Here is a 55,199-nt window from a genome sequence, read left to right as displayed (position 1 = left end):
TCGGGATCGCGGACCTGCAGGCCCGCCTGCTGGAACTGCTGCCCAACCCGCTGCTGACCCGCGACCAGGTGAAGCTGCTCGCCCGCGACAACGTCGTCTCCGAGGCGGCCAAGGCCGAGGGCCGGACGCTGGAGGGCCTCGGCCTTCAGGCGGCGACGCTCGGCGCGGTGCTGCCGGGCTATCTCTGGCGCTACCGCAAGGCCGGCCAGTTCAGCCGCGCCGAGGAAGCCTGAGTTTCCGCCGCGCGCAGGCGCCGCGGCAGCGCCATCGGAACGGGAAGACAGGGGAGGCTCGCGCCTCCCCTTTTTGTTGGCGGAAGGTGGCGGCGGCTCAGCCGACCAGCGCCAGCGCGATGAGGCCGACGCCGCCCACCAGGATGCGCCACCAGCCGAACGGGGTCAGCCCGTGCCGGGAGACGAAGGCGATCAGCCCCTTGACCACGATGACCGCGGTGATGAAGGCCGCCACGAAGCCGACCCCGATGATGAGGCCGTCGTCGAGGGTCAGCAGGCTGCGGTTCTTGTAGAGATCGTAGGTGAAGGCGCCCGCCATGGTCGGCAGGGCGAGGAAGAAGGAGAACTCCGCCGCCGCCGGCTTGCTCGCCCCCATCAGCAGCCCGCCCACGATGGTGGAGCCGGAGCGCGACACGCCCGGCACCATGGCGAGGCACTGCACCAGACCGATTCGGAAGGCCAGCGAGGGCGGGAAGGCCATGGCGTCGGTATAGCGCGGCTTGAACGACAGCGTGTCCACCCACAGCAGCACGATGCCGCCGAGAATCAGCATGATGCAGATCAGCGCCGGCGATTCGAACAGCACGCTCTTGATGAAGCCATGGGCAAGCCCGCCAATGACCGCCGCGGGCAGGAAGGCGATGAGAATGCCCAGCACGAAGCTGCGCGAGCGCGGGCTTGACGGCAGCGTGACCAGAACCTGCCAGAACCGGCTGAAATAGACCGTGACGATGGCGAGGATGGCGCCGAGCTGGATCAGCACCTCGAACGTCTTGCCGGCACTTTCGAAGCCGAGGAAATAGCCCGCGAGCAGGATGTGGCCGGTCGAGGAAACCGGGAGGAACTCCGTCAGGCCTTCAAGAAGGCCGAGCAGGAGGGCTTCGAGCAGAGTGCCGAGCATAGGCTGGGATTCCGGGTACAGGAGCGCAGGGAATGGGAGGATGGCCTGTGCATCCTGTCCGCTTCGCGACATGCAGGCAATGTGCCGTGGTATCGAGTTTCCCCGCTTCCGGCGCAGGCCCGACACCGCGGCACCACGAAGCCGCCGCATGGACGGTGAGGAATCGTGCGGTCGGCGCAGAAGGAACGCTTTGCGAGGCGGGCGTGTTCAGGGCGTGCTTCGCGTATTGTTTCAGGGGCGTGCTCGGCACGCAGGGAGTGTCTTGATGAGAATCGTCGCCGCCGGCCTTGGCGCTGCCCTGGCCCTCCTCGCTGGCACCGGCGCCGCGCTGGCCGTGAGCGGGTTCGTCACCACCAACGTCAATCTGCGCTCGGGCCCCGGCACGGCCTACCCCCCGGTCGCGGTGCTGCCGCAGGGCACGCCGCTGGAAGTCCATGGCTGCCTTGAGGACATCTCATGGTGCGACATCGAACTCGGCGGCTCCCGCGGCTGGGTCGCGGGCAGCTATATCGGCTACTACTATCAGGGCCGGCCGGTCGATTTTCCCGATTATGCGCCGCGGCTGGGCGTGCCGATCGTGGCGTTCAGCTTCAACGACTACTGGGGCCGCTACTACCGCCGGCAGCCCTGGTACACCACGCAGGACCGCTGGGGCCGGCCCGGCTATCCCCCGCCGGGCGGCTGGAACCAGGCCCCTCCCCCGCGCTCCAGCGGCTGGGACAATGGCTATGGCAACCCGCCGCCACAGGGGGGCTGGAACGGCAATGGCCGCCCGCCGCAGGGCTGGGACAATGGCTATGGCAATCCGCCGCCGCAGGGGGGCTGGAACGGCAATGGCCGCCCGCCCCAGGGCTGGAACAATGGCTATGGCAACCAGCCTTCACAGGGTGGCTGGAACGGCAATGGCCGTCCGCCTCAGGGCTGGAACGGCTATGACAACCGGCCGCCACAGGGGGGCTGGAACGGCCAGAACGGCAGACCGCCGCAGGGCGGGAACGGACAGGGCGGAAATCCCCCGCAAAATCGCCCGCCGGGGCAGGGACAGCCACAGGGACAGCCGCCGCAGGGACAGCCGCAGGGGCAAGGCCAGCCGCAGGGGCAGAACCGGCCGCCTCAGCAGGGGCAGGGGCAGCCTCAGCAGGGGCAGGTTCAGAACCGGCCGCCCCAAGGCCAAGGCCAGCCGCAGCCGCAGCCGCAGCCGCAGCAACAGCCACAACCCCAGCCACAGCCTCAGCCACAGCCTCAACCTCAGCAGCAGCCCCAACCCCAGCCGCAGTCTCAACCGCAGCCCCAGCCCCAGCCGCAGGGCCAGCCTCAGGGACAGAAGCAGCAGCCGGTGCGCGGCCGCGGCGTCGACAAGACCGGCGGGTGCCAGCGCATTCCCGGTTCGGTGTGCGACAACGGCAACTGACCGGCACGCACCCGCCGTCCGCACGGCCCCGCGCGGACGGCACCTCTCCACCGTCCCGCCCGCGCGGGGCCTTGTAATCCCGGGCCGCCTCCTGTAGAGGGAGCGGCCTTACCGAACCGACCGGCTACAAGGGCTGCCGTGGCGGTTCGAACGCTCACACTAAATTGGGCCGTACGCCCCTCCGGGGGAAGCGTCGGCCGTGGAGACAGAGCCAAATGCCCAAGATGAAGACCAAGTCCGGAGCGAAGAAGCGCTTCAAGCTCTCCGGCACCGGCAAGGTGATCATGGCCCAGGCGAACAAGCGCCATGGCATGATCAAGCGCACCAACAAGCAGATCCGCGACCAGCGCGGCACCACGATCATGTCCGAGCGTGATGCCCAGAATGTTCGCAAGTTCTTTCTGCCCAACGGCTGACGCCAGCCTCGCCAGTTAGCCCAGGAGATCTCCCATGGCCCGTGTCAAACGCGGCGTAACCTCGCATGCCAAGCACAAGAAGGTGCTGAAGGCCGCGAAGGGTTACTTCGGCCGCCGCAAGAATACCATCCGCGTCGCCAAGCAGGCGGTGGAGAAGGCGCAGCAATACGCCTATCGCGACCGCAAGGTGAAGAAGCGCAACTTCCGCGCGCTCTGGATCCAGCGCATCAACGCGGCCACCCGTGAGCTCGGCTTCACCTATGGCCGATTTATCGACGGTCTCGGCAAGGCCGGGATCGAGGTCGACCGCAAGGTGCTCTCGGATATCGCCATCCACGAGCCCGAGGCCTTCAAGGCCCTGGTCGATCAGGCGAAGGCCGCGCTGGAAGCCCAGCCGGCCTGATTTCCCGAAACTGCCGGGACCCGACACGAAAGAGCCCCGCGCGCGAGCGCCGGGGCTCTTTGCGTTCGCGGCTTTGCGCGGCGCCCCCGCCCGGCTATAAGCCCGCCGGCACCGCCCGACCGACGACCGCTCCCGCATTGGCCTTCCGCTTCCAGCCGAGAACAACGATCATGTCCGCCGAAACGCTGCCCGATCTGGCCGCCCTCGAAGGCGAGCTGCGCGCCGCCGTCACCGACGCCGCCGACGAAGCCGCGCTGGAGGCGGTTCGCGTCGCCGCCCTCGGCAAGAAGGGTTCGGTCTCCGAGCTGCTGAAGAGCCTCGGCGGCATGACGCCGGAGCAGCGCAAGAGCGCCGGCCCGGCCATCAACGGCCTGCGCGACCGCCTCAACGAGGCCATCGCCGCCCGCCGCGCCGCGCTGAAGGCCGCCGCCCTCGCCCTGCGTCTGGAAACCGAGCGGGTCGACGTTACCCTGCCGGTGCGGGAGAGCCCGGCGGAGGCCGGCCGTGTCCACCCGATCACCCAGGTCATCGACGAACTGACCGCCATCTTCGCCGACATGGGCTTCTCCGTCGCCGAAGGGCCGGACATCGAGGACGACTTCCACAATTTCACCGCGCTGAACTTCCCCGAAGGCCATCCCGCGCGGGAAATGCACGACACCTTCTATCTCCCGACCAGGGAGGACGGCTCGCGTCTGGTGCTGCGCACCCACACCTCGCCGGTGCAGGTGCGCACCATGCTGACGAAGAAGCCGCCCATCCGCGTGATCTGCCCCGGCCGGACCTACCGCTCCGACAGCGACCAGACCCACACCCCGATGTTCCACCAGGTGGAAGGCCTCGTCATCGACAAGGGCTCCAATCTCGGCCACCTCAAGTGGATCCTCGAGGAGTTCTGCAAGGCGTTCTTCGAGGTGGACAATGTGAAGATGCGGTTCCGCCCGTCCTTCTTCCCCTTCACCGAGCCGTCCATGGAGGTCGACATCCAGTGCGACCGCTCCCGCCCGGGCGAAATCCGCTTCGGCGAGGGCTCGGACTGGCTGGAGATTCTCGGCTGCGGCATGGTCCACCCCAACGTGCTGAAGAATTGCGGGCTGGACCCGGACGAGTATCAGGGCTTCGCCTGGGGCATGGGCATCGACCGCATCGCCATGCTCAAATACGGCATGCCGGACCTGCGCGCCTTCTTCGAGGCCGATGTCCGCTGGCTCTCCCATTACGGCTTCCGCCCGCTCGACTTCCCGACGCTGGCCGGCGGGCTGTCGAACTGAACCCGGAGAGGAGACCGAACCATGAAATTCACCCTCTCCTGGCTGCGTGAGCATCTTGCCGGCGACTACACGCTGGACGACGTGACCGGCACGCTGAACCGCATCGGCTTCGAGGTCGAGGGCGTCGAGGACAAGGCGGCGAAGCTGAAGGGCTTCTCGATCGCCCATGTCGTCTCCGCCGTTCAGCATCCCAATGCCGACAAGCTGCGCGTCTGCATGGTCGACACCGGCGCCGGCGAGCCGGTGCAGGTGGTGTGCGGCGCGCCCAACGCCCGCACCGGGCTGAAGAGCGTGTTCTCCCCGCCCGGCACCTATATTCCCGGCAAGGACATCACGCTCGGCATCGGCACCATCCGCGGCGTCGAGAGCCGGGGCATGCTGTGCTCGGCCGCCGAGCTGGAGCTTTCCGAGGAGAGCGACGGCATCATCGAGCTGCCGGAGGACGCCCCGGTCGGCGCCGCCTATGCCGAATGGATCGGCCTCGGCGACCCCGTGGTCGAGATCGCGGTGACGCCGAACCGGGCGGACGGGCTCGGCATCGCCGGCATCGCCCGCGACCTCGCCGCCGCCGGGCTCGGCACCGTGGCGACGCCGGCGGTCGCGCCGGTGGCCGGCGCCTTCCCCTGCCCGGTAGGCGTAACCATCGAGGCCGGCGCGCCCTGCCCGGCCTTCGCGCTGCGCCTCATCCGCGGCGTGAAGAACGGGCCGTCGCCGGACTGGCTGCAGGCCAAGCTGCGCGCGATCGGCCTGCGCCCCATCAACGCGCTGGTGGACGTCACCAATTTCCTCACCTTCGACCGCAACCGGCCGCTGCATGTCTTCGATGCCGGCAAGGTCCACGGCGATCTGGTGGTGCGGCGGGCGCGGGAGGGCGAGAGCCTACTGGCCCTCGATGGCCGGACCTATGCGCTCGACGCCAGCATCTGCGTCATCGCCGATGACAAGGGGGTGGAATCGCTGGCCGGCGTCATGGGCGGCGAGGAGTCCGGCTGCGACGAGGCGACGACCGACGTGCTGGTCGAATCCGCGCTGTGGGACCCCATCAACATCGCCCAGACCGGCCGCAAGCTCGGGCTGAACTCCGACGCCCGCTTCCGCTTCGAGCGCGGCATCGACCCCGCCTTCACCGTGCCGGGGCTCGAACTCGCGACGACGCTCATTCTCGAGCTGTGCGGCGGCGAGCCGTCCGGGATCGTGCTGGCCGGCGCCATCCCCGACACCCGCCGCGTCATCGACTTCCCGCTGAGCCTCACCGAGAAGCTCACCGGCCTCGTCGCGACCGATGCCGAGCAGGTGGAAACGCTCGGCCGCCTCGGCTTCGCGGTGGAAGGCACGGCCGGCGCGGTGCGCGTCACCCCGCCATCCTGGCGCGGCGACATCGAGGGCAAGGCCGATCTGGTGGAAGAGGTGGTGCGCATCCTCGGGCTCGACCGGGTGCCCTCCCTCCCCTTCCCCCGCGACGAGACCGCCCGCAAGCCGGTTCTCACCACGCTGCAGCTGCGCACGCGCAAGGCGCGGCGCGCGCTCGCCGTGCGCGGGCTGGTCGAGGCCGTCACCTGGTCCTTCGTGCCGAAGGCGCAGGCCGAGCTGTTCGGCGGCGGCCAGCCGGCGCTGGCGCTGGCCAACCCGATCGCCGCCGACCTCTCGGACATGCGTCCCAGCCTGCTGCCGGGCCTCGCCCGCGCGGCACAGTCCAATGCCGACCGCGGCCAGGACGACACCGCGCTGTTCGAGGTGGGGCAGATCTTCAAGGGCGACCGCCCGCAGGACCAGTTCATCGTCGCCACCGGGCTGCGCCGCGGCACGGCGAAGCCCGGCGGTTCCGGCCGCCACTGGTCCGGCAAGGCCGGCGCGGTAGACGCCTTCGACGCCAAGGCGGACGCCCTCGCGGTGCTGGCCGCCTGCAACGCGCCGGTGGCGAACCTGCAGATCTCCGCCGACGCGCCGGGCTGGTTCCACCCCGGCCGCTCGGGTACCTTCCGGCTCGGCGCCAATGCGATCGGCCATTTCGGCGAGCTGCATCCCGCCGTCATCGAGGCGCTGAAGGTGGAGGGCCCGCTGGTCGGCTTCGAGATCGTGCTCGACCGCATCCCCGAGCCGAAGGCGCGGGCGACGCGGGTGAAGCCGCTGCTCGACCTCGCCGCCTTCCAGCCGGTGGAGCGGGATTTCGCCTTCGTGGTGCCGCGCGCCGTGGCGGCGGGCGAGCTGGTGAAGGCCGCCGCCGGCGTTGACCGCAAGCTGATCACCGCGGTGAACGTGTTCGACCTTTACGAGGGCCCCGGAGTCGAGGCGGACAAGAAGTCGGTCGCGCTCTCCGTGACGTTGCAGCCGCGCGAAAAGACCCTGACCGATGCGGAGATCGAGGCGGTGACGTCGAAGATCGTCGCCGAAGTGGCCCGGAAGACCGGCGCCGCGCTGCGCGGCTGAACCGGAAGGAAACCAAGCCCGGGCCGGCCAGGCCGGCAAGGTGCCCGAGACCGGGCCGGCTAGGCCGGCAAGGTAGCTCAGACCGGGCCGGCTAGGCCGGCAAGGTAGCTCAGACCGGGCCGGCTACTAGGCCGGCAAGGTAGCTCAGACCGGGCCGGCTAGGCCGGCCCGGAGATCAGGCGCGCGGCGCGCTCGGCCGCCAGTTCGCCGGACTGCCACGCCCCCGCCAGCGTGCCCCACTGGTCGGGCGAGGTGTATTCGCCCGCCAGGATCAGCCGCCCGAGCGGATCGCCGAACAGCCGGCGCAGCGCGCCCGCGCCCGGCTGGGCCACCGCCATCGCCCCCCGGATCAGCGGATCGCGCGTCCAGCGCGACACGGCGACGCTCCCGACACCCGCCCCCGCCTGCGCTCCGAAGCCGGCAGCCAGCGCCGCGCGCGCCAGCGCCAGCCCGGACGGCTCGCCGCGGGCGGAAATCTCCTCGGCCGGCTCGCCGCCGAACAGCAGCACATGCAGATCGCCGCCGCCAATGCGGGCGTGGAGCAAGGCCGGCGGCCCGCCCGCCGCCTTCATCACCACCCGCTCGTCCGGCTGCAGATCCAGCGGATTGCCCGGCAGCACGAAGCCGACCTGCTCCATCATCCCGGCGGGATGGGCGCGGAACGCCTCGACCAGCCGGGCGGGCAGCGCCGGCGCGAGGCGGATCGCCCCCGCCGCGATCACCGCCGCCGGAACGGCGAGAATGGCGACGCGGGCGCGCAGGGTGGCGCCACCCTCCAGCCCCAGCGTGACCGAGCTGCGCAGATTCTCGATGCGCGCCACCCGCGCGCCCAGCCGCAGTTCCACCGCGGGGCCGAGCCCGGCGCCCAGCTTCACCAGCGCATCGCCCACCCCCATGCCCTCGGGGCGGGCATCCTCCGGCGGGGGCTGCCGGCGGGCCAGATCCACCGTCGAGATCGCGGCGAGGCTTCGCCCGCAGGCCAGCGGACCGAGCAGCGCCGCCAGCGTCGCCGCCCATTCGCCGCCCTCGGGCATGGCGGCGGCGGCGGCGATATCGCGACCGGCGTCGGCGGTGGCGGCGATCGCCCGTTCCGCCCGGCCGAGTGCGGCGATGAAACCGTCATAGCCGCTTTCGCGGGCCTCTCGCCCGTCGACATAGAGCCGCCGCGCCGCCACCAGCGGCACGAGGCCGACGCCCGCCTTCGCCAGCGCCACCGCGACCCCGCCGCCGGCGGCGAGCCGGCTGGCACCGAGATCGAGCCCGCCGCCGGCGAAGTCGACGGTGCGCGCCCGCCCGCCGCGCCGGTCGGCCGCCTCCAGCAGCACGCAGGAGCGGCCGAGCCCGGCCAGCCGCCGCGCCGCCGCGATGCCCGCCGCGCCGCCGCCGATGACCGCCACATCGATCGAGGGGGCCGCCTGCGCCAGGGCCGGACGCCCAAGCGCCGGCAGGGCGAGCGCGGCCGCGCCGAGACCCAGCAGCGCGCGCCGGCTCGGGGCCGTGGCAGCGGCGGAACGGAAGGCGGGCCGCCCGCGATGTTCGGTGTCGTCGGTCATGGTCCCGTCCGGCGTGGAGCGGCGGCGACGCCGCAGGAAGCCCGCCCGCGGGCGGACGGCAAAGCCCGGCCGGCGCACGGCCTCCGCCCCGGCGGCAGGCCGTTCACGCCCGGCCTCCTGCTCTAGCACATCCGCCACGGCGGACAGAACAGGCGGCTAAGGGCTTCATCCGATTCATGTTTCGTTCGTCCGGAACGAATCATGATTCCGCCGGCCCCGCCGGCAGCGCAAGGGCAAATTCCAAAAAGCCGAGTCGTTTCAACGTGAAGGGTGGGGCGGACGCCCTCCGGCCCGGCTTGAGCGGCGGCCGGCGCATGCCTAACTAGGAGGGCCCGCCACCGGATGCCGCCATGCTCCAGATCGCCCTCGCCTCCTTCGCCGAGACCTTCGCCCCGCAGCACCGCCGCGTGCTGCTGCGGTCCATCCTGCTGGCGATCGGGCTCGTCGTCGTGCTCGGCATCGGCGCGCAGGCGGCGCTCACCCGCTTCGTGACGCTGGACTGGGGCTGGGCGGAGCTGCTCATCGACATCATCGCGGCGCTCGGCCTGGTGGTTGCCGGGGTGTTCCTGGTGCCGCCGGTCACCTCGCTGATCGCCGGCCTGTTCCTCGACGATGTCGCCGAGCGGGTGGAGCGGGACGATCCGCCGGGCGGGCCGGTGGGGCGGGCGCTGCCGGTGCTGCACTCGCTGCTGCTCTCGCTGCGCTTCTTCGGGGTGATGATCGCGGTGAACCTCGTCGCCCTGCTGCTGCTGCTGGTGCCGGGGGTGAACCTCGTCGTGTTCTACATCGCCAATGGCTATCTGCTGGGACGGGAATATTTCCAGCTCGCGGCCATGCGCCACTGGAGCGAAGCCGAGGCGTCCGAGCTGCGCCGGCGCCATGGCGGGCGCATCTTCATCGCCGGCCTCGTCATCGCCGTGGTGGTGTCGGTGCCGGTGCTGAACCTGATCACGCCCGTCTTCGCCACCATCTTCATGGTGCGGCTGCACCGGCGCATCGCGGCGGAGGCGGCCCCGCTCAGGCCGGCGGGGTCTTTTCCGGCCAGCGGCACAGATCGGCGATGAGGCAGCGCGGGCATTCCGGCAGGCGGGCCTTGCAGACATAGCGCCCGTGCAGGATCAGCCAGTGGTGGGCGTGCAGCTTGAACCGGTCGGGGATGGCGGCCTCCAGTCCCAGCTCCACCTCCAGCGGGGTCCGGCCCGGCGCCAGGCCGGTGCGGTTGGCGACGCGGAACAGGTGGGTGTCGACCGCGATGGTGGGCAGGCCGAAGGCGATGTTGAGCACCACATTCGCGGTCTTGCGGCCGACGCCGGGCAGCGCTTCCAGCGCCGCGCGGTCGCGGGGCACCTGCCCGCCATGCTCGGCGACGAGGCGGCGCGACAGCTCCACCACGTTCTTCGCCTTGCCGCGGTAGAGGCCGAGGGTGCGGATGTGCTGCGCCACCGCCTCCTCGCCCAGCGCCGCCATCGCCTCCGGGGTGGAGGCCGCCTTGAACAGGCCGCGCGTCGCCCTGTTGACCCCGACATCGGTCGCCTGCGCCGAAAGCACCACCGCCACCAGCAGGGTGAAGGGGTCGGAATGCTCCAGCTCGCCCTCCGGGTGGGGGTCGGCCGCCTCGAAGCGGGAGAAGCCCTCCGCCACCTCCGCCGCTGTCCAGGGGCGGAAGCCGCCCCCCGCAGCGGCGGCGGCCGCATTGGCCACCGCGCGGCGGCGGGGGCGGGCCGCGGCGGGCGCCGCGTCCGGGGCGACGATGGCCGCCGGCGCGGACGCTGCGGGAGGCGCGTGCACGACGGCGGCCGCGCGGGCACGCGGGCGGGGGCTGGCGGGAGCGGTCCCGCCGGCGGGCGGAGCCGGTGGCTTGGCGGGCGGCGTCTTGGCGGGCGGTGTCGTCTTGCGCGGCATGGCTGACGTATAGTGTGCGCGCGCCTACACTGCCAGCGGCCGCAACGGCAGGCGCGCAGCCGGCACGAGGCACGGGAACACGGGCGAACGCGATGGAAAGCCAGCCGGCGCAGCAGCACGCAGAAACCCATGGCGGGGGCACGCCGGCCGGGCCCATGGAGGCCGAACCGACGCTGTATGAGGCGCGGCTCACGCCCTATCGCTCGCTGGACGAGCGCGGCTTCCTCATCGTCATGGCCATCGTCGCCGGCATCAGCTTCGTCTGCGGGGTGGCGTTCCTGATGATGGGGGCGTGGCCGGTGTTCGGCCTGTTCGGCATCGACGTGCTGGCGATGTGGCTGGCCTTCCGGGTGAATTTCCGCGCCGCCCGCGCCCGCGAGGAGATCACCGTCACGCCAAGCCGCCTCACGGTCCGCAAGGTCGCCCCCGACGGCGCGGAGGAGGCGACCGAGATGAACCCGCTCTGGACCCGGCTCCATGCCGAGGAGATCGAGGATTTCGGCATCCAGAAGCTCACCCTGGTCTCGCGCGGCCGCCCGACCGAGGTCGGCAGCTTCCTGCATGTCGGCGAGCGCGAGGCGCTGGCCGCCGGGCTTTCCGGCGCGCTGGCCGATGCGCGGCGCGGCATCGTCCGCCAGGCGCCGTGAGGGCCCGCCGATGAAGCTCCCGGAAACACCCCCCGGCCCGCCCACGGACGCCGGCGCGTCGAAATCGGGTGGCGAGCGCCCGGTCCGCATGGTCGGATCGGATCAGGAGGCCCCCGCCATGCTCGCACCGCTTTTCGACCAGTCGCATCCCCTCGACATCGCCGCCGCCGACTACGAGGTCGTCCGCCGTGCCGTCGGCTTCGTCAACCGCTCCTTCCGCGACCAGCCGGAGGTGGAGACCATCGCCCGCGCCGCCGGGGTGACGCCCCGGGCGCTGACCGAGCTGTTCCGGCGCTGGTGCGGCCTCACGCCGAAGGATTTCCTGCAGGCGGTCACGCTCGACGCGGCGCGCCGGGTGCTGACCGAATCGGGCAATGTGCTGGACGCCGCCTACGAGGTCGGCCTGTCCGGGCCGGGCCGGCTGCACGACCTGTTCGTGGTGCACGAATCCATGTCGCCCGGCGAATGGAAGGCCGGCGGCGCCGGGCTGGTGATCCGCTGGGGCTTCCACCCCTCGCCCTTCGGACTCGCCCTCGCCATGGTGACGCCGCGCGGCCTGTGCGGCCTCGCCTTCGCCGACGAGGGCGAGGAGGAGGCGGCGCTCGTCGACATGCGCCGGCGCTGGCCCAACGCGACCTATCTGGAAGACCCGATCGTCACCGCGCCCTACGCCGCGCGTATCTTCGACCGCGGCACCTGGCGGCCGGACGATCCGCTGCGCATCGTCTTCATCGGCACCGATTTCGAGGTGCAGGTGTGGGAGACGCTGATGCGCATCCCGCTCGGCAAGGCGACCACCTATTCCAGCATAGCGAACTGCGTGGAGCGGCCGAAGGCGGCCCGCGCGGTCGGCGCGGCGATAGGCCGGAACCCGATGTCCTTCGTGGTGCCCTGCCACCGCGTGCTCGGCAAGAACGGCGACCTCACCGGCTATCACTGGGGGCTGACGCGCAAGCGCGCCATCCTCGGCTGGGAGGCCGGGCAGGTCGCGGGAAGCTGAACGGGCCGCCCGCTCCCCTCGCGCCCGGGCGCGCTCTGCCTTCCGGCGCGGGCATCCCCGCGCCGGCCTTCAGTGCGCGATGGATTTGGAGAAGAACTGCACCACCAGCACGCCGAGGATGATCAGCCCCAGCCCGATCACCGCCGGGCCGTCCAGTTTCTGCCCGTTCCAGAGCCAGGCCACGGCGGCGATCAGCACGATGCCGACCCCCGACCAGATGCCATAGGCGATGCCGGTGGGAATAGTACGCAGGCAGATCGACAGCAGCCACAGCGCCACCGCGTAGCACACCACCGCGACCGCGCTCGGCGCCAGCCGGGTGAAGCCGTCGGAGCGCGCGAGCGCGCTGGTCGCCACCACCTCGGCGGCGATGGCGCCGATCAGCAGGGCATAGGTGCCGAGCGAGGCCACGCCCCTAGCCGGCGAGGTCGTCGACGCTGGCGACGGTGGAATCGGCGTTCAGCCGGTACACCACCGGGGCGCCGGTGCCGAGCTCGCGCTTCATGATGCCCTCCGGCGTCAGCCGCTCCAGCACCATGATCAGCGCCCGCAGCGAGTTGCCATGGGCGGCGACTAGCACGCGCTCGCCCCGCAGCACGCGCGGGAGGATCTCCTTGACGTAATAGGGCAGCGCGCGTGCCACCGTGTCCTTCAGGCTCTCGCCGCCGGGAGGAGGCACATCGTAGGAGCGGCGCCACACATGGACCTGCTCCTCGCCCCACTTCACCCGGGCGTCATCCTTGTTGAGGCCGGAGAGCTCGCCATAGTCCCGCTCGTTCAGCGCCTGGTCGCAGATGATCGGCAGGTTGCTGGAGCCCATCTGCTCGAGGATCAGGTCGAGCGTCTTCTGCGCCCGCCGCAGGTCCGAGGTGAAGCAGACGTCGAAGGCATAGCCTTCCCCGCGCAGCCGCTTGCCGGCGGCGATCGCCTCCTCGACGCCCTTGGGCGTGAGGTCCGGGTCGCGCCAGCCGGTGAAGAGGTTCTTCAGGTTCCATTCGCTCTGGCCATGGCGGACGAGGACGAGGAGGCGGTCGGACATCGGGGGCAGGTCTCCGGCTGGGGCTGGGGCGGGCGGAAAGGAAGGTCAGAAATCGGAAAGGCCGAGCACGTCGGTCATGGAATAGAGCCCGGGCTTGCGGCCGCGCGCCCAACGGGCGGCGGCGAGCGCGCCGCGGGCGAAGATCATGCGGTCCTCGGCCTTGTGGGCGAATTCAATGCGCTCGGCCGGGCCGGCGAAGATCACCGAATGCTCGCCCACCACCGTGCCGCCGCGCAGCGTGGCGAAGCCGATGTCGCCCGGCTTGCGCGCCCCGGTGATGCCGTGCCGCGCGAACACGCCGTTCTCGGCCAGCGTCACCCCGCGGCCGGCCGCCGCCGCCTCGCCGAGCAGGAGCGCGGTGCCCGAGGGCGCGTCGACCTTGCGGTTGTGGTGCATCTCCAGCACCTCGATGTCGAAGCTCTCGTCCAGCGTGGCGGCGACCCGCTTCACCAGCGCGGCGAGGAGATTGACCCCGAGGCTCATATTGCCGGACTTGACGACCGCCGCATGCCGGGACGCCGCCTCGATGCCGGCCTGCTCGGCCTCGGAGAAGCCGGTGGTGCCGATGACATGGACGATGCGCGCCTGCGCCGCCAGCGCGGCGAAACGCACGCTCGCGGCCGGCACGGTGAAGTCCACCACGCCTTCCGCCCCGGCGAAGAGCGGCAACGGATCGTCGCTCAGCGTGACGCCGAGCGGGGGCAGCCCGGCCAGCGTGCCGGCGTCGGCGCCGAGGTGCGGGCTGTCGGCGGGCTCGACCGCGCCGGCAAGCGCGAGGTCCGGGGCCTCGGCGATGGCGCGCACCAGGGTGCGGCCCATGCGGCCGCTGGCACCGACGACGACGAGCCGCATCTGCGACATGCTGGCAGCACTCCCACGCGATCAGCCGGGTATATCCTTCCCTCGTTGCCACGAAAAGTGCTGGATTGCTCGGCATTTTGGCTCATGCGACGTCATCGCTTGACGTATGCGCAGCGCGGCTGTAGAGGTCGCGCAACTTTTCGAAGGAGCGGCGCCGTCATGCGCAACAATATTATCCTTATCGTAGGACGGCGCGTCGCCGCGGAAGCTGCCTGACGGCAGTGCCCGCTCACCGGTGACGCGCGACTTCGGGCCCCTGACGGGGCCTTTTGATTTTCTGGACCTTCGCAAGCAACGACAGAACGAACAGCGTTCAAGAGGAAAACGACCATGATGCGCGAGATGACCGGCGCCGAAATGGTGATGCAGGCCCTGATCGATCAGGGCGTCGAGCATATCTTCGGCTATCCGGGCGGCGCGGTGCTGCCGATCTACGACGCCATGTTCCACCAGAACCAGGTGCGGCACGTCCTCGTGCGACACGAGCAGGGGGCGGTGCACATGGCGGAAGGCTATGCGCGTTCCTCCGGCAAGGTCGGCGTGGTGCTGGTCACCTCCGGCCCCGGCGCCACCAATGCCGTCACCGGCCTCACCGACGCGCTGCTCGACTCGATCCCGGTGGTCTGCATCACCGGCCAGGTCCCGACGCACCTCATCGGCTCCGACGCCTTCCAGGAGTGCGACACGGTCGGCATCACCCGCCCCTGCACCAAGCACAACTATCTCGTGCGCGACATCAACGATCTCGCGCGGGTGTTGCACGAGGCGTTCTACGTCGCCCAGAACGGCCGCCCCGGCCCGGTCGTGGTCGACATCCCCAAGGACGTCCAGTTCGCCCGCGGCACCTATGTCGGCCCCGAGAACATCCAGCACAAAACCTACCAGCCGCGCCTCAACGGCGACCCGGAGAAGATCCGCACCGCGGTGGAGCTGCTGGCCAAGGCCCGGCGCCCGGTGCTCTATACCGGCGGCGGCGTCATCAATTCCGGCCCCGAGGCGAGCCGGCTGCTGCGCGAATTCGCCCGCCTCACCGGCTTCCCCGTCACCTCGACGCTGATGGGACTCGGCGCCTATCCCGCCGCGGACAAGCAGTGGCTGGGCATGCTCGGCATGCACGGCACCTATGAGGCGAACATGACGATGCATGACTGCGACGTCATGCTCTGCATCGGCGCCCGCTTCGACGACCGCATCACCGGCCGGCTCGACGCCTTCTCCCCGGATTCGAAGAAGATCCACATCGACATCGACCCCTCCTCGATCAACAAGAACGTCAAGGTCGACGTGCCGATCATCGGCGACGTCAAGCATGTCCTCTCCGACATGCTGACGCTGTGGCGGGCGACCAAGGCCGAGCCGGACCGGCAGGCGCTGGCGAGCTGGTGGGGCCAGATCGACCGCTGGCGCGCGCGCAAGTCGCTGTCGTTCCAGAACTCCGACGCGGTCATCAAGCCGCAGCACGCCATCCAGCGGCTCTACCACGCGGTGAAGGACAAGGACGTCTACATCACCACCGAGGTCGGCCAGCACCAGATGTGGGCGGCGCAGCACTTCCGCTTCGAGGAGCCGAACCGCTGGATGACCTCCGGCGGCCTCGGCACCATGGGCTACGGCCTGCCGGCGGCGATCGGCGTGCAGGTCGCCCACCCCGAGAGCCTCGTCATCGACATCGCCGGCGAGGCCTCGATCCAGATGTGCCTGCAGGAACTCTCCACCGCGCTGCAGTTCAACCTGCCGGTGAAGATCTTCGTGCTCAACAACGAGTATATGGGCATGGTCCGGCAGTGGCAGGACCTGCTGCATGGCGGGCGCTATTCCCACTCCTATTCGGAATCGCTGCCGGACTTCGTGAAGCTGGCCGAGGCCTATGGCGCGGTGGGCCTGCGCTGCCACCGCCCCGGCGATCTCGACGCGGCGATCCAGGAGATGATCAGCATCGACCGGCCGGTGCTGTTCGACTGCCTGGTCGACCAGAAGGAAAACTGCCTGCCCATGATCCCGTCGGGCAAGCCGCACAACGAGATGATCCTGCCCGACCATCCCGAGGCGCTGGACGAGGCGATCGACGAGGAAGGCAAGATGCTGGTCTGAGCCGGCGCCCGCCTGCCGCTTCCCATTCGCCCCTCTCCCCGCCGGGAGAGGGGCCGCTGCTTTCCCTTGCCCCGGGTATCACCCCATGTCTGCGCATCCCGAAGCCGCCGAGCGGCACACCCTCTCCATGCTGGTCGACAATGAGCCGGGCGTGCTGGCGCGCATCGTCGGCCTGTTCTCCGGCCGCGGCTACAACATCGACAGCCTCACCGTTTCCGAGGTGAGCCACGATTCCAAGCTCTCGCGCATCACGGTGGTCACCACCGGCGCGCCGGGCATCATCGAGCAGATCAAGAGCCAGCTCGACCGGCTGGTGCCGGTGCACCGGGTGGTGGACCTCACCGTCGCCGGCAAGTCGGTGGAGCGCGAGCTGGCGCTGATCAAGGTGCGCGGCAAGGGCGAGATCCGGCAGGAGGCCCTCCTGATCGCCGACAGCTTCCGCGCCCGCACCGTCGACACCACGCTGGAAAGCTTCGTGTTCGAGATCACCGGCAAGCCGGACAAGATCGACCAGTTCGTCTCGCTGCTGGCCCCGCTCGGCCTCGTCGAGGTGTCGCGCACCGGCGTGGCCGCCATCGGCCGCGGCCCGGACGGGATGTGAGAGAGAAGCCGGCGGCGATGCGGGGACGAGCAATGGCGAGGCAGGTGGCGGCAGGCCGGCAGCACGGGGCGCGGGCGCGATGACCGATCGCGCCGCCGCCCTGCCCTCCGCCGGCGCCACCGGCGGCAAGCCGCTGTGGCTGCAGGCGGCGCCGTTCATCTTCCTGCTGCTGTGGTCGGGCGGCTTCGCCGTCGCCAAGGTCGGCATCCTCTACACCGGGCCGTTCACCCTGCTGGCGCTGCGCTACGGCATCGTTCTGGTGGTGCTGCTGCCGCTGGTCGCGTGGTTCCGCCCGCCGCTGCCGCGCCAGCCGCGGGTCTATCTCCACCTCGCGGTGATCGGCTTCCTGATCCAGGTGCTCTATTTCAACCTCAGCTACTTCGCCTTCCGCTTCGGCATCTCGGCGGGGGCGCTCGCCATCATCGTCTCGATGCAGCCCATCGTGGTCGGCCTGCTGGCGCCGCTGCTGGCGGGGGAGCGCGTGGGCGGGCGGCGCTGGATCGGGCTGTTCCTCGGCCTCGCCGGCACCGCGCTGGTGATCCTGTCGCGCTCGGCCATCGAGATCACCTCGCCCGGGGTGCTGCTGCTGGCGGTCGGCGCGCTGATGGCGATGTCCGGCGGCGCGCTCTACGAGAAGCGGTTCGGCACGCCGCAGCACCCGCTGGTGGCCAACGCGGTTCAGTATGTCGTGGGCTTCCTCTGCACGCTGCCGCTGGCGCTGCTGCTGGAAGACGGCCATGTGGTGTGGACCGGCCCGTTCCTCGCCGCGCTCGGCTATCTCGTGATCGGCAACTCCCTCATCGCCGTCTCGCTCTACCTCGCCATGATCCGGGCGGGCGAGGTGTCGAAGGTCTCGGCGCTGTTCTTCCTGGTGCCGCCCTGCTCGGCGCTCATCGCCTGGGCGCTGCTCGGGGAAGCCATGCCGCCGCTGGCCTGGGTCGGCATGGCCCTCGCCGCCTCGGGCGTCGCGCTGGCCTCGGTGCAGCGCCTGCCGTGGCGCGGCGGCCGGGCCCGGGAGACCGGCCCGTGAGACCGGCGCCGGAGCCGCCCCCGCGCCGCGCCCTGCCGCAGAAGCGGCGGCGCGCCCCTTGACCCGCCGCGTGCCGGCTTTAAAGCACGCAGCCGAAACGCCCCGCTTCCGAGAAGCCCGGCCTCCGGGACCACGGCTTCGAAGAACCCGCCTCAAGAACGTCGACAACACCGGACAACAAGGAACACGTCCATGCGCGTCTATTACGATCGCGACGCCGATCTGAACCTCATCAAGGGCAAGAAGGTCGCCATCATCGGCTATGGCAGCCAGGGCCGCGCCCACGCGCTGAACCTCAAGGAGTCCGGCGTCAAGGACATCGCCATCGGCCTGAAGCCGGGCTCGGCGACCGCGAAGAAGGTGGAGGCCGACGGCCTCAAGGTGCTCACCGTCGCCGAGGCCGCCGCCTGGGCCGACCTGATGATGATGGCCACCCCGGACGAGCTGCAGGCCGACATCTACCGCGACGAGATCGCGCCGAACATCCGCGACGGCGCCGCCATCGCCTTCGCCCACGGCCTCAACGTCCATTTCGGACTGATCGAGCCCAAGGCCTCAGTCGACGTGGTGATGATCGCCCCCAAGGGCCCCGGCCACACCGTGCGCGGCGAATACCAGAAGGGCGGCGGCGTGCCCTGCCTCGTGGCCGTGCACCAGGACGCCTCGGGCAACGCGCTCGACCTCGCGCTCTCCTATGCCTGCGGCGTCGGCGGCGGCCGTTCCGGCATCATCGAGACCACCTTCAAGGAAGAGTGCGAGACCGACCTGTTCGGCGAGCAGGTCGTGCTCTGCGGCGGCCTGGTGGAGCTGATCCGCGCCGGCTTCGAAACGCTGGTCGAGGCGGGCTACGCCCCCGAGATGGCCTATTTCGAGTGCCTGCACGAGGTGAAGCTGATCGTCGACCTCATCTATGAGGGCGGCATCGCCAACATGAACTACTCGATCTCCAACACCGCCGAGTGGGGCGAGTACGTCACCGGCCCGCGCATCATCACCGAGGCCACCAAGGCCGAGATGAAGAAGGTGCTCACCGACATCCAGACCGGCAAGTTCACCTCGGAGTGGATGCAGGAATACAAGGCCGGCGCCGCCCGCTTCAAGGGCATCCGCCGCGTCAACGATTCCCACCAGATCGAGGAAGTCGGCGCCAAGCTGCGCGGCATGATGCCGTGGATCGCCAAGAACAAGCTGGTCGACAAGGCGAAGAACTGAGCCTCACACTTCCGCTGAACGACGTCATGGCCGGGCATGTGCCCGGCCATATGCGTTTGCGGGCGCGCTTCGCGGGCTCAGTGCTGTGCCGGGAATGCAATTAACGTCACCGCCCGCCGAGTGAGTCGGCTAGCGTGCGTCACGTTCGGTCCACGGGATTGCGAGTGATGGGCGAGACGGACGATTTCGAGTGGGATGACGACAAGGACGCGGCGAACCGAGCAAAGCACGGTTTGCCGTTCCGCTTCGGCGAATTCGTCTTCGACGGTCGACCGCGCTTCGAACCGCCCTTGCTCCGCCAGATCGCGGGCGAGCCGCGTCATGTCGCGATAGCCGACGTGGCGGGCGTGTTATATTGCGTGTCTTCGTCTGGAGGGGTCGCCGGAGGCGCCCTATCTCGGTGAGGCGGGCCCATCGGAGCGAGAGACGTGTCTTCGCACAAGCCATCGAGGGAAGCTGAACGGCTGCTGCGCGACTTCGACTGGTCGAAGGTCGATGCCCTGACGGATGAGCAGATCATCGCCGCCGCGAAGGCGGACCCGGATAGTGCGCTGCCCACCGAGGAAGAACTCGCCGAGTTCGATCTCGTCCTGCCGGCCAAGGCGCGGCGGGAGATGAAGGCGGGCAAGCCGCCGAAGGAAGCCGCGGAATAGGCAGCCGCGCCCCTGCCCGCTTGGCGCATCCCTCTGCCCGAACCTTCTTGCTGCCCGAACCTGCCCTCCGCCCAAGGCTGCGGCCCATCCCCGGCGGCCGCCCGCGCGACGGACTCGCCCTCGCCCCGCCCCGGCGTCACGCCACCCCGTCCGCCCAGACCCGCTCGCCCCCGCCGAAGCGGATGCTGATCGGTTCGCCGGTCGATTTCGCCCGGTACATCTGCCGGTCGGCCTCGCGGATCAGCACGGCAGCCGCGACATCCGGCACCTGCTGCACGCTGATGCCGATGGCGGCGCCGATCGGCACCGGCAGGCTGCCCGACAGGTCCACGGGCGTGAACACCGCCGCGGCGATGCCGGCCAGCATCGGCGGGATGGAACCCACCGCCCCGTGCGGCACGGTCAGCACGAGCATGAACTCGTCGCCGCCGATGCGGGCGACGATCTCCTCCTGCCCGCAGGCGAGCCGCAGCCGTGCCGCCAGCCGCCGCAGGATGGTGTCGCCCGCCTCGTGGCCGAGCCGGTCGTTGATCTGCTTGAAGCCGTTGAGGTCGATGAAGGCCACCGCCACGCACTGGCCTTCGCCCCACACCCGGGCGAGGCGCTCCTGCAGCACCGCGTCGATGCCGGCCCGGTTCAGCAGCCCGGTCAGCGGGTCGGTGAGCGCGGCATAGGTCAGCTCCCGCTCCCGCTGGATCTGGGATTCCATGTGCTCGGTCACGTCGGCGATCAGCTCGATGTCATAGACCGCGTCGCCGATATGCGAGCGCTGCGCCGAGATCAGCACGGGAATGATGCGCCCGTCGGCATGGCGGATTTCCGCCAGCTCGGATTTGTAGCTGCCGACCTCTTCCAGCAGCCGCAGCCGGCGGTCCCGTGCCGGGCTGGCGATGGCGGCGCCATGATCGACCATGGACCGCTCGTTCAGCTCCTCCCAGCGCCGGCCGGTGAGGTCGAGATAGGCGCGATTGACCATCACGTAACGGGAGCTGTCAGCCCCCGTCGTCGAGATCGACATGGCGACGGGCGAAAACTCGAACATGCGCATCAGAATGATCGCGAGAGCATCCTGGCCGATCATCGCCGTCGTGTGTCCCCAGCCGCACCGGTGCCTCCGCCCGGCACCTGGAATCCTTCCAATATTACCGCAGCCGCCGATCCTTCGTCATCCCCCCGCCGCCCGTGATCGCGCACGACTGCAGCCGCCGTCGCGGCCGTCCGGCGTGGTATCATGGGGCCTGGAAAGCCGGCACCGGTGCCGGCCGGGCGAGGATTCCATGCTGGCCATACGTCTCACCAAAACCTTCATGGTCGCTGCGCTCGCCGCCTTCGCCGGGCTCGTCACGATCGGCAATCTGGTCGACTACGGCTCGAACTACGCCTTCGTGCAGCATGTTCTCAGCATGGACGACACCTTCCCCGGCAACGCGCTGGCGGCCGCGCGCGCCATCACCGATCCCCGGCTGTGGCAGCTCGGCTATGGGCTGATCATCGCCGGCGAGGGGCTGACGGCGCTGCTCTTCACCATCGCCGCCGCGGCGATGCTGGCCGGCCTGCGAGACGGCCGGCGCTTCGCCCGGGCCAAGGCGTGGGCGGTGGTGGCCGCCGGCGCCGGCTTCGCGGTGTGGTTTCTCGGCTTCATGGTGGTGGGCGGGGAATATTTTGCCATGTGGCAGTCCCACACCTGGAACGGCCAGGAACCGGCCTTCCGCTTCTACATGACCATGCTGGCGGTCATCATCTTCGTGAGCCAGGCCGAGCCCGTGGAGCCGGGCTGAGCCGGCCTCACCAGCCCAGCGCCTTCATCGCCGCCGCCCCCGGCGCCAGCAGGAGAAAGGCCCACAGCGCCGCGGAGGCGACATTGGCGAGCTGGAAGCCGAGCGGCGGCATGGCGAACATGCCGGCGACCAGCGGCACCACCGCCCGCAGCGGGCCGAAGAAGCGGCCGAGGAACACGCCCCACACACCCCAGCGGTGGAAGAAGCGCATGCCGCGGTCGAGCAGGGCGGGATGGTTGCGCAGGATGGGAAAATCCCGCACCCGCTCCCGGTAGTGATGTCCGACCCAGTAGGACACGGCATCGCCGAGCGATGCCCCCAGCGCGGCCCCGGCCCAGACCGGCAGGAAGCCGATGCCGCCGGCCTCGATCAGCGGCCCGAGGCCGACCAGCACGACGGTGGCGGGCACCACCAGCGAGATCACCGCCAGCGATTCGCCGAAGGCCAGCGCGAAGGCGATGAAGGGGGCGAGATGCTTGTGCGCCTCGACGAAGGCGAGCGCGTCGCGCGCCAGTTGCTCCAGTTCGGGCAAGATCTTCCTTTCAGAGGCGGTCGCGCAGGGCGTAATAGCTCAGCCCGGCCGCCAGCAGCGGCCAGCGCATCAGCCGCCCGCCGGGAAAGGCCGGCGCGGGCGCGCGGGCCAGCAGGTCGAAGGCGCCGACCACGCCCCGCACCGCCTCGGCGAGAATCTTGCCGTAGAGCGGCGCGAGCATCACCCCCTGCCCGGAATAGCCGGAGGCCGTGAGCACGCGGGGCGAGAGCCGGCGCACGAAGGGCATCCGGGTCATGGTGATGCCGAGCACGCCGCCCCAGCCATACTCGATGCGGGCATCGGCGAGCTGGGGGAATATCTTGAGCATATAGGGCCGCACGAAGCTGCCGGGGTCGGCCTTCAGCGTGCGGCGGTAGGTTTCGCCGCCGCCGAACAGCAGGCGGCCGTCCCGGCTCAGCCGGTAGTAGTTCACGACGAAACGGCTGTCCGCCACGGCGGCGTCGTTGGCGATGATCTGGCGGGCCCGCTCGCCGAGCGGCTCGGTGGCGGCGATATAGTTCGCGATCGGCATGACATGGCGGTCGACCCGGGCGTCGAGCCCGTCCTGCAGCCCGTCGCCGCATTCCAGCACCCAGTCCGCCTCCACCGCCCCGCCGCCCTCGGTCTCCACCACCACGCGGGCGCCCTCGGTGATGCGGACCGCGCGGCTGTGCTCGTAGAGGCGGGCGCCGGCCCGGCTCGCCGCCTTGGCGAGGCCGAGGGCGAGGTTCAGCGGGTGGAGATGGCCGGCGCCATGGTCGATCATGCCGCCGTAATAGGCGTCGGACCCCACCAGCGCCGCCAGCTCGTCGCGCGACAACGGCCGGGCATGGGGATAGCCATACACCTCGGCCAGCTTGCGGACATAGGCGTGGGTGTGGGCGACATAGCCGGGCTTGTGGTCCGCCACGATCAAGCCGGGGCGCAGGTCGCAGTCGATGCGGTGGCGGGCGATGAGGTCGTGCAGCAGCGCCTTGGCGTCTTCCGCAAGGTCCCACAGCTTGCGGGCGTCGTCGCGGCCCATATGCGCCTCGATCCAGTCCTGGTCGCGGCGCTGGCCGGTGTGGATCTGGCCGCCATTGCGGCCGGAGGCGCCGGAGCCGACCCGCCCCGCCTCCAGCAGCACCACCCCGACGCCGGCCTCGGCGAGGTGCAGCGCCGCCGACAGGCCGGTATAGCCGCCGCCGATGACGCAGACATCGGTCGTCACCCGCCCGGCGAGCGGGGGGTAGAGCGGGTGCGGCACCGCCGTTGCGGCGTACCAGCTTTTCGGATGGTCGAGGGAGATACGGTCGCGCACGTCTGTCACCGCCGGGCGAAGAGTTTCTCGATGTCGGCCAGCGACAACGTCACGAAGGTGGGCCGGCCGTGGTTGCACTGGCCGGCATTGGGGGTCTGTTCCATCTCGCGCAGCAGGGCGTCCATCTCCTCCGGCCGCAGCCGGCGGCCGGCACGCACCGAGCCGTGACACGCCATGGTGGCGGCGACATGCAGCAGCCGGCGCTCCAGCGGCAGCGCATCGTCCCACTCCTCGGCATGCTCGGCCAGCTCGCGCAGCAGGGCGGGAATGTCGGCGTCGCCGAGCAGCGCCGGCACCTCGCGCACCAGCAGGGCGCCCGGGCCGAACGGCTCCAGCACCAGGCCGAGCCGCTCCAGCGCCTCGGTGCGTTCCGCCAGCCGGTCGGCCTCGGAGGGGTCGAGCTCGACCACGAGGGGCAGTAGCAGCACCTGCCGCTTCAGCCCGTCGCGCGCCATGGCCAGCTTCAGCCGTTCATAGACGATGCGCTCATGGGCGGCGTGCTGGTCGACGATGACCACCCCGTCGCGGGTCTGAGCGAGGATATAGGTTTCGTGGAGCTGGGCGCGGGCGGCGCCGAGCGGGCGGTCCATCAGCCCCGCCGGGGCCGGCGCGGCGGCGGCGCGGGCGTCGACCGACGGCGCCACGTCGAGGTCGAGCCCGCCGAACCCGCCCGCCCCGGCACCGGCACCGGCACCGGCATCATAGGCGGCCGCCACCGCCTCGGCGAAGCCCGCGGCGGCGCGGTCGTCGAGGGTGGCACCGGCCGGGGCGGCCCAGGAGGTGCGCCAGTCATGGTCCAGCGGCGGGCGTAGCAGATGCGGCAGGTGCGGCGCCCGCCCCACTCCCTCGCCGCCCGGCAGCAGGCCCGGGCGCGCCAGCAGCGCCAGCCGGTCCGCGGTGGTGGTGGCGGTGCGGGGCACGCCGGCCTCCAGGGCGTCGATCAGGGTGCGGATGATCAGCGCGCGCACCAGCCCGGCGTCGCGGAAGCGCACCTCGGTCTTGGCCGGGTGTACGTTCACATCCACCTCGCGCGGGTCGATCTCCAGGAACAGCGCCAGCACCGGGTGGCGGTCGGAGGGCAGCAGGTCGGCATAGGCCGCCCGCACCGCGCCGATCAGCACCTTGTCGCGCACCGGGCGGCCATTGACGAAGAAATACTGCGACAGCGCATTGGCCTTGGAGAAGGTGGGCAGCCCGGCAAGGCCGGTCAGCCCCACGCCGCCGCGCCCGCCTTCCACCGCCAGCGCATTGGCCGCCACCTCGCGGCCCAGCACATCGGCGATGCGGGCGCGGCGGCCGGCCGGGCCTGCGCCCTGCGCCGCCCAGCTCACCGGCGGGCGGTCCTCGGCGATGAAGGAGAAGGCGACTTCCGGCCGGGCCAGCGCCAGCCGGCGCACCACATCCAGCGCGGCGGCGGTCTCGGCCCGTTCCGACTTGAGGAACTTCAGCCGCGCCGGCGTGGCGAAGAACAGGTCGCGCACCTCCACCCGGGTGCCGCCCCCGAGCGCGGCCGGCCGCACCGGCGCCTTGACCCCGGCCTCGACCCGCACCTCATGCGCCACGGCGCTGCCGGCCGGCCGCGAGGTGATGGAGAGCCGCGCCACCGCGCCGATGGAGGGCAGCGCCTCGCCGCGAAAGCCCAGCGTGGCGATGGCGCCGAGATCCTCGTCGTCCAGCTTCGAGGTGGCGTGCCGCTCGACGCAGAGCGCCAGCTCGTCCGGCCCCATGCCGCCGCCGTCGTCGGTGACGCGGATGAGCCGCCGCCCGCCGCCATCCAGCACGATCTCGATGCGCCGGGCGCCGGCGTCGAGCGCGTTCTCGACCAGCTCCTTCAGGGCCGCGGCCGGGCGCTCGACCACCTCGCCCGCGGCGATGCGGTCGATCAGGGTGGAGGGAAGCAGGCGCAGCGGCATCAGCGGGCTCTCGACGGCGCGGAATCAGTCCGCCACCGGACATGGCGGGACTCTACACGCAAGCCGCCCCCGCACGGAACCGCCGAGGCGGCGGCGCGGCGCGCCGTCCCCTTCACGATCAGGAGTCGTGATAGCCGAGCCAGGTCTCGAGCCGCTCGAAGGTCTCGTCCATCGCCCAGGCCGGGGCGAAGGGCAGCGAGAAATGGCCGTACCAGATCGAGAGCTGGCCCTCGGCGGCGCGCTCGCCCTGCTTGGAAATGGCGGCGAGATACAGCGCCGAGGCGATGCCGCTGCGGTCGGAGCCGCCGCGGCAATGCACCAGGATCGGCTTGGGCGCGGTGCGCATGGTCTCGATGAGGTCGCGGGCCTGCGCGTCGGTCAGCTCGCGGCCGGCGGAAAGCGGGATGTCGATATGGCGGATGCCGAGCCGCTCGCTCTCCGCCACCTCGATCTGGTGCCAGGGCCGCGAGGAGAAGCCGCGCAGGTTGATGATGGTCGCGATGCCGTATTTCGCCTTGATGGCGGCGATGTCGCGCGCGTCGACCTGGGCGGCGCGGTAGAGCTCGCCCGGCACCACGGTGTGGAAGTTGCCCATGAGCTGCTGCAGCCCGAGAAAGGCGGCGCAGCCCAGCACCACGCCCAGCAGCTTCCAGCCGGCGAGGCGCAAGCGCAGGCCGGCTCGGGGCATGGAAACCCCGGGGACGGACACGGCAGGGATGGGCGCGGCGGATTCGGCGAGCGACATGGCGGGACCGGAAGGAGCTGACTTCGATCTTGGTGGCGCCGAACTGTGTCGGCATTGTGCCGTGTCACAGCCGCGTCGCCACCACGACATACCTCACCCAGCGGCGGCAAGCCGCTCCGCCCTCTGCCGCTCCATCTCCTGCCGCTTGGTGACCACCGAGGCGATCACCACCACCACGGTGACGATGGCGATGAGGATGGTGCAGACCGCGTTGATCTCCGGCGTCACCCCGAGTCGCACCTGGCTGTAGATGCGCATCGGCAGCGTGGTCGCGCCCGGCCCGGTGGTGAAGCTGGCGATGACGAGGTCGTCCAGCGACAGGGTGAAGGCCAGCATCCAGCCGGAGACAACCGCCGGCAGGATGATCGGCAAGGTGATGATGAAGAAGGTCTTCAGCGGCGGACAGCCGAGATCGAGCGCGGCCTCCTCCAGGCTGCGGTCGAAGGTCACCAGCCGCGACTGCACCACCACCGAGACGAAGCACATGGTGAAGGTGATGTGCGCCAGCGTGATGGTCCAGAAGCCGCGGTCGAAGTTCACCGCCACGAACAGCAGCAGCAGCGACAGGCCGGTGATGACCTCCGGCATGACGAGCGGGGCGTAGATCATGCCGGAGAACAGCATGCGGCCGGGAAAGCGGCCATAGCGGGTGAGCGCGATGGCCCCCATGGTACCGAGCACGGTCGCCACCGTGGCGGAGATGAAGGCGACCCGCAGCGTCACCCACGCCGCGTCGAGAAGCTGGTCGTTCTCCAGCAGCTTCCAGTACCACTCGGTGGAGAAGCCCGCCCACACCGTCACCAGCCGGGAGGCGTTGAAGGAATAGATCACCAGCAGCACGATCGGCAGGTAGAGGAAGGTGAAGCCGAGCACCAGCGAGGACAGGTTGAAGAGCGAGAGCCCCTTGCGCATCTAGCGGCCCTCCATCTGCCGGGTCTGGACGTTCTGGTAGAAGACGATCGGCACCACCAGCACCAGCAGCAGCAGCACCGCCACCGCCGAGGACACGGTCCAGGAGCGGTTCACCGAGAACTCGGTCCACAGCGACTTGCCGATCATCAGCGTGTCGGAGCCGCCGAGCAGGTCGGGAATGACGAACTCGCCCACCGCCGGGATGAAGCAGAGCAGGCAGCCGGCGAACACGCCCGGCAGCGAGAGCGGCCAGGTGATCTTCCAGAACGCCGCGAAGGGCGGACAGCCGAGGTCGGCGGCGGCCTCCAGCAGCGTCTCGTCCATCTTCTCCAGCGCGGAATAGAGCGGCAGGATCATGAAGGGCAGGTAGGAATAGACGATGCCGATATAGACCGCGGTGTCGGTGGCCAGCAGTTCCAGCGGCTCGTCGATGACCCCCAGCGCCATGAGAAGCTGGTTGAGCAGCCCTTCCGGCGAGAGGATGCCGATCCAGGCATAGACGCGGATCAGGAACGAGGTCCAGAACGGCAGGATCACCAGCATCAGCAGCGTGGGCCGGATCGATTTCGGCGCCCGCGCCATGCCGTAGGCGACGGGATAGCCCACCAGCAGCAGCAGCACGGTGGAGATCGCCGCGATCTTGAGGCTGGAGGCGTAGGCGAGCAGGAACTCGTTGTCCCAGCTCAGCACATAGCTGTAATTGTCGAAGTTGAGCTGTTCCAGCGCCCCCCGCACCGCCTCCCAGCCGGCGGCGAGATCGAACACCGGCTCATAGGGCGGCTGCGCGATCGCGTCCTGCGACAGGCTGATCTTGAAGACGATGAAGAACGGCACCAGGAACAGCGCCAGGAGCCAGAGATAGGGGACGGCGATGACCAGCCACCGTCCGCGCGTCTGCCGAGCCATGATGAGTCTCCCCGCCCGCAGGCTCAGCTCGTCAGAACCACGCCGGCATCCGGCGACCAGGAAATCCACACCTTGTCGTCCCAGCTTATGGGACGCTCCACCATGCGGGTGAGGTTCGGCTTGGCGGCCTTGATGCGCGAGCCGTCGGCCAGCTCGACATGGTAGATCGAGAGATCGCCGAGATAGCCGATGTCCCAGATCGTGCCGGAGACGCAGTTGACGCTGCGGTCGGCCGGCGGGTCGAGGTCGATGCGCACCTTCTCCGGCCGCACCGCGATCCAGGCGGCGTCGCCGGGCTGGGCCTGGATGTCCTGGGCGATGGTCAGCGACATGTCCGCCGCCGCCGCATGCACCCGCACGAGGCCGCCGGCATTGCTCTCCACCTTGCCCTCGATCAGGTTCACGTCGCCGACGAAATCGGCGACGTAGCGCGAGGCGGGCTGCTCGTAGATGACGGCCGGCGGGGCGACCTGCACCAGCTTGCCGTGGTTCATCACGGCGATGCGGTCGGCGACCGTCATCGCCTCCTCCTGGTCGTGGGTCACGATCAGGAAGGTCATGCCGAGCTCCATCTGGATGTCCATGAGCTCGAACTGGGTCTCCTCGCGCAGCTTCTTGTCGAGCGCGCCGAGCGGCTCGTCCAGCAGCAGCACCTTGGGACGCTTGGCGAGCGAGCGGGCGAGCGCCACGCGCTGGCGCTGGCCGCCGGAGAGCTGGTGCGGCTTGCGCCGGGCGAACTGCTCCAGCTTCACCAGCTTCAGCATCTCCTCCACCCGGGCCGCGGTGGCGTCCTTGGCGACGCCGTCCTGCTTCAGGCCGAAGGCGATGTTGTCCCACACGCTCATGTGCGGGAACAGGGCGTAGGACTGGAACATCATGTTGACCGGCCGCTTGTAGGGCGGCGTGCCGACAAGGTCCTGGCCGGCGAGGGTGATGCGGCCGCTGGTGGGCTCCTCGAAGCCGGCGAGCATGCGCATCAGCGTGGTCTTGCCGCAGCCGGAGGGGCCGAGCAGGGCGAAGAACTCGCGTTCATAGATGTCGAGCGAGAGGTCCTCCACCGCGGTGAAGGAGCCGAACCGCTTGGTGACGTTCTGGTACCGGATGAGCGGGACCGCCTTCGGGTCGGTCCAGGGAGCGAATTTGCGGCGGATACCGCCAACGGTCTTCTGCGTCTTTTCGGCGACGCCCGTGCTCATCATCTGCCTCGCTCAACCCCGCCCTGCCGGGCTCCCGGCGACGACGCTAGCGGGGATCGCGCGGCTGCTCAACTCTCAACCAGCAAACATTTTTTATGCACCACCCGCCAGCCCGCTACCCCTTGCTTGACGGCCCCCGCGGGGGCGTGGTCCCCTCCCGGGACGCGCATAGGCGCGACAAGGTGGAAAAATGGCGAAGAAGAAGCGTTCGGGTCAGGACGCGGTTGATGCGCCCCGCGGCGTCGAGACGCTGGCCGAGGCCAAGGCGTGGATGGCGGCGCGCGGCATCACCGAGATCGAATGCGTGGTGCCGGACCTCGCCGGCGTCGCCCGCGGCAAGATCATGCCGGTCTCCAAGTTCCTGTCCGGGCCGGTGATGAACCTGCCCCTGTCGGTGTTCTTCCAGACGATTTCGGGCGAATACCCGCCCTATGAGGGACTGGTCGATTCCGTGGTGGTCGACAGCGACCTCGTCATGGAGCCGGACCTTTCCACGCTCGCCATCGTGCCCTGGGCGCAGGACCCCACCGCGCAGGTGATCCACGACGCCTATCACCGCGACGGGCGGGCGGTGGAGCTGGCCCCGCGGCAGGTGCTGAAGAACGTCATCGAGGCCTATGCCCACAAGGGCTGGAAGGCGGTGGTGGCGCCGGAGATCGAGTTCTATCTGGTCGAGCCGAACACCGACCCGGACTACCCGCTGAAGCCGCCGATCGGGCGTTCCGGCCGGCCGGAGATCGGGCGGCAGTCCTATTCGATCCAGGCGGTGAACGAGTTCGACGCGCTGTTCGAGGACATCTACGACTATTCCGAGGCCCAGGGGCTGGAGATCGACACGCTGATCCACGAGGACGGCGCGGCGCAGATGGAGATCAACCTGCTCCACGGCGACCCGCTGGTGCTGGCGGACCAGGTGTTCCTGTTCAAGCGCACGATCCGCGAGGCGGCGCTGGCGCACAAGATCTACGCCACCTTCATGGCCAAGCCGATCGCCGACGAGCCGGGCTCGGCGATGCACATCCACCAGTCGATCATCTCGGCCGAGACCGGCAAGAACATCTTCTCCGACGCCGACGGCGACCCGACGCCGGAGTTCTTCTCCTTCATCGCCGGCCAGCAGAAATACCTGCCGGCGGTGATGTCGATCCTGGCGCCCTATGTGAACTCCTACCGCCGGCTCACCCGCGATTCGATGGCCCCGATCAACATCCAGTGGGGCTACGACAACCGCACCGCGGGCCTGCGGGTGCCGCCCTCCTCGCCGGCGGCGCGGCGGGTGGAGAACCGGGTGCCGTCCTCCGACGCCAACCCCTATCTCGCCATCGCCGCCTCGCTGGCGGCGGGCTATCTCGGCATGGTGGAAGGGCTGCGGCCCAGCCAGCCGCTGGAAGCCGACGCCAAGGGGCTCGATTTCGAGCTGCCGCGCGGCCTGCTCGAAGCGGTGGCGGCGATGCAGCATTCCGACGAGATCGCCCAGGCGCTCGGCCCGTCCTTCGTGAAGACCTATTCCGCCGTCAAGCAGGCGGAGTTCGAGACCTTCATGCGGGTGATCTCGCCGTGGGAGCGGGAATATCTGCTGCTGAACGTCTGAGGCCCCTCCGGCCCCGCGACGAAAAACGCCCGCCGGTGTGACCCGGCGGGCGCAGGATGGCGGCAAGAGGGGGTAGACGCCGCCGGTCTCGGAGGGCGCGCCGCCTGTGGCGGCCTCGCCGAAAAGGGTCGGGCACGGGCGGCCTTCCGGCCGCCGGGCCGAGAATGCTGCGGGCCGAGCATGCGGCGGCCCGAGAATGCGGCTGCCTCAGCCGATGAAGAGATCGTCCCGCGCCCCGTCGCAGGGGTCGCGCGGGACGCTGGCCGGCTGGAACGCGGCGGGGTGGCGCTTGGCGATGCGGCGCGCGGCCCGCTTCTCCACCGCCCGGACCACGAGGATGCGGGTCGGGTCCTGCCAGAGCGGCCCGGAGGCGGCGTCGCGCAGATCGGCCCGGGTGAGTCCGATGTCGCGCAGCATGCGGTCGTCGAACTCGCCGAGATTGGCGATCACGCGACGGCGGGCAACGGCCTTGGCAATCCGGATCACGCCCCGGGCGACGACCGTCACCGTGTGCAGGGCGGCGGCGCCGAGAGCTTCGACTGCGGGTCTGCGAGCTTCGCCAATATACGACATGGGTCCCTCCATCGTGTCGGCCGCGCGGCGGCGATACGCCCATCCCAACCGCAGCTCCCTCATGGCAGCCACCCGAAACCGGCGTCGCCCGTTCGCGACACGCTTCTTATGGACGACTCCTAATGATCACTCTAGCGAATGTTCATGATCTGAATTATCATCATCTCTGATGACTGATGACAGGATGACACCCCGATGACGGTGCTGCTCGACATCGACCAATTAAGAACATTCATGGCCATCGCCGAAAGCGGCAGCTTCACAAAGGCTTCCGAGGTGGTCCACAAGACCCAGTCGGCGGTGTCGATGCAGATGAAGCGGCTGGAGGAGCGGGTGGGCAAGCCCATCTTTGCACGCGACGGCCGCGCCTCGAAACTGACCGAAGAGGGTGAGCGGCTGCTGGATTATGCCCGCCGCATCGTCAAGCTGAACATGGAAGCGCTGGCGAGCCTGGCCAATGCCGAACTGTCCGGCCGGGTCCGGCTCGGCGTGCCGGACGATTATGCCGACCGCTACCTGCCGGAGATCATGGCGCGGTTCTCCAACACCCACCCCCATGTCGAGCTGACGGTGGTGTGCGATCCATCACACGATTTGATAGACCGCATCGACACCGGTGATCTGGACCTCGCCATCATCACCGATTGCGATACCCATCACCGTGAAACCGAGCTGATCCGCCGCGAACAGCTGCTCTGGGTCGGCTCCTCCCGGCACGCCGCCCATATCGAGGCGCCGATTCCGCTGGCGCTCGGCCGGCAGACCTGCCAGTGGCGTCAGGAGGCGATCGAGCGGCTGCAGAGCATCGGCAAGCCGTTCCGCATCCTCTACACCTCCTCCAACAGCACGGCGGTGTCGGCGGCGGTGCTCTCCGGGCTCGCCATCTCGGTGCTGCCGGAATCCGGCCTGCGCCCCGGCATGCGGGTGCTCGGCCCGTCCGACGGCTTCCCCGCGCTGGCGCCCTGCCGCATCGGCCTGCTGCGCAACCGGCACGAGCCCTCGGCGCTGGCGGACGCGCTGGCCCAGCACGTCATCCAGGGCCTCGACAACATCTCGGATGCCCGCGCGGCGGAGTGAGCCCGCCGCCGGCCCGGCTCAATAGGCGTCTTCGGTGAAGACCGGCTCCACCGAGCCGGCCCAGGCGCCGTTGTAGCGGTCCAGCAGGCATTCGGCCGGCGTCTTGCCGCGGGCGAGGCTGTCCTCCAGCGTGACGAGGAAGCGGGTCTCGTCGCGGCCCTGGCTGTCGCGGATGTCGCGGCGGGCGAGGCCGGCGCGGGCCACGGCCACCACGTCGCGGGCGACCTCCAGCACGCTGCGGCCGGCGATGGTGGCGGCGAAGCCCTGCTTCGGCACCGCGTCGCGCAGCGCCTGGCGCTCCTCCGCGCTCCAGCCCTTCGCCAGTTCCCACGCCGCGTCGAGGCTGGCGGAGTCGTAGAGGAGGCCGGTCCACAGCGCCGGCAGCGCGCACAGCTTCGACCACGAGCCGGCATCGGCGCCGCGCATCTCCAGATAGCGCTTCAGCCGCACCTCCGGGAAGATGGTGGAGAGGTGGTTGGCCCAGTCGGACACCGTCGCCCGCTCCCCCGGCACCGCCGGGTGGCGGCCCGCCAGCAGGTCGCGGAAGGAGGAGCCGGCGACGTCGAGATAGGTGTCGCCGCGCTTGATGAAATACATCGGCACGTCGAGGGCGTAGTCGACATAGCGCTCGAAGCCCATGCCCGCCTCGAAGGCGAAGGGCAGCATGCCGGCACGGGCATTGTCGGTGTCGCGCCAGATCTCCGAGCGGAAGGAGAGGAAGCCGTTGGGCCGGCCCTCGGTGAAGGGCGAATTGGCGAAAAGCGCGGTGGCGATGGGCTGCAGCGCCAGCCCCACCCGCAGCTTCCTCACCATGTCCGCTTCCGAGGCGAAGTCGAGATTCACCTGCACGGTGCAGGTGCGGAACATCATGTCGAGGCCGAGCGTGCCGACCCTGGGCATGTAGCCGGCCATGATGCGGTAGCGCCCCTTGGGCATCACCGGCGTCTGCGCCCGGCTCCATTTCGGGCTCATGCCGAGGCCGAGGAAGCCGAGCCCGAGCGGGGTCGCCACCTCGCGCACCTGCTCCAGATGGGCGTTCACCTCGGCGCAGGTCTCGTGGATCGAGGCCAGCGGGGCGCCGGACAGCTCGAACTGCCCGCCCGGCTCCAGCGAGATCGCCCCGCCCCCGACATTGTCGGCGAGCCCGATGATGGTCTCGCCCTCCATGATCGGCTCCCAGCCGCTCAGCGCCCGCATGCCCTCCAGCAGGGCGCGGATGCCGGTCGGCCCCTCATAGGGAACCGGATCGTGCCCCTTGAGGGTGAAGGGAAATTTTTCGTGCTCGGTCCCGATTCGGAAACGCGCGGCTTCCTTGTTTCCCGCTTCCAGCCAGGCGACGAGGTCGTCGCGGCTCTCGATGGTGTGAGGGTCGATCTGGTCGCGCGCCATGGGAACTCCGGCCGGCTTCTGCCGGCGCATCGTGATAGGCGCGCGACCATACACACCACGTCGGGCGACGCAATGTGCAGGCCCCGGCGGCAGGCGTTCGGGCTATTGCGCGGAGGCGTGGGCGAGCCAGGTCTTCACCGCGCGCAGCGCCTCGTCGCGGCTGCCGGTGCGGTGGGCGGCCTCCTGGTAGACCGCGATCTGGACATCGGCGCTGGTGCCGCCTTCCAGAATGGCGCGGATCTGCGCCATCTCGCCGAGGCAGCCGAGCGCCTCGGCGTCCGGCGCCACCATCGCCATCAGCCGCTCGACGGTCTCGGCCACCGGCACCGCCTGCCGCGCCGCGCGGTCGACGAAGCTGCCATGGATGCCGTAGCGCTGGGCGCGCCACTTGTTCTCGGCGGCGATGGCGCGGTCGACCGCGTCGACCCCGGCGTTCAGCCGCGGCTCCCGCACGAGATGGCGGACGAGGGCGCGGTACAGCGCGGCGATGGCGATGGAATCCTCCACCCGGGTGCAGCTGTCCGGGGCCCGCAGCTCCAGCGTCGGGTGCTTCTCGGACGGCCGGATGACCCACCAGACATAGCTGGAATCGCGGATGGCGCGGGCGGCGACCAGCGCCTGGATATAGTCCTCATAGGCCCGCGCGCTCTCGAACAGTTCGGGCAGGCCGGTGCGGGGCAGCTCGTCATAGGCGGCGAGGCGATAGCCCATCAGCCCGGTGCGCTTCGATTCCCAGAACGGCGAGGAGGTGGCCAGCGCGACGAAGACCGGGAGAAAGGGCAGGATGCGCCGCATCACGTCGATGCGCAGGTCCGGGTCCGGCAGCTCGACATGCACATGCATGCCGCACAGCATGTTGCGCTCGCCCAGCATCTGCAGGTCGTGCATCAGCCCGTCATAGCGGTGGGTCGGGGTGCGCTTGCCGCCCTGCCACGAGGCGGTGGGGTGGGTGCCGGCGGCGAAGAAGGCGAGGCCGTGGTCGGCCGCCACCTGCCCCAGCGCCCGCCGCAGGCCGCGCAGCTCCTCCCGCGCGGCGTCGGCCGATTCGTGCGGGCGGGTCATCACCTCGATCTGGGACTGCAGCAGCTCGCCCGAGACCGATTCGCCGAGCGCGGCGCGGGCGCGGTCCATGAAGGTGGCCGGCATGCGCCGCAGCACGCTCTTGGTCTCGGCGTCGACGACGAAATACTCTTCCTCGATGCCCATGCGGTACGCGTCTGTCATCGAAACTCCCCGCGACCTCGACCCCGGCGCGTGCCGGCGCCGGTGGACTCCACCGGGAACATTCCCGGCGCCCCGCTTAGCGCCGCAACATGTCCGATGTGATACAGGCCCCCGTGCCGCCCCGCCCGCCGGGACGGCGGCAGCTCGGTAACGCCGCGCCGCGGGCGCGGTTCCGCCGGCAGAGGCCGCGCGGCGCGCGCGGGGCAAGGGCGCGCGGGGGCGGGGGCGGGGAAGACTCAGCCGGCCGGGGACGGCGGGACGGCGCGCGCGGCCTCCACCAGCGCCAGCGCCGCCACCGCCGCGGTGTCGGCCCGCAGCACGCGCGGGCCCAGCGACAGCACGATGGCGCCGGGGCGGGCGTGGAGCATGCGGCGCTCGGCCTCGGCGAAGCCGCCCTCCGGGCCGACCAGCACCGCGAGCGGCCCGCGCACCGCCTCGGCGAGCGCGGCCAGCCCTGCGGCGGGCGCCGCCGCCTCGTCACAGAACACCAGCCGGCGCGCCGGCTCCAGCGCGGCGAGCCAGCGCTCCAGCGGCACCGGCTCCAGCACCGGCGGCACGGCGAGGATGCCGCACTGCTCGGCCGCCTCCACCACATTGGCGCGCATGCGCTCGGTGTTGACCCGGCTCGCCTGGGTATGGCGGGTGAGCACCGGCACCAGCCGGCCGGCGCCCATCTCCACCGCCTTCTGCACCATGTAGTCGAGCCGGGCGTGCTTCAGCGGGGCGAAGACATAGTCGAGATCGGCGGGCGCGCCCTGCCGGCGCAGCCGCGCCTCGCACAGCAGCACCACCTCGCGGCGGCCGGCGGCCTGGCGCACCGCGCGCCATTCGCCGTCGCGGCCGTTGAAGAGGTGCAGCGCCTCGCCGGCGCCGAGCCGGATCACATCGGCGACGTAATGGGCGCGGTCGCGGTCGAGCCGCACCTCGGCGCCTTCCGCCAGCGCCGCCTCGACATAGAGCCGCTGCGCCCGGAAGTCATACGCCTCGCCCTCGTCGCCGCCCGACGGCCGCCGGCCGTCACCCTCACCCTCACCCGCTGCCAATCGCGGTCTCCGTTCGATTCTGCCGTGATATTGCCCAATCCTTGTGGCCTCTGTATCACCCTTGCGTAAAGAGAGCGGGGCGATCCTGAGCAGATGAAGCAGGCAGTTCACAGCCGGCCGCGGTCGCGCGGCGCCGTCCGGCGCGGCGGCGCCCTTCTGGGGCAGCCCGGCGCGACCAGCGCGCTCCGGCGCGGCGCGGCTCTCGCCCGCTCGGCGGCTCTTGCCGGCCTTCTTGGCCTCGCGCTCGCCCCGGCGCCGGCGGCGGCGCAATGGATCGGCACGGCCGGCGGCGACGGCTCCACCGACAGCAGCGCCAGCTCCGGCAGCAACCCCAGCTCCGGCAGCAGCGGCTCGACCGCCCCCGCCGCCGCCGCGCCGAGCCGCGGCACCATCGAGATTACGCCGGCCCCTTCCGGCCCGCTGGAGGCCACCGCGCCGCCGCCGGACATGGCGATGCCGATGGGTCCCGGCCCCGGCGGCCCGGCCCCGGCCGGCGCCGAATGCGGCGACAACATCGAGAAGCTGCGCAGCGAGCTCGACACCCGCGGCAAGACCCTGAAATCCGCCGCCGACCGCAAGCGCCCGCCCACCGAGCTGTGCCCGCTGTTCCGCCGCTTCGTCAGCGCGCAGGAGACGTTCTACAGCTATCTCCGCAAGAACAAGGCGGAGTGCGGCGTGCCGGACGACATCCTGAAGAAGCTGAAGGCCAGCGCCGGCAGCATGGGCGCCACCCGCGACAAGGTGTGCAAGATCGCCGAGGGCGGCCCCGGCGCGGGCGGGGGTGGCGGCGGCCCGCCGCCGCAGGGCCAGCTCTCCTCCGGCCTCGGCCTGCCCTCCGCCCTTCCGCCCGTGCGCAGCAGCGAGCCCGGCGGGGTGTTCGACACGCTGGGCGGCAGCGCCCTGCGCTGACGCGCGGCGCCCTCGCATGACCCCGCGTCCCCCCGCCGAGGGAACGGCCGCCGCGGCCCATGCCGCGCCGGTGGCCCCGCCCGCCGACGCCACCGGCAACTGGGTGGACCGCTACGCCCCGGCGGCGCTGCGGCCCTATCTGCGCCTCGCCCGCGCCGACCGGCCGATCGGCAGCTGGCTGCTTCTCATTCCCTGCGGCTGGTCGGTGGCGCTGGCGGTGCGGATGGCCGGCACCGGGTGGAGCGGCCACGCGCTCGGCCTCATCGGCCTGTTCGCCCTCGGCGCGGTGGCGATGCGCGGGGCCGGCTGCACCTGGAACGACATTCTCGACCGCGACATCGACGGCCGGGTGGAGCGCACCCGCCAGCGGCCGATTCCCTCTGGCCAGGTCAGCGCGCGGCAGGCCTTCGCCTTCCTGCTGGCGCAATGCCTGGTGGGGCTCGGCGTGTTGCTGGCGCTGCCGCTCTTCGCGCAGGTCGTCGCGGTGGCCTCGCTCGGCGTGGTGGCGATCTACCCGCTCATGAAGCGCATCATCTGGATTCCCCAGCTCGTGCTCGGCCTCGCCTTCTCCTGGGGCGCGCTGATGGGGTTCGCCGCCCTGCTGCAGGCGCTGCCGGCGGCGGCGCTGCTGCTGTATGCCGGCGCGGTGCTGTGGGTGGTCGGCTACGACACCATCTACGCCCATCAGGACCGCGAGGACGACGTGCTGATCGGGGTGAAGTCCTCCGCCCGGCTGTTCGCCGGGGCGACCCGGCGCTGGCTGGTGCCGATCTATGCCGGCGCGGCGGCGCTGATGGCGCTCGGCCTGTGGCAGGCCGGGGCGGGGCCGGTGGGCTTCGCCGGGCTCGCGCTGTTCGCCGGCCATCTCGCCCGGCAGATCGCCCGGCTCGACATCGACGACCCCGCCGCCTGCCTCGCGCTGTTCCGCTCCAACCGCGATGCCGGCCTGCTGCTGTTCGCGGCGCTGGCGGTGGACGCGGCGCTGTGAGTCGGCGACGGCAGGCAAGCCCCGCCCCTCCCTGCCCCGCCGCTCCCTGCCCTGTCGCGCTCGGGCCCTGCCCGCTCCGCCCCTCCCGTTGTCCCCCCGGCGCGGTGGTGCTACACAGCCCGACTTCACGAAAGTCTGGCCCGCCATGACCATCCGCCTGCACCGGGGCGATCTGCCCGATCTTGCCCGCTATGCCCCGAGCCTCGCGCCCTTCGTCGCCATCGACACGGAGACGCTGGGGCTCAACCCCCATCGCGACCGGCTGTGCGTGGTGCAGCTCTCGCCCGGCGACGGCTCGGCCGACGTGGTGCAGATTCCCCGCGGCGCCGGCCCGGGCAGCGCGCCGAACCTGGAACGCCTGCTGGCCGACCCGGACAGCACCAAGCTGTTCCACTTCGCCCGATTCGATGTGGCGGTGCTGAAGAAGACCTTCGGTATCGAGGTACGCCCGGTGTGGTGCACCAAGATCGCCTCGAAGCTGGTGCGCACCTACACCGACCGCCACGGGCTGAAGGAGCTGGTGCGCGAGCTTCTCGGACTCGACCTCTCGAAGCAGCAGCAGAGCTCGGACTGGGCCGCGGCCGATCTGTCCGACGCGCAGCTTCAGTATGCCGCCTCCGACGTGCTGTATCTGCACGCGCTGCAGGCGAAGCTCGCCGCCATGCTGGAGCGGGAAGGCCGAGGGCCTCTCGCCCGCGCCTGCTTCGAGTTCCTGCCCGCCCGCGCCGAGCTGGACCTCGCCGGCTGGCCGGAACAGGATATATTCGCCCATTCGTGACCGAAAGGCACGGCAGGGTTGCGCGCGCCGGCTTGCACGCAGGCGCGGATGACCGCATGTTGGAACGGGGCTAATCGGGGCGTGGCACACAGGGGATCATGAACCGGCACGTTTCACCACGTCAGAGCCTCGACGGCGCGGCCTCGCTGGAGTTCGCCGCGCGCCACACCGACAGCGCCGCCGGCTTTCGCGCCGCGGCCCGGCATAGCCGCCGGGTGCGGCTGCTGCGCGTCGGCCTGCCGCTCGGCGTCGTCCTCACCGCGCTGGTGGCCGGGGCCTTCATCTATCTGGAGCCGCTGGGCCTTGCCGCCAACCTGCCCTTCGAGCTGGGCCGGGTGTCGCTGCGCGGCAGCCGGGTGGTGATGGACCTGCCCAAGCTGTCCGGCTTCACCGCCGACAACCGCGGCTACAATGTCTCGGCCATCTCGGCCTCGCAGGACCTGACCAACCCCGACCAGATCGACCTCAGCGAGATCAATGCCCGTCTCGAAATGGCGGACAAGGGCTGGGCCCGGCTGCAGTCCAGGGCCGGGCAGTACAACACCAAGAGCCAGCAGATGCGGCTCTCGGACGGCGTGCATTTCGACACCAGCACCGGCTATGGCGGCAAGCTCGCCGAAGCCGAGATCGACATGAAGGCCGGCACCATGGTGTCGCGCCAGCCGGTGGAGCTGACCTATCTCGACGGCAAGCTCACCGCCGACACGCTGGAAGTCTCGCAGAAGGACGCCCGCGCCCTGCTCACCGGCCATGTCACGCTGGTGTTCAGGATGCCCCCGACCGACCAGGCCGAGCGCGAGGCCCGCGGCCTGAACAAGCCGCCGCCGGAGGAGCCGCTCGAGGCCGCCGACCCGGCGGAGGGCGCCGCCCCCGCCCCGGAGGGAACCGGTTCCGGCGGCGCGGCAGCGGGCGCACCCGGCTCCCGCAGCGACGCCACCGGCACGGCCACGCCGCGGCCGACGCCGCGCGCGGCGCTGCCCGGCGACGGCGCCACGGCGGCCGCGCGCCCGACCACCCTCGCCGAGAGCGGACCCGCCGCGGACAGCGCCAGCCCTGCCGAGCGCATGCCGGTGACCGCGCCGCTGCCGCCCCAGCGGGCGCCGTGAGCGCGGGCGCGGGGGGCAGCACCCCACCCGGGGCACCCCACCCGGGGCACGCCGCACGTCCCGCCCCCAAGGCTCTTCCGCGGCGCGGCGCCGGACGACGTGCGGCCAGATGCCTGCCCGCCAGATGCTTGCCTGCCGAAAGCCGTCCCGCCGAACGCCTTTCCCGCATTGAAGCCCGCCGCGCGCCCGGCTAAAACATCATCATGAAGCTGATTGCACCCGTCCGCACCCGCCGCCTCCCGCCCGGCCCTGCCCGCGCCGCCCTGCCGCGTCCTGCCGTGGCACCGGCGCCGGCCCTCGCGGCCGGCGTTGCCGTTGCGGTCGGCCTCGCCGTCGCCCTCGCCGCGGCGTCCCCCGCCGCCGCGCAGACCAACAACGTGCCCAACGCCCTGCAGGGCTTCACCACCAACCGCGACCAGCCGATCCGCATCGACGCCAACGAGCTGGAGGTGCGCGACAAGGACAAGGCCGCGGTGTTCACCGGCAATGTCGTTGTGACCCAGGGCGACACCACGCTGCGCTGCAACGAGCTGGTGGTGTTCTACGACGGCAAGAACCCGGCCGAGGCCGCTGGCGCCGCACCGGCGGCGGAAGCCGCCGCCCGGCCCGCGGTGAAGCCGGGCGCCAATGGCGGCCCGCCGCCGGCCCAGCCCGCCACCACGGCCGGCAGCGCCGAGGCGGGCGGCCCGATGGGCTCCTCCTCGATCCGCCGGCTGGAGATGAATGGCGGCGTGGTGGTCACCACCAAGGAGCAGAGCGCGACCGGCGACCAGGGCGTGTTCGAGGCCAAGACCAACATCATCACCCTCACCGGCAAGCCGGTGGTGCTGACCCAGGGCCCGAACGTCATCCGCGGCCGCAAGCTGACGGTGGATCTGGTCTCCGGTACCTCGCGCTTCGAGGGCGGCCGCATCCAGAGCCTGATCGTGCCCAACAGCATGAAGGAAGGCGCCGAGCCCGGCGCGACGCCGGCCAAGCCGAAGCCCTGAACCCCGGGCCGGCGCGACTCGCCTGACACCGCCCGCCCGGGGCGCCGCGCCGGCGCATCGGCGGCAAGGTTTCCGGCGGCGGGTTTCCGGCGGCGGCACATCGCCTCCGGCGAGAGGCTCCGGCCCCCGAGGATGACCCGGCGGCGGCACCTGCCGCACCGCCTCCGGCCGCCGGGCCAGCCGGTGGCGGGAGGCGCCGGGGGCCTTTGCCGCCACCTCGGCCCGGTATTTGCATCATCGCTATTTGCCAGCGTCGCCGCGACGGGCTATCACCCTTGGAGTGGTGCTTTTCACCACGGAGGGTGCGTGTGAGGCTGTTCCCGTTCTTCGGCCGCGAGCTCCGCCCGGCCGCGTCGCTCGCCATGGCGTCGGCCGGCTTCGGCGGCGACGTCGGCGCCCGTCAGGTCCCATCCAGCCCGTCCGCCAGCCGCGCCCGCGCGGACGAGGCGGCGCCCGGCCAGGGCGAGGGTGTGCTGGCCGCCACCGGCCTCGCCAAGAGCTATGGCGGTCGCAAGGTGGTGCGCGACGCCGCGCTCAATGTGCGCCGGGGCGAGGCGGTCGGCCTGCTCGGCCCGAACGGCGCGGGCAAGACCACCATCTTCTACATGATCACCGGGCTGGTGAAGGCCGATGCCGGGCGCATCACGCTGGACGGCCACGACGTCACCCACCTGCCGATGTACCGCCGCGCCCGGCTCGGCGTCGGCTATCTCCCGCAGGAGGCCTCGATCTTCCGCGGCCTGTCGGTCGAGAACAACATCCGCGCGATTCTCGAGGTGGTGGAGCCCGTCCGCGCCCGCCGGGAGGAGCAACTCGACAGCCTGCTGGAGGAGTTCCGCGTCACCCATGTGCGCAAGTCGCCCGCCATCGCCCTCTCCGGCGGCGAGCGGCGGCGCGTGGAGATCGCCCGGGCGCTGGCCAGCCGGCCGACCTTCATGCTGCTGGACGAGCCCTTCGCCGGCATCGACCCGATCGCGGTCGGCGACATCCAGATGCTGGTGCGCCACCTCACCCAGCGCGGCATCGGCGTGCTGATCACCGACCACAATGTGCGCGAGACGCTGGGGCTGATCGACCGGGCCTACATCATCCATTCCGGCGCGGTGCTGATGGAGGGCCTGCCGGACGAGATCGTCGCCAATCCCGACGTGCGCCGGCTCTATCTCGGCGAGGAGTTCCGGCTGTGAGCCCGCGCGCCGACGCCCGCACGCCCGCCTGCAACGCCCCCGCGGCCCCGCGGCATGGAGACCGGCCATGTCGCTGAGCCCGCGGATGGAGTTCCGCCAGACCCAGTCTCTGGTGATGACGCCGCAGCTGATGCAGGCCATCAAGCTGCTGCAGCTCTCCAATCTCGATCTGGTCGCCTATGTCGAGGCCGAGCTGGAGCGCAACCCGCTGCTGGAGCGGCAGAGCGAGCCGGAAGCCGCGCCGGCCGACGCCGCCGGCGGCGAGATGGCGGACCGCGACGGCGGCGAGGAGCCGCGGGCGGGTGACGGCGAGATGCGCGCCGCCGACTGGATGGAGGACCGGCTGGAAACCAGCCGCAGCGCCATCGAGGACCGGCTCGACACCGGGCTGGAAAACGTCTTCCCCGACGATGCCGGCCGCGACAGCGTGCCGGCCGGCCCGGGCGGCGACGGCGGCGGCTATGCCGAATGGTCCGGCGGCGGCTCCGGCGGGCGCGACGACGACAGCTACAATCTCGAAGCCTTCGTCTCCTCGGAGACCACGCTGGCCGACCATCTGGAACGCCAGCTCACCCTCGCGGTCTCCGACCCCGTCGCCCGGCTGATCGGCCACCACCTGATCGACCTCATTGACGATGCCGGCTATCTCACCGCCGATGTGGAGAGCATCGCCGAGAAGCTGGGCGCCCTCACCCCGACCATCGAGGGCGTGCTGGAGGTGATCCACACCTTCGACCCGCCGGGCATCGGCGCCCGCTCGCTGGCGGAATGCCTCGCCATCCAGCTTCGCGAGCGCAACCGCTACGATCCCGCCATGGCGGCGCTGCTGCAGCATCTCGACCTGCTGGCCAAGCGCGACTTCAACCAGCTTCGCCGCATCTGCGGGGTCGACGAGGAAGACCTCGCCGAGATGGTGGCGGAAATCCGCCGCCTCAACCCCAAGCCCGGCCTCAGCTTCGGCACCGGCGTGGTGCAGCCCATCGTGCCCGACGTGTTCGTGCGCCCGGCGCAGGACGGCAGCTGGTTCATCGAGCTGAACTCCGACACCCTGCCGAGGGTGCTGGTGAACCAGGCCTATTATTCCCGCGTCTCCAAGACCACCCGCAACGACCGGGAAAAGGCCTTCCTCACCGACTGCATGCAGACCGCGACCTGGCTGACCCGCTCGCTCGACCAGCGCGCCCGCACCATCCTCAAGGTCGCCACCGAGATCGTGCGCCAGCAGGACGGCTTCCTCACCCTCGGCGTGCAGCATCTGCGGCCGCTGAACCTGCGCATGGTGGCCGACGCCATCGGCATGCACGAATCCACCGTCTCCCGCGTGACCTCCAACAAATACATGGCGACGCCGCGCGGAATCTTCGAGATGAAGTATTTCTTCTCGTCCTCCATTTCCTCCTCGGATGGCGGCGAGGCGCATTCGGCCGAATCGGTGCGCTTCCGCATCAAGCAGATGATCGACGCGGAGAGCCCCAGCGACGTGCTGTCGGACGACACGCTGGTGCAGCGCTTGCGCGAGGCCGGCATCGACATCGCCCGCCGAACGGTTGCCAAATACCGTGAGGCGATGCGGATTCCGTCCTCCGTGCAGCGCCGGCGCGAAAAGCAGGCCGCCCTCGGCGGAAACTGAGCCGCGGTGCCCCGGTGCCGCCTTCCGGTTCCGATTGACAGGTCCGGGGAAGACTCCTAGCTCTTAAAGGCGCCGGCCGGGCAAGTTGGGGGTTTCGGACGGGGCGTGACGGGGTCGCGATCGAGGCCACGCCGTGTCCTGTCCATTTAAGGGACTAGTCACGATGCCGCTGCGCGTTTCGGGTAAGAATCTGGACGTGGGCGAGGTTTTGCGGCAACGGGTTTCCGACCGCATTGCTGACGCCCTTGGCAAATATTTCGACGGCGGGTGGTCCGGTCATGTGACCGTGGCCCGCGAGGGTTCGGGCTACCGGTCCGACTGCTCGCTGCACCTCGACAGCGGGACCATCCTGCAGGCGCATGGCGACGCCCAGGACCCCTATGCCAGCGCCGATGCCGCGGTGGAGCGGATCGAGACCCGGCTGCGCCGCTACAAGAACCGCGTCCGCCGCCGCCCGGCCAATGGCCATGCCAGCGTCGAGCCGGCGGAGCTGGCGGCGGTCACGGTGTTCTCCGTGTCCGAGCTGGAGGAAGAGGTCGTCGCCGACGCCTGGTGCCCCACCGTCGTCGCCGAGGCCACCACCGGCCTGCCGACCCTCGCGGTCAGCGACGCGGTGCTGGAGCTGGATTTCACCGGCGCCGCGGTGCTGGTGTTCCGCCATGCCGGCCATGGCCGCATCAATGTGGTGTATCGGCGTGCCGACGGCCATGTCGGCTGGGTGGACCCGCCGGCGCAGCCGGTGGCGGACGGCGTGCATTGACCCGCCGCGCGCTCTCCCGAGCCCTTCGCCCCGTCGCGCGCGGTTCCGCGCGCGACATCGCGCGTGGCCGGCACATGCCGCGTAGCCGGCACATGCCGCGTCGCCGGCACATGGCGCGTGGCGGGCACATGCCGCGTGGCGGGATGCCCGGCGCCCCGTCCAGCCCGGTGTCGACGCGGATGCCCGGACACGCCACGCCCCGATACGTCACGCCACGCCCGGCCCGCGTCGCCGCGGCCGGCCACGAACCTGCGGCGGCCGGCGGCTTCGCCGGCCCGGCCACCGCTGCCACACCCGGACAGACCCTATGGCGCTGATCGACCTTCTCACGCTGCCGGCCGTGATCCCCTCGCTGCGGGCCGCCAGCAAGAAGCAGGCTCTCCAGGAGCTTGCCTCCCGGGCCGCCGATCTCCTCCGGCGCGACGAGCGCGAGATCTTCGAGACGCTGAACCAGCGCGAGCGGCTCGGCTCCACCGGCGTCGGCCACGGCATCGCCATCCCGCACGGCAAGCTGCCGAAGATGGAGCGGCTGTTCGGCATGTTCGCCCGGCTGGAGAAGCCGATCGACTTCGAGGCGCTGGACGGCGAGCCGGTCGATCTGGTGTTCCTGCTGCTGGCGCCCGAGGCCGCCGGCGCCGACCACCTCAAGGCGCTGGCCCGGGTGGCGCGGCTGCTGCGCGACCAGGAAACCGCCGGCAAGATCCGCGCGACCCGCGATCCCCAGGCCCTGCTCAACCTGCTCACCGGCACCGCCGCCTCGAACGCCGCCTGAGGGCGCCGCCTTCGCTTTCGTCATCCCGTCACGACAAACGGCCGGTCCCGCACGGGACCGGCCGTTTGCGCATGGGCTCTCCGGCGCCGCCAGCCGCGCTGCGCCGGGTGAAGACAGGAGCGATGTCTACGCTATCGCCTTCCGACGTTCTCCGTGCCCTCGCTCACAGGCGCGGCCCTCCAAGTGTGAAGCCGCCGTCGATCGCGATATCCTGCCCCGTGACGAACCCGGCATCGTCGGAGAGCAGCCAGGCGACGGTGCCGGCGATGTCGTCAGGTGTTCCGTTTCGTCCCAGCGGAGCGTGAGCGGCGAGCCGGGCGGAGAGTGCCGGGTCCAGAACCTCGTCGGCCATCGGGGTCAGGATGATGCCGGGACTGATGCTGTTGATGCGGACGTTGCGGGCACCCTGCTCCATGGCGAGCGTGTGCATCATGGCGATCAACGCCCCCTTGGTCGCCGCATAGGCTCCCGCGCCGGGCATGACGCTGTTGACGGTCCATGAGGCGTTGATGACGACGGCGCCACCTTGAAGATGTGGCAAGGCGTGCTTGATCGTGAGGAAGGTGCCCAACAGGTTGGTGCTGACGAGACCCTCGAAGTCCGCAGTCTCCGTCTCGGCGAGAGGCTTGAACATGCCCAGCACGCCCGCATTTGCAAAGAGACCAGCGATGCGACCGTTCTCGCCCGCGGCCTGCCGCATCATGGCCTCGACGTCGGCGGCGTTGGCGATGTCGCAGGCAATGGCCAGGGTGGAGCCGCCTTGGGCGACGATCTCGGCGGCAACCTCATCGAGCGGAGCCTGACGCCGGCCGACGAGAACGCATCGTGCCCCCTCCCTGGAGAGGCGGATCGCAGCCGCGCGCCCCATGCCGGTTCCCGCACCCGTTATAACGACCGTTTTTCCCGAAAATCGCGTGAGCGTCATATCCAACTCCTCCAGGGACGACGTTCCGGGAGTTGTAATTGGCGACAACCGCCGTGATAATCGGCGCAAAAATTGGATTATTATACGGGAATATCATTGAATGGACGTCGTGCGCTGCATGCAGGCCTTCGTCGCGACGGTGCAGGCCGGCTCGATGAGCGCAGCCTCGGCCGTCCTCGGGCAATCTCCGGCCATGGTCGGGCAGCAGATCGCGGCGCTGGAAGAACGCCTTGGAACACGCCTCCTGAATCGCACCACCCGGCGGCAAAGCCTGACGGATTTCGGCGCAAGCTATGTCGAGCAGTGTCGCGACATTCTGGACCGCATTGCGCTGGCCGAAGAGGCCGCCGAGCTTCAGCAGACGCGCCTGAAGGGTCGATTGCGCATCACGGCACCCACCACCTTCGGCGCGGAAGCACTGATGCCGGCGCTCGGCGGCTACCGACTGTCCGCGCCCGACGTGGAACTCGATATTGCCTTGTCCGATCGCAATGTCGATCTGGTCGAAGAAGGGTTCGATATCGCCTTCCGCATTGGCGTGATGCAGGACAGCGCGCTGATTGCCAGACCCTTGGCTCCTTACCGCATGGCGGTCTGCGCCGCGCCCGACTATCTCGCCCGCCGTGGCATGCCGATGCATCCCGACGAGCTGGCCGGCCACGACACCATCGCCTTCACCCCGTCGGCGCGGTCGCCATGGACATTTGCGAGGGAGGACGACGAAAGAGCGATTACACCTCCACGGATGATCACCGTCAACAGTGGTCAGGCCGTCCGTGCCGCGGCGCGTGCAGGTCTTGGCATCGTCATGCAGCCCGAACTCCTCGTGAAACGCGATCTCGAGGCCGGCTGTCTGGTTCGGCTCTTCCCGGATTGGCGGCTGGGTGAACGACCCATGTGGCTTCTCTACCAACGCGACCGACGCATGACGCCACGCCTGCGGAGCTTTATTGCCTTTTCCCTGAGCGCATTTGGATCGTCACCGGGCATGACCGATGCGGTGTAGCTTTCGCTCGAGCGTCGCACGACATCCTGTGTGACGCGAACGGGGCTGACGGCGCGAACGGGGACGAACGGCCCGGCCTCGTCGCCGGGAGCAGGAGCCGCCTCAGTCGAGCGCCATCATGCCGCGCTCCACCATCAGCCGCACCACGCCGGCCCGCAGCTCGGCGATGCCGTCGCCGTCGCGGCTGGAGGTCGGGAAGACGTGGGGGAAGGCCGCCGGGCGCCGCAGCAGCGCCGCCTCGGTCTCGGCGATGCGGGCGGCGCGCTCGGCCTTGCCGAGCTGGTCGGCCTTGGTGAGCACCACCGCATAGGACACCGCGGCCTTGTCGAGCCCGTCGAGCACGCCGAGGTCGATCGGCTTCAGCCCGTGGCGGGAATCGATCAGCACGAAGACCCGGGCGAGATTGGCCCGGCCGCGGAGATAGGCGTGGATGGTCGCGGTCCAGGCGTCCACCTTCTCCTTGGGCGCCTTGGCGAAGCCGTAGCCCGGCATGTCCACCAGGGTGAGCTGGGGCCCCAGCGTGAAGAAGATCAGCTCCTGGGTCCGCCCCGGCGTGACCGAGGTGCGGGCCAGCGCCCGCCGCCCGGTGAGGGCGTTGACGAGGCTCGACTTGCCGACATTGGAGCGCCCCGCCAGCGCGATCTCGATGCCGCGCATGGGCGGCAGCACCTCGACCGTGGGGGCGGCGGAGACGAAGTTCCACTCGCCGGCGAAGAGGCGGCGGCCGGCCTCGACCTCCGCCGGGGTGTAGAAGCCCTCGCCCGCCTCGCTCCCGGGCCCGCCGGGAATGTCCGCGCCCTCGCCCACGTCAGGCCTTCTTGCCGCGGCGGAACAGGTCCTTGAGGTTGGACCACAGCTCCACCTTCACGCCATGGCGGCGCATGATGATGGACTGCTGGATCACCGACAGGGTGTTGTTCCACGCCCAGTAGATGACGAGGCCGACCGCGAAGGAGCCGAGCATGAAGGTGAAGATCAGCGGCATCCAGTCGAAGATCGCCTTCTGGGTCGGGTCCGGCGGGGCCGGGTTCAGCTTCATCTGCGCCCACATGGTGCAGCCCATGATGATCGGCCACACGCCGAGCATCAGGAAATGGCCGATCACCGGCACCTGCGAGGGGTCCCACGGAATGAGGCCGAACAGGTTGAAGATGGTGGTGGGGTCGGGCGCGGAGAGATCGTGGATCCAGCCGAAGAACGGCGCGTGCCGCATCTCGATGGTCACGAACAGGGTCTTGTAGAGGGCGAAGAAGACCGGGATCTGGATCACGATGGGAAGGCAGCCCGCGACCGGGTTGATCTTCTCCTTCTTGTAGATCTCCATCATCTCCTGCTGGAGCCGGACGCGGTCGTCGCCGAAGCGCTCGCGCAGGGCCTGGATTTCCGGCTGGATGGCCTTCATCTTGGCCATTGAGGCGTAGCTCTTGTTCGCCAGCGGGAAGAACAGGGTCTTCAGCATCACGGTGACGATGAGGATCGCCACGCCGAAATTGCCGACGCCCTTGTAGATCCAGTCGATCAGCAGGAACAGCGGCTTGGTGATGAAATAGAACCAGCCCCAGTCGATCAGCAGGTCGAAGCGGTCGATGCCGAGGTCGCGGTCGTAGCCGTCGACCACCCGCACCTCCTTGGCGCCGGCGAACAGGCGGCCGTCGCTGGAGGCGCTGCCGCCCGGGGCGACGGTGACGGCGTCGCCGAGCCAGTCGGTCTGGTAGCTCACCTCGCTGCCGACGGTGGCGGCGGAGAAGCGGGCCTGCACCTTGGCCTGCTGGTCGGGAATGACGGTGGCGGCCCAGTACTTGTCGGTGATGCCGAGCCAGCCGCCGGTGGAGGGGAAGGTCTCGGTCTTCTTCTCCGCGATGTCCTTGTACTTGATCTCGTGCAGGCCGCCCTCGGAGGTGACGCCGATCAGCCCCTCGTGGAGGATGTAGTAGCCGAGCGTGTGGGGGGTGCCGTGGCGCGAGACCAGCGCGAAGGGGTGCAGCGTCGCCGGCGCGGAGCCGGTGTTCTGCACCTCGTCCTTCACATGGAACATGTAGTTGCGGTCGACCGAGATGGTGCGGCGGAAGGCGAGGCCCTCGCCATTGTCCCAGCTCAGCACCAGCGGGGTGTCGGGGGTGAGGCGGGCGCCGTCGGCGACGCTCCACACCGTGTCGGCGGCGGGCAGCTTCACGGTGGAGCCGGCGCCGCCGACCCAGCCGAATTCGGAATAGAACGGGTTCGGCCCGCCGGAGGGCGACAGCAGGATGATGATCGGGCTGTCGGGCTTCACCGTCTCGCGGTAGTCCTTCAGCGAGAGGTCGTCGATGCGCCCGCCCTTCAGCGAGACCGAGCCGGTCACGCGCGGGGTGTCGATGGGGGCGCGGGGCGAGAGGGCGAGGGCCTGCTCGCGGGTGAGCGCGGTGGCGGCGGCCTGGGTGGGCGCCGGGGCGGCGGTGCCGGGGGCCGGCGGGGCGCCGGGTTCGGCGGTGGGGGCGTTGGCGGTGCCCTGCTGCAGCGTCTGCTGCTGCTGGGCGATCTGCCGCTGCTTCTCCATCTGCGGGATGCCGGAGAAATACTGGAACGCGATCAGCACCAGCATCGACAGCACGATCGCCAGGATCATGTTGCGGTTTTCATTGGTCATCGACGGCTTCTCCGACGGCGCGCGCGGGTGCGGCAGCGGGCGGGTGCCCCTGCGGAGCACGCCGGCGCCGACTTCCCGAATGAAGGCGGGTTACGCCACGCTCTATGTCTTGAATAAGGTCGTCGAACCGCGCCGATATGACGCCGCGCCGGGCGACGATGACATAATCGAAGCCGGGCTGGCCGGCACGCGGGAGGGCCTCGCGCACCGCGGCGCGCAGGCGGCGGCGCATGCGGTTACGCTCCACCGCATTGCCGTGCTTCTTGGTGACGGTGAGGCCGATGCGCACCGGCCCCGCGTCGTTTCGGTTGCGGCCCTGCAGCAGCAGGGGGCCGGCATTGGCGCGCAGGGCGGCCGCGGCGGCGACGAAATCCCGGCGCTTCACCAGGCGGTCCATAAGGGCGCTGCTCCTCGTCACCGGGGCGTCGCCCTTTCCGGCAGCCGCGCCTTATCGTGGATCAGGCCGAGAGGCGCTTGCGGCCATGGGCCCGGCGGGCGGCAATGATCTTGCGGCCGTTCCGGGTGGCCATGCGCGCGCGGAAGCCATGACGGCGGGCGCGCACGAGCTTGCTGGGTTGATAGGTGCGCTTCACGGTGCATACTCCGCTGTTCAGGTTTCGCCACCCACCTCCGGACGCCACCCCGGCCGTGGACTGGCCGCGAACCTGTCGCGACGCCGTTGCGCAAAGCGGGGGGCCCCGGTCGACGTGCGGCCAAGGTTGGAGCCGGCTTATAGGGGCGGGAGCGGGTGGAGTCAATGTGGGTGGGGCAATGGCCGAGGAGGGCTAGGGGGGCCGCTGCTCCGGCGAGCCCGGTTCTAGCTAAGTAGGCCGAAACAATGCGGCAAAGTCGCAGACGCGGCTTTCATCTACCGCGACAGGCGCCGCTCCGCCATCTACCGCGACAGGCGCCGCTCCGCATCGCGGATCCACGTCAGAAGATCAGGAAAGTCTTGCGCACAATGATAGGAAATTTCTTCAAAAATAATTCGATCATCACTCGAATGCGGCTTGCATGTTAAATAGAAATTTCTTCCTTCATTCTCGGCATAAATTATCCACTCGCCGGTCAAGCGCCCCTCGGCAGAGCGCCTATCGAAAACACCATGCGTCACTTCATGGGCAAGCTTGGCAACAATTTCTTGAGTAATTGTTTTATCTTTATTTTCCTTAATCCATATATCGACTATATCTTTTAATCTCTTTTCACCAAGAGCAGACGTTATGTTTTTTGCTATAAAACGCGAATCAAAAAAATGCTTGTGCCAAAGCCCCTTCAGCGGAGGAAATTTAAATTGAGAAGGCTTCTTTGTTCGCGAACCTGATGCCAATCCTTCCAATCCATCAATTTCCATTAGTATTTTAAATGGATCAATGCCATAAGTTGCATTCATGGCGAAAATATCGACCCATATAAGGGTCGACATGCGATTTAAATAAGGCCTTCCTCTGCCATAAATCGAACGAAAATTATCGATTTCATTCATTGTAAAACGCATGTAAGACGGCGTTTTCGAGTTAATTGAATCAGACATATTATAATATTTGAAGATATTTTTCTACTCCCTTCCTCGCATCTTCTTCATGAAGATGTCCATAACTCTCGAAGTTGAGATACCAAATTCTTGCGCGATATCAGAATATTTTTGTCCATTAATTCGTTTTTCCATTATTCTAAAGTTACGATATTCTAAAATATGCCTATCATAATAGTGATTTCGTCTTGATTTCTGTTTTAAATCAAATTCTTGGCGTTGTTCAAAGGTCCATATTTGATACATAGGCTCATGGCTTCCATTTCGATAGATTTTTACTATCAAACGGTCGTCTATGGTCCCGCAAATTTCGTAGGAGCCTCCGATGAAACTGATCATCTCGCCCAATGATATTCTCCCGCTCTGAATTGATGCCCTAGGCCTTTGTGGGTTGGGCGTTTTGGACCGGACAAGAGATCACATCGTGCAGGAAAAGAACAAATTGGCAACAAGGGGAGGAGGTAGCCTTACTGGCTATCCACACAATCCACGATCTGTGGTTGAGTGGCCGTCTAGCGCCACGGGCTTCAACGTACTTTCAGCGGTCATCCATTCTGGGTGAGTTTTATGAGCAGTGACGGCGTCGAGTTGCGCCGCATGACGATCCCCCCATCCACCCGCCCCCTCCCCGCGTATCCCCTTCGCGCCGCCCGCGTGCCTTCATCGTGCCGTCAAGCCGTGGTCGCTGGGTGGCGGATCACGTTTTCGATTCCCATCTCGGGGACGGACGGGGAATGGCGCGTGACTGACGAGGGTGCCGGCCGGCCGAGGCCGGGAGAGCGGCCTGAGGCCGGGGGGGAGAACGCGGCGGCGCCGGGCGCCGGGCGCGGGCGCCTCCGGCTGGGCCTTTCCGGCAAGCTGCTGGCCTTCACCCTCGCCTTCGTGGTGCTGGCCGAGGTGCTGATCATGGTGCCGGCGGTGGCCGCCTTCCGGCTCAACTGGCTCTCCGACCGGCTGGCCGGCGCGCGCACCGCGGCGCTGGTGATGGACGCCGCCCCCGAGGGCATGATCCCGCCCGAGCTGACCCGCGAGCTGCTGAACAGCGTCGGCGCCATCACGGTGGCGCTGAAGCGGGAGAACACGCGGCGCCTGCTCGCCTCCTCCGACATGCCGCCCGAGGTGGACCACCACGCCGACATCCGCGATGTCGGGCCCATCGAGGCGGTGACCGAGGCGGTCGACACGCTGGCGGCGGGCGACGGGCGCATCATCCGCGTGGTGGGTACCCCGCCGCGCGGCGGCGGCTTCGTCGAGATCGTGCTGGAGGAGACCCCGCTGCGCAAGGCGATGCTGCGCTTCTCCCGCAACCTCATGCTCATCTCGCTGGCGGTGACGGCGCTGACCGGGGCGCTGGTCTATCTCGGCCTCGCCTGGATGTTCGTCGCCCCCATGCGCCGCCTCACCGCGCGGATGATCGCCTTCCGGCAATCGCCGGAGACGACGCCGATCCCGCTCGGCCCCACCCGGCGCAGCGACGAGATCGGCCAGGCCGAGCGGGAATTCGCCACCATGCAGCGGCAGATCGTCGATACGCTGCAGCAGCAGAACCACCTCGCCGCGCTCGGCCTCGCGGTGTCGAAGATCAACCACGATCTGCGCAACCTGCTGGCCTCCGCCCAGCTCATCTCCGACCGGCTCACCTCGCTGTCCGACCCCGCGGTGCAGCGCTTCGCCCCCAAGCTGGTGGCCGCGCTCGACCGCGCCATCGCCTATTGCGAGCACACCCTCGCCTATGGCCGGGCCCAGGAGCCGCCGCCCCAGCGCCGCCGGGTGGAGCTCGCCCCGCTGGTGAGCGAGGTGCGCGACCAGCTCGGCCTCGGCACGGAAGAGGGCGCGGGCATCGGCTGGGTCGCCTCGGTGGAGCGGGGGCTGGAGGTCGACGCCGACCCCGACCAGCTCTTCCGCGTGCTGCTGAACCTCTCCCGCAACGCGGTGGAGGCGATGACCGCCCGCGGCCCCGCCGACCCCGCCCGCGACCAGCTCCGCATCACCGGCCGGCGCGAGGGCGCCACCGTCGTCATCGAGGTCGCCGACACCGGGCCGGGCGTGCCGGCGCGGGCGCGCGAGCACCTGTTCAAGCCGTTCCAGAGCTCCACCCGCCGCGGCGGCACCGGGCTCGGCCTCGCCATCGCCGGCGAGCTGATGCGCGCCCATGGCGGCGAGGTGACGCTGGTGCCGGGCACCATCGGCGCCACCTTCCGCATTGTCATCCCCGACCGCCCGCTCGACCTCGACGCCCACCGCGCGCTGCGCTCGCAGGGGTGAGCGGGATGGGCGGGGGTGCGAAGGGAGTGGGTGCGATGGGGGTGGATGGACGGCAGCGCCGTGTGACCGGATTCGCCGCCATGATCGGCCTCATCGTCCACCTCACCGCACTCATCCTACCGTCCCCCGCGGCGGCCGCCGGGGCGCCGGGCACGGCCACGGCGGCAGGTCCGCAAGCCGCGCCGCCGCCCCCCGCGAGCACGCCCGCGGCGACCGCCGAGGTGCGCGTGGAGGGAAGCCATATCCTTGTGAACAATGAGGTTTTCGAGGTCCGCGGCGCCGCCGGCGCGGGCCGGCTGGATCTCCTCGCCGGCCTCGGCGCCACCACCATCCGCACCTATGGCGGCGACCCCGGCCCGATCCTCGACGCCGCGCAGAAGGCGGGGCTGAAAGTCATTGCCGGCCTGTGGCTTAGCCACCCCAGGCTCGGCGCCGACTACGCCGACCCCGCCTTTGTGGAACGCCAGCTCGCCGAATTTCGAGCCACGGTGGAAAAATACCGCGATCACCCCGCCCTGCTGATGTGGGGCATCGGCAACGAGGTCGAGGTCGATCTCGCTGATGATTCAAAGGTTTGGCCGGAGGTGGAGCGCGTCGCGGCGCTGGTCCGCCGGCTCGATCCCGCCCACCCCACCCTCGCCGTGCTGGCCGAGCTGGGCGAGGGCAAGGTGGCGCGGCTGAAGGCCGCCGCGCCCAGCATCCAGGTTCTCGGCGTGAATTCCTACGGCGACGCCCTGCTTTCCCTGCCGGCGCGGGCCCGGCAGGCCGGCTGGACCGCACCGCTCCTCGTCACCGAAATGGGCGCCCTCGGCCAGTGGCAGGCCGCCACCACGCCGTGGGGGGCCCCGTTCGAGCCCTCCTCGACGCAGAAAGCCATCCAGCTGCGCCGCTACCTCGCCGCGCTGAAGGCGGGTGGTGCCGGCCCCTTCCCCTTTCTCTGGGGCCAGAAGCAGGAGGTGACGCCGAGCTGGCACAGCCTGTTCCTGACAACCGGGGAGTGGACGGAAGCCCTTGAATCAATGGCGGAAAACTGGGGTGGCCAAGCGCCCGGCGGCAACCATGCCCCGCGCATCGCGACCCTTGTGGTGGCCGGAAACGAGAGCGCGCCCTTCGGCTCCTGGCGGCTGGGCAGCACGGGCGAGGTGAGGATAAAGGCGGTCGATCCGGACGGCGACCCGTTGGCGGCGCACTGGAGCATTCGCGAGGAAAGCACCGCCCGCTCGGTCGGCGGCGACCCGGAAGTGGTTCCTCCCGCCCATCCGGAAGGGCTGAAATCAGGCGACCTCGACGGCGCTGTCGTCTCCGGCCTGCCCATCGGCCACTACCGCCTCTTCGTCGAGATCCGCGATGGCCGCGGCGCGGCCGCGACGGCGAACCTGCCCCTCGAAATTCACGATCGTCCGGACTGACTCCTGTCATCCACAGGCGCGTCGAACTTCCGTGACGAGCATGTTGCAATGTCCCGAGGAACGAAGTAGGTAGCGGTCGCTCTCGTGAGACACACTCTCACGAGGCGGCGGCCGGAAGGCCGCGCACAGGGCGCCCGTAGCTCAGCTGGATAGAGCACCAGACTACGAATCTGGGGGTCAGGAGTTCGAATCTCTTCGGGCGCGCCATTCCATCTCATTGAAAATACTGAGATTTTAACCCCTTCGGGGTGCTGTCTACCGGCTTAATTTTTGGAGTTAAGCCGGTTTTTAAGCCGGTTTTGGACGGGCGGATACTGCTTCGCGCTCAGTCGCATCTCGGCGTGTTGGCGCGGATAACCCACTACGGAACTAAGGTTGACGAATTCGCCCCTCACGGCGACGTTAGTATTATTGCGTTGACCTAAGGCATCGGAGCGCGGATGGCTGCGCCGCTATCCACCTCGATCGAATTGCGCCATCTGCGC

Annotated in this window: 53 protein-coding genes, 1 tRNA gene and 1 pseudogene (1 of these 55 running past the window's edge); 31 read left to right on the top strand and 24 right to left on the bottom strand. The window is 69.8% G+C overall.

Annotated elements, in window-relative coordinates; all coding sequences use genetic code 11:
* A protein-coding gene (locus KHC27_RS15970; RefSeq protein WP_246520009.1) for a complex I NDUFA9 subunit family protein crosses the window boundary here: on the top strand, nucleotides 1–233 show its end. Its footprint begins 769 nt before the window's first position; 233 of the gene's 1,002 nt are visible here — the last part of the coding sequence; its start codon lies off the left edge, out of view; its stop codon occupies nucleotides 231–233.
* A 97-nt stretch (nucleotides 234–330) separates the two neighbouring features.
* Here the strand turns inward: KHC27_RS15970 and KHC27_RS15965 are convergent, their stop codons facing one another.
* Nucleotides 331–1,134, bottom strand: coding sequence for an undecaprenyl-diphosphate phosphatase (locus tag KHC27_RS15965; RefSeq protein WP_213340381.1), 804 nt, complete (start codon nucleotides 1,132–1,134; stop codon nucleotides 331–333).
* Nucleotides 1,135–1,399: 265 nt separating this feature from the next.
* Here KHC27_RS15965 and KHC27_RS15960 point away from each other — a divergent pair, with 265 nt between their 5' ends.
* The 5 genes from KHC27_RS15960 (at nucleotide 1,400) to pheT (ending at nucleotide 7,062) form a co-directional block, all read left to right on the top strand.
* Nucleotides 1,400–2,545, top strand: coding sequence for an SH3 domain-containing protein (locus tag KHC27_RS15960; protein ID WP_213340380.1), 1,146 nt, complete (start codon nucleotides 1,400–1,402; stop codon nucleotides 2,543–2,545).
* Nucleotides 2,546–2,760: 215 nt separating this feature from the next.
* Nucleotides 2,761–2,961, top strand: a complete 201-nt coding sequence (gene rpmI, locus KHC27_RS15955) for a 50S ribosomal protein L35 (RefSeq protein ID WP_213340379.1) — start codon at nucleotides 2,761–2,763, stop codon at nucleotides 2,959–2,961.
* 34 nt (nucleotides 2,962–2,995) lie between these two features.
* Nucleotides 2,996–3,364: a 50S ribosomal protein L20 gene (rplT, locus tag KHC27_RS15950; protein WP_213340378.1), complete on the top strand. Its 369-nt coding sequence runs from the start codon at nucleotides 2,996–2,998 to the stop codon at nucleotides 3,362–3,364.
* Nucleotides 3,365–3,534: 170 nt separating this feature from the next.
* Nucleotides 3,535–4,635, top strand: a complete 1,101-nt coding sequence (gene pheS / locus KHC27_RS15945) for a phenylalanine--tRNA ligase subunit alpha (RefSeq protein ID WP_246519997.1) — start codon at nucleotides 3,535–3,537, stop codon at nucleotides 4,633–4,635.
* Between the two features lie 21 nt (nucleotides 4,636–4,656).
* Nucleotides 4,657–7,062: a phenylalanine--tRNA ligase subunit beta gene (gene pheT, locus KHC27_RS15940; protein ID WP_213340377.1), complete on the top strand. Its 2,406-nt coding sequence runs from the start codon at nucleotides 4,657–4,659 to the stop codon at nucleotides 7,060–7,062.
* Nucleotides 7,063–7,220: 158 nt separating this feature from the next.
* On the opposite strand, the gene KHC27_RS15935 is transcribed toward pheT, so the two are convergent.
* Nucleotides 7,221–8,615: a flavin monoamine oxidase family protein gene (locus KHC27_RS15935; protein WP_213340376.1), complete on the bottom strand. Its 1,395-nt coding sequence runs from the start codon at nucleotides 8,613–8,615 to the stop codon at nucleotides 7,221–7,223.
* Nucleotides 8,616–8,965: 350 nt separating this feature from the next.
* Between KHC27_RS15935 and KHC27_RS15930 the strand changes: the two genes are divergently transcribed.
* Nucleotides 8,966–9,679 (top strand): sulfate transporter family protein, encoded by a 714-nt coding sequence (locus KHC27_RS15930; protein ID WP_213340375.1) that lies wholly within the window; start codon nucleotides 8,966–8,968, stop codon nucleotides 9,677–9,679.
* Here KHC27_RS15930 and nth read toward each other — a convergent pair.
* Nucleotides 9,633–10,517: an endonuclease III gene (gene nth / locus KHC27_RS15925; RefSeq protein WP_213340374.1), complete on the bottom strand. Its 885-nt coding sequence runs from the start codon at nucleotides 10,515–10,517 to the stop codon at nucleotides 9,633–9,635. The genes KHC27_RS15930 and nth overlap by 47 nt on opposite strands.
* Before the next feature lie 155 nt (nucleotides 10,518–10,672).
* Between nth and KHC27_RS15920 the strand changes: the two genes are divergently transcribed.
* Together KHC27_RS15920 and KHC27_RS15915 are read left to right on the top strand one after the other, a co-directional pair.
* Nucleotides 10,673–11,164, top strand: coding sequence for a DUF2244 domain-containing protein (locus KHC27_RS15920; RefSeq protein WP_213340455.1), 492 nt, complete (start codon nucleotides 10,673–10,675; stop codon nucleotides 11,162–11,164).
* Nucleotides 11,165–11,282: 118 nt separating this feature from the next.
* A complete protein-coding gene (locus tag KHC27_RS15915) occupies nucleotides 11,283–12,164 on the top strand; it encodes a methylated-DNA--[protein]-cysteine S-methyltransferase (RefSeq protein WP_213340373.1) in 882 nt (293 codons plus the stop codon).
* A gap of 69 nt (nucleotides 12,165–12,233) precedes the next feature.
* Here the strand turns inward: KHC27_RS15915 and KHC27_RS15910 are convergent, their stop codons facing one another.
* From KHC27_RS15910 to dapB, 3 genes are read right to left on the bottom strand one after another with little or no spacing between them, the layout of a single operon-like run.
* Nucleotides 12,234–12,575, bottom strand: a complete 342-nt coding sequence (locus KHC27_RS15910; RefSeq protein ID WP_343210928.1) for an SMR family transporter — start codon at nucleotides 12,573–12,575, stop codon at nucleotides 12,234–12,236.
* 4 nt (nucleotides 12,576–12,579) lie between these two features.
* Nucleotides 12,580–13,203, bottom strand: a complete 624-nt coding sequence (locus KHC27_RS15905; RefSeq protein ID WP_213340372.1) for a 2,3-bisphosphoglycerate-dependent phosphoglycerate mutase — start codon at nucleotides 13,201–13,203, stop codon at nucleotides 12,580–12,582.
* 45 nt (nucleotides 13,204–13,248) lie between these two features.
* Entirely contained in the window at nucleotides 13,249–14,055 is an 807-nt protein-coding gene (gene dapB / locus KHC27_RS15900) for a 4-hydroxy-tetrahydrodipicolinate reductase (protein WP_213340453.1), read from the bottom strand.
* Nucleotides 14,056–14,394: 339 nt separating this feature from the next.
* On the opposite strand from dapB, the gene KHC27_RS15895 reads away from it, so the two are divergent.
* The 6 genes and pseudogenes from KHC27_RS15895 (at nucleotide 14,395) to KHC27_RS15870 (ending at nucleotide 19,651) form a co-directional block, all read left to right on the top strand.
* Complete coding sequence (locus KHC27_RS15895; RefSeq protein WP_213340371.1) at nucleotides 14,395–16,155, top strand: acetolactate synthase 3 large subunit; 1,761 nt, start codon at nucleotides 14,395–14,397, stop codon at nucleotides 16,153–16,155.
* Nucleotides 16,156–16,240: 85 nt separating this feature from the next.
* Complete coding sequence (gene ilvN, locus KHC27_RS15890) at nucleotides 16,241–16,756, top strand: acetolactate synthase small subunit (protein ID WP_213340370.1); 516 nt, start codon at nucleotides 16,241–16,243, stop codon at nucleotides 16,754–16,756.
* A gap of 79 nt (nucleotides 16,757–16,835) precedes the next feature.
* Nucleotides 16,836–17,786 (top strand): DMT family transporter, encoded by a 951-nt coding sequence (locus KHC27_RS15885; RefSeq protein WP_213340369.1) that lies wholly within the window; start codon nucleotides 16,836–16,838, stop codon nucleotides 17,784–17,786.
* Nucleotides 17,787–17,966: 180 nt separating this feature from the next.
* Nucleotides 17,967–18,998: pseudogene (gene ilvC, locus KHC27_RS15880) on the top strand (ketol-acid reductoisomerase); the annotation flags it as partial.
* 167 nt (nucleotides 18,999–19,165) lie between these two features.
* On the top strand, nucleotides 19,166–19,402 hold the full coding sequence (locus tag KHC27_RS15875; protein WP_246519996.1) for a BrnT family toxin: 237 nt from the start codon (nucleotides 19,166–19,168) through the stop codon (nucleotides 19,400–19,402).
* A gap of 24 nt (nucleotides 19,403–19,426) precedes the next feature.
* A complete protein-coding gene (locus KHC27_RS15870) occupies nucleotides 19,427–19,651 on the top strand; it encodes a hypothetical protein (protein ID WP_343210927.1) in 225 nt (74 codons plus the stop codon).
* 136 nt (nucleotides 19,652–19,787) lie between these two features.
* On the opposite strand, the gene KHC27_RS15865 is transcribed toward KHC27_RS15870, so the two are convergent.
* The gene (locus KHC27_RS15865) at nucleotides 19,788–20,732 is read right to left on the bottom strand and encodes a diguanylate cyclase domain-containing protein (RefSeq protein ID WP_213340367.1); all 945 of its coding nucleotides are present in this window, start codon (nucleotides 20,730–20,732) and stop codon (nucleotides 19,788–19,790) included.
* A gap of 196 nt (nucleotides 20,733–20,928) precedes the next feature.
* Here KHC27_RS15865 and KHC27_RS15860 point away from each other — a divergent pair, with 196 nt between their 5' ends.
* Nucleotides 20,929–21,429 carry a DUF2165 family protein gene (locus tag KHC27_RS15860; protein ID WP_213340366.1) on the top strand — a complete coding sequence of 167 codons (501 nt, stop codon included), beginning with the start codon at nucleotides 20,929–20,931 and terminating at the stop codon, nucleotides 21,427–21,429.
* Nucleotides 21,430–21,436: 7 nt separating this feature from the next.
* Here KHC27_RS15860 and KHC27_RS15855 read toward each other — a convergent pair whose 3' ends face one another.
* The 7 genes from KHC27_RS15855 to KHC27_RS15825 form a co-directional block, all read right to left on the bottom strand.
* Entirely contained in the window at nucleotides 21,437–21,961 is a 525-nt protein-coding gene (locus KHC27_RS15855) for a DedA family protein (RefSeq protein ID WP_213340365.1), read from the bottom strand.
* Between the two features lie 10 nt (nucleotides 21,962–21,971).
* Nucleotides 21,972–23,261, bottom strand: a complete 1,290-nt coding sequence (locus tag KHC27_RS15850; RefSeq protein WP_213340364.1) for an NAD(P)/FAD-dependent oxidoreductase — start codon at nucleotides 23,259–23,261, stop codon at nucleotides 21,972–21,974.
* A gap of 5 nt (nucleotides 23,262–23,266) precedes the next feature.
* Nucleotides 23,267–25,174, bottom strand: a complete 1,908-nt coding sequence (gene mutL / locus KHC27_RS15845; protein WP_213340363.1) for a DNA mismatch repair endonuclease MutL — start codon at nucleotides 25,172–25,174, stop codon at nucleotides 23,267–23,269.
* 118 nt (nucleotides 25,175–25,292) lie between these two features.
* Nucleotides 25,293–25,862 (bottom strand): phosphatase domain-containing protein, encoded by a 570-nt coding sequence (locus KHC27_RS15840; RefSeq protein WP_213340362.1) that lies wholly within the window; start codon nucleotides 25,860–25,862, stop codon nucleotides 25,293–25,295.
* 150 nt (nucleotides 25,863–26,012) lie between these two features.
* Complete coding sequence (locus KHC27_RS15835; RefSeq protein ID WP_213340361.1) at nucleotides 26,013–26,831, bottom strand: ABC transporter permease subunit; 819 nt, start codon at nucleotides 26,829–26,831, stop codon at nucleotides 26,013–26,015.
* Entirely contained in the window at nucleotides 26,832–27,737 is a 906-nt protein-coding gene (locus KHC27_RS15830; RefSeq protein WP_213340360.1) for an ABC transporter permease, read from the bottom strand.
* Nucleotides 27,738–27,760: 23 nt separating this feature from the next.
* On the bottom strand, nucleotides 27,761–28,933 hold the full coding sequence (locus KHC27_RS15825) for an ABC transporter ATP-binding protein (protein ID WP_213340359.1): 1,173 nt from the start codon (nucleotides 28,931–28,933) through the stop codon (nucleotides 27,761–27,763).
* A 190-nt stretch (nucleotides 28,934–29,123) separates the two neighbouring features.
* On the opposite strand from KHC27_RS15825, the gene KHC27_RS15820 reads away from it, so the two are divergent.
* Entirely contained in the window at nucleotides 29,124–30,524 is a 1,401-nt protein-coding gene (locus KHC27_RS15820) for a glutamine synthetase family protein (RefSeq protein WP_213340358.1), read from the top strand.
* 207 nt (nucleotides 30,525–30,731) lie between these two features.
* On the opposite strand, the gene KHC27_RS15815 is transcribed toward KHC27_RS15820, so the two are convergent.
* Nucleotides 30,732–31,097, bottom strand: a complete 366-nt coding sequence (locus KHC27_RS15815) for a DUF1127 domain-containing protein (protein ID WP_213340357.1) — start codon at nucleotides 31,095–31,097, stop codon at nucleotides 30,732–30,734.
* 195 nt (nucleotides 31,098–31,292) lie between these two features.
* On the opposite strand from KHC27_RS15815, the gene KHC27_RS15810 reads away from it, so the two are divergent.
* Complete coding sequence (locus KHC27_RS15810) at nucleotides 31,293–32,174, top strand: LysR substrate-binding domain-containing protein (RefSeq protein ID WP_213340356.1); 882 nt, start codon at nucleotides 31,293–31,295, stop codon at nucleotides 32,172–32,174.
* A gap of 18 nt (nucleotides 32,175–32,192) precedes the next feature.
* Here KHC27_RS15810 and KHC27_RS15805 read toward each other — a convergent pair whose 3' ends face one another.
* The 3 genes from KHC27_RS15805 to KHC27_RS15795 all read right to left on the bottom strand — a co-directional run bounded on the left by KHC27_RS15805 (nucleotide 32,193) and on the right by KHC27_RS15795 (nucleotide 35,830).
* Nucleotides 32,193–33,563 (bottom strand): glutamate--cysteine ligase, encoded by a 1,371-nt coding sequence (locus KHC27_RS15805; protein WP_213340355.1) that lies wholly within the window; start codon nucleotides 33,561–33,563, stop codon nucleotides 32,193–32,195.
* A gap of 102 nt (nucleotides 33,564–33,665) precedes the next feature.
* Entirely contained in the window at nucleotides 33,666–34,787 is a 1,122-nt protein-coding gene (locus KHC27_RS15800; protein ID WP_213340354.1) for a carboxylate-amine ligase, read from the bottom strand.
* A 236-nt stretch (nucleotides 34,788–35,023) separates the two neighbouring features.
* A complete protein-coding gene (locus KHC27_RS15795) occupies nucleotides 35,024–35,830 on the bottom strand; it encodes a 16S rRNA (uracil(1498)-N(3))-methyltransferase (RefSeq protein ID WP_213340353.1) in 807 nt (268 codons plus the stop codon).
* Nucleotides 35,831–35,923: 93 nt separating this feature from the next.
* On the opposite strand from KHC27_RS15795, the gene KHC27_RS15790 reads away from it, so the two are divergent.
* The 9 genes from KHC27_RS15790 (at nucleotide 35,924) to KHC27_RS15750 (ending at nucleotide 44,949) form a co-directional block, all read left to right on the top strand.
* On the top strand, nucleotides 35,924–36,739 hold the full coding sequence (locus tag KHC27_RS15790; RefSeq protein ID WP_213340352.1) for a hypothetical protein: 816 nt from the start codon (nucleotides 35,924–35,926) through the stop codon (nucleotides 36,737–36,739).
* A 16-nt stretch (nucleotides 36,740–36,755) separates the two neighbouring features.
* Nucleotides 36,756–37,727 carry a 4-hydroxybenzoate octaprenyltransferase gene (gene ubiA / locus KHC27_RS15785; protein ID WP_213340351.1) on the top strand — a complete coding sequence of 324 codons (972 nt, stop codon included), beginning with the start codon at nucleotides 36,756–36,758 and terminating at the stop codon, nucleotides 37,725–37,727.
* A 145-nt stretch (nucleotides 37,728–37,872) separates the two neighbouring features.
* Nucleotides 37,873–38,505, top strand: coding sequence for a ribonuclease D (locus tag KHC27_RS15780; RefSeq protein ID WP_213340350.1), 633 nt, complete (start codon nucleotides 37,873–37,875; stop codon nucleotides 38,503–38,505).
* A 98-nt stretch (nucleotides 38,506–38,603) separates the two neighbouring features.
* Nucleotides 38,604–39,611, top strand: coding sequence for an LPS export ABC transporter periplasmic protein LptC (gene lptC / locus KHC27_RS15775; protein ID WP_246519995.1), 1,008 nt, complete (start codon nucleotides 38,604–38,606; stop codon nucleotides 39,609–39,611).
* Between the two features lie 203 nt (nucleotides 39,612–39,814).
* On the top strand, nucleotides 39,815–40,600 hold the full coding sequence (locus KHC27_RS15770; protein WP_213340349.1) for an LptA/OstA family protein: 786 nt from the start codon (nucleotides 39,815–39,817) through the stop codon (nucleotides 40,598–40,600).
* A gap of 362 nt (nucleotides 40,601–40,962) precedes the next feature.
* The gene (lptB, locus tag KHC27_RS15765; RefSeq protein ID WP_246520008.1) at nucleotides 40,963–41,787 is read left to right on the top strand and encodes an LPS export ABC transporter ATP-binding protein; all 825 of its coding nucleotides are present in this window, start codon (nucleotides 40,963–40,965) and stop codon (nucleotides 41,785–41,787) included.
* A 67-nt stretch (nucleotides 41,788–41,854) separates the two neighbouring features.
* Nucleotides 41,855–43,417: an RNA polymerase factor sigma-54 gene (rpoN, locus tag KHC27_RS15760; protein WP_213340348.1), complete on the top strand. Its 1,563-nt coding sequence runs from the start codon at nucleotides 41,855–41,857 to the stop codon at nucleotides 43,415–43,417.
* 163 nt (nucleotides 43,418–43,580) lie between these two features.
* Nucleotides 43,581–44,177, top strand: coding sequence for a ribosome hibernation-promoting factor, HPF/YfiA family (hpf, locus tag KHC27_RS15755; RefSeq protein ID WP_213340347.1), 597 nt, complete (start codon nucleotides 43,581–43,583; stop codon nucleotides 44,175–44,177).
* A 307-nt stretch (nucleotides 44,178–44,484) separates the two neighbouring features.
* On the top strand, nucleotides 44,485–44,949 hold the full coding sequence (locus KHC27_RS15750; RefSeq protein WP_213340346.1) for a PTS sugar transporter subunit IIA: 465 nt from the start codon (nucleotides 44,485–44,487) through the stop codon (nucleotides 44,947–44,949).
* Between the two features lie 163 nt (nucleotides 44,950–45,112).
* Here the strand turns inward: KHC27_RS15750 and KHC27_RS15745 are convergent, their stop codons facing one another.
* A complete protein-coding gene (locus KHC27_RS15745) occupies nucleotides 45,113–45,874 on the bottom strand; it encodes an SDR family NAD(P)-dependent oxidoreductase (protein ID WP_213340345.1) in 762 nt (253 codons plus the stop codon).
* 100 nt (nucleotides 45,875–45,974) lie between these two features.
* Between KHC27_RS15745 and KHC27_RS15740 the strand changes: the two genes are divergently transcribed.
* Nucleotides 45,975–46,880, top strand: coding sequence for a LysR family transcriptional regulator (locus KHC27_RS15740; protein ID WP_213340344.1), 906 nt, complete (start codon nucleotides 45,975–45,977; stop codon nucleotides 46,878–46,880).
* Between the two features lie 102 nt (nucleotides 46,881–46,982).
* On the opposite strand, the gene yihA is transcribed toward KHC27_RS15740, so the two are convergent.
* From yihA to KHC27_RS15715, 5 genes are all read right to left on the bottom strand, one after another.
* Nucleotides 46,983–47,669: a ribosome biogenesis GTP-binding protein YihA/YsxC gene (gene yihA, locus KHC27_RS15735; RefSeq protein ID WP_213340450.1), complete on the bottom strand. Its 687-nt coding sequence runs from the start codon at nucleotides 47,667–47,669 to the stop codon at nucleotides 46,983–46,985.
* A gap of 19 nt (nucleotides 47,670–47,688) precedes the next feature.
* Nucleotides 47,689–49,506, bottom strand: coding sequence for a membrane protein insertase YidC (gene yidC, locus KHC27_RS15730; protein ID WP_213340343.1), 1,818 nt, complete (start codon nucleotides 49,504–49,506; stop codon nucleotides 47,689–47,691).
* The gene (gene rnpA / locus KHC27_RS15725) at nucleotides 49,496–49,903 is read right to left on the bottom strand and encodes a ribonuclease P protein component (RefSeq protein WP_213340342.1); all 408 of its coding nucleotides are present in this window, start codon (nucleotides 49,901–49,903) and stop codon (nucleotides 49,496–49,498) included. Before rnpA ends, yidC begins: the two co-directional genes overlap by 11 nt.
* Before the next feature lie 61 nt (nucleotides 49,904–49,964).
* Nucleotides 49,965–50,099 carry a 50S ribosomal protein L34 gene (rpmH, locus tag KHC27_RS15720; RefSeq protein WP_213340341.1) on the bottom strand — a complete coding sequence of 45 codons (135 nt, stop codon included), beginning with the start codon at nucleotides 50,097–50,099 and terminating at the stop codon, nucleotides 49,965–49,967.
* Between the two features lie 302 nt (nucleotides 50,100–50,401).
* Nucleotides 50,402–50,992, bottom strand: a complete 591-nt coding sequence (locus KHC27_RS15715; protein WP_213340340.1) for a hypothetical protein — start codon at nucleotides 50,990–50,992, stop codon at nucleotides 50,402–50,404.
* 789 nt (nucleotides 50,993–51,781) lie between these two features.
* Between KHC27_RS15715 and KHC27_RS15710 the strand changes: the two genes are divergently transcribed.
* The 3 genes from KHC27_RS15710 to KHC27_RS15700 all read left to right on the top strand — a co-directional run bounded on the left by KHC27_RS15710 (nucleotide 51,782) and on the right by KHC27_RS15700 (nucleotide 54,921).
* A complete protein-coding gene (locus tag KHC27_RS15710; RefSeq protein WP_425514888.1) occupies nucleotides 51,782–53,305 on the top strand; it encodes an ATP-binding protein in 1,524 nt (507 codons plus the stop codon).
* Nucleotides 53,306–53,385: 80 nt separating this feature from the next.
* Nucleotides 53,386–54,714, top strand: a complete 1,329-nt coding sequence (locus KHC27_RS15705; protein WP_246519994.1) for a glycoside hydrolase 5 family protein — start codon at nucleotides 53,386–53,388, stop codon at nucleotides 54,712–54,714.
* Nucleotides 54,715–54,844: 130 nt separating this feature from the next.
* Nucleotides 54,845–54,921, top strand: a tRNA-Arg gene (locus KHC27_RS15700).
* Nucleotides 54,922–55,199 lie beyond the last annotated feature (278 nt).

This window comes from Ancylobacter lacus (assembly GCF_018390635.1).
In the GTDB taxonomy this organism is placed as follows: domain Bacteria; phylum Pseudomonadota; class Alphaproteobacteria; order Rhizobiales; family Xanthobacteraceae; genus Ancylobacter; species Ancylobacter lacus.
This window is presented reverse-complemented; position numbering and strand designations above follow the sequence as displayed.

Bases quoted from the DNA above. Each gene is read 5' to 3' on its own strand.
- KHC27_RS15935 (WP_213340376.1), bottom strand. From the start codon at position 8,615: ATGACCGACGACACCGAACATCGCGGGCGGCCCGCCTTCCGTTCCGCC.
- pheS (WP_246519997.1), top strand. From the start codon at position 3,535: ATGTCCGCCGAAACGCTGCCCGATCTGGCCGCCCTCGAAGGCGAGCTG.
- KHC27_RS15770 (WP_213340349.1), top strand. From the start codon at position 39,815: ATGAAGCTGATTGCACCCGTCCGCACCCGCCGCCTCCCGCCCGGCCCT.
- KHC27_RS15830 (WP_213340360.1), bottom strand. From the start codon at position 27,737: ATGGCTCGGCAGACGCGCGGACGGTGGCTGGTCATCGCCGTCCCCTAT.
- nth (WP_213340374.1), bottom strand. From the start codon at position 10,517: ATGCCGCGCAAGACGACACCGCCCGCCAAGACGCCGCCCGCCAAGCCA.
- rpoN (WP_213340348.1), top strand. From the start codon at position 41,855: ATGTCGCTGAGCCCGCGGATGGAGTTCCGCCAGACCCAGTCTCTGGTG.
- KHC27_RS15930 (WP_213340375.1), top strand. From the start codon at position 8,966: ATGCTCCAGATCGCCCTCGCCTCCTTCGCCGAGACCTTCGCCCCGCAG.
- rnpA (WP_213340342.1), bottom strand. From the start codon at position 49,903: ATGGACCGCCTGGTGAAGCGCCGGGATTTCGTCGCCGCCGCGGCCGCC.
- KHC27_RS15885 (WP_213340369.1), top strand. From the start codon at position 16,836: ATGACCGATCGCGCCGCCGCCCTGCCCTCCGCCGGCGCCACCGGCGGC.
- pheT (WP_213340377.1), top strand. From the start codon at position 4,657: ATGAAATTCACCCTCTCCTGGCTGCGTGAGCATCTTGCCGGCGACTAC.
- ubiA (WP_213340351.1), top strand. From the start codon at position 36,756: ATGACCCCGCGTCCCCCCGCCGAGGGAACGGCCGCCGCGGCCCATGCC.
- KHC27_RS15805 (WP_213340355.1), bottom strand. From the start codon at position 33,563: ATGGCGCGCGACCAGATCGACCCTCACACCATCGAGAGCCGCGACGAC.
- KHC27_RS15860 (WP_213340366.1), top strand. From the start codon at position 20,929: ATGCTGGCCATACGTCTCACCAAAACCTTCATGGTCGCTGCGCTCGCC.
- KHC27_RS15740 (WP_213340344.1), top strand. From the start codon at position 45,975: ATGGACGTCGTGCGCTGCATGCAGGCCTTCGTCGCGACGGTGCAGGCC.
- KHC27_RS15835 (WP_213340361.1), bottom strand. From the start codon at position 26,831: ATGCGCAAGGGGCTCTCGCTCTTCAACCTGTCCTCGCTGGTGCTCGGC.
- lptC (WP_246519995.1), top strand. From the start codon at position 38,604: ATGAACCGGCACGTTTCACCACGTCAGAGCCTCGACGGCGCGGCCTCG.
- yidC (WP_213340343.1), bottom strand. From the start codon at position 49,506: ATGACCAATGAAAACCGCAACATGATCCTGGCGATCGTGCTGTCGATG.
- KHC27_RS15800 (WP_213340354.1), bottom strand. From the start codon at position 34,787: ATGACAGACGCGTACCGCATGGGCATCGAGGAAGAGTATTTCGTCGTC.
- KHC27_RS15865 (WP_213340367.1), bottom strand. From the start codon at position 20,732: ATGATCGGCCAGGATGCTCTCGCGATCATTCTGATGCGCATGTTCGAG.
- ilvN (WP_213340370.1), top strand. From the start codon at position 16,241: ATGTCTGCGCATCCCGAAGCCGCCGAGCGGCACACCCTCTCCATGCTG.
- KHC27_RS15745 (WP_213340345.1), bottom strand. From the start codon at position 45,874: ATGACGCTCACGCGATTTTCGGGAAAAACGGTCGTTATAACGGGTGCG.
- KHC27_RS15915 (WP_213340373.1), top strand. From the start codon at position 11,283: ATGCTCGCACCGCTTTTCGACCAGTCGCATCCCCTCGACATCGCCGCC.
- hpf (WP_213340347.1), top strand. From the start codon at position 43,581: ATGCCGCTGCGCGTTTCGGGTAAGAATCTGGACGTGGGCGAGGTTTTG.
- KHC27_RS15705 (WP_246519994.1), top strand. From the start codon at position 53,386: ATGATCGGCCTCATCGTCCACCTCACCGCACTCATCCTACCGTCCCCC.
- KHC27_RS15905 (WP_213340372.1), bottom strand. From the start codon at position 13,203: ATGTCCGACCGCCTCCTCGTCCTCGTCCGCCATGGCCAGAGCGAATGG.
- KHC27_RS15750 (WP_213340346.1), top strand. From the start codon at position 44,485: ATGGCGCTGATCGACCTTCTCACGCTGCCGGCCGTGATCCCCTCGCTG.
- dapB (WP_213340453.1), bottom strand. From the start codon at position 14,055: ATGCGGCTCGTCGTCGTCGGTGCCAGCGGCCGCATGGGCCGCACCCTG.
- KHC27_RS15820 (WP_213340358.1), top strand. From the start codon at position 29,124: ATGGCGAAGAAGAAGCGTTCGGGTCAGGACGCGGTTGATGCGCCCCGC.
- KHC27_RS15780 (WP_213340350.1), top strand. From the start codon at position 37,873: ATGACCATCCGCCTGCACCGGGGCGATCTGCCCGATCTTGCCCGCTAT.
- KHC27_RS15920 (WP_213340455.1), top strand. From the start codon at position 10,673: ATGGAGGCCGAACCGACGCTGTATGAGGCGCGGCTCACGCCCTATCGC.
- KHC27_RS15790 (WP_213340352.1), top strand. From the start codon at position 35,924: ATGAAGCAGGCAGTTCACAGCCGGCCGCGGTCGCGCGGCGCCGTCCGG.
- mutL (WP_213340363.1), bottom strand. From the start codon at position 25,174: ATGCCGCTGCGCCTGCTTCCCTCCACCCTGATCGACCGCATCGCCGCG.
- rpmI (WP_213340379.1), top strand. From the start codon at position 2,761: ATGCCCAAGATGAAGACCAAGTCCGGAGCGAAGAAGCGCTTCAAGCTC.
- KHC27_RS15815 (WP_213340357.1), bottom strand. From the start codon at position 31,097: ATGTCGTATATTGGCGAAGCTCGCAGACCCGCAGTCGAAGCTCTCGGC.
- KHC27_RS15810 (WP_213340356.1), top strand. From the start codon at position 31,293: ATGACGGTGCTGCTCGACATCGACCAATTAAGAACATTCATGGCCATC.
- KHC27_RS15825 (WP_213340359.1), bottom strand. From the start codon at position 28,933: ATGAGCACGGGCGTCGCCGAAAAGACGCAGAAGACCGTTGGCGGTATC.
- KHC27_RS15715 (WP_213340340.1), bottom strand. From the start codon at position 50,992: ATGAATGAAATCGATAATTTTCGTTCGATTTATGGCAGAGGAAGGCCT.
- lptB (WP_246520008.1), top strand. From the start codon at position 40,963: ATGGCGTCGGCCGGCTTCGGCGGCGACGTCGGCGCCCGTCAGGTCCCA.
- KHC27_RS15840 (WP_213340362.1), bottom strand. From the start codon at position 25,862: ATGCCCCGAGCCGGCCTGCGCTTGCGCCTCGCCGGCTGGAAGCTGCTG.
- KHC27_RS15965 (WP_213340381.1), bottom strand. From the start codon at position 1,134: ATGCTCGGCACTCTGCTCGAAGCCCTCCTGCTCGGCCTTCTTGAAGGC.
- KHC27_RS15875 (WP_246519996.1), top strand. From the start codon at position 19,166: ATGGGCGAGACGGACGATTTCGAGTGGGATGACGACAAGGACGCGGCG.
- KHC27_RS15960 (WP_213340380.1), top strand. From the start codon at position 1,400: ATGAGAATCGTCGCCGCCGGCCTTGGCGCTGCCCTGGCCCTCCTCGCT.
- rplT (WP_213340378.1), top strand. From the start codon at position 2,996: ATGGCCCGTGTCAAACGCGGCGTAACCTCGCATGCCAAGCACAAGAAG.
- KHC27_RS15895 (WP_213340371.1), top strand. From the start codon at position 14,395: ATGATGCGCGAGATGACCGGCGCCGAAATGGTGATGCAGGCCCTGATC.